General features: G+C 37.5%; 49 protein-coding genes, 4 pseudogenes and 1 riboswitch (2 of these 54 cut by a window edge). All 53 genes and pseudogenes read right to left on the bottom strand.

The genetic code is table 11. The features are described 5' to 3' along the window. A protein-coding gene (locus WAZ07_RS15845) for a dipeptidase (RefSeq protein WP_336473230.1) crosses the window boundary here: on the bottom strand, nucleotides 1-543 show its 5' portion. The gene continues 381 nt to the left of window position 1, outside the view; 543 of the gene's 924 nt are visible here — the first part of the coding sequence; its start codon is at nucleotides 541-543; its stop codon lies off the left edge, out of view. Between the two features lie 148 nt (nucleotides 544-691). Beyond that, a complete protein-coding gene (gene spoVS, locus WAZ07_RS15840; RefSeq protein WP_020059065.1) occupies nucleotides 692-952 on the bottom strand; it encodes a stage V sporulation protein SpoVS in 261 nt (86 codons plus the stop codon). Nucleotides 953-1100: 148 nt separating this feature from the next. Further along, entirely contained in the window at nucleotides 1101-1895 is a 795-nt protein-coding gene (locus WAZ07_RS15835; protein ID WP_336473229.1) for a TIGR00282 family metallophosphoesterase, read from the bottom strand. A 182-nt stretch (nucleotides 1896-2077) separates the two neighbouring features. Further along, nucleotides 2078-3640, bottom strand: a complete 1563-nt coding sequence (gene rny / locus WAZ07_RS15830) for a ribonuclease Y (RefSeq protein WP_090912848.1) — start codon at nucleotides 3638-3640, stop codon at nucleotides 2078-2080. A 799-nt stretch (nucleotides 3641-4439) separates the two neighbouring features. Further along, nucleotides 4440-4865: pseudogene (locus WAZ07_RS15825) on the bottom strand (recombinase RecA family protein); the annotation flags it as partial. 322 nt (nucleotides 4866-5187) lie between these two features. Then, nucleotides 5188-5802, bottom strand: a pseudogene (gene recA, locus WAZ07_RS15820) (recombinase RecA); the annotation flags it as partial. Between the two features lie 152 nt (nucleotides 5803-5954). After that, nucleotides 5955-7193, bottom strand: a complete 1239-nt coding sequence (locus WAZ07_RS15815) for a competence/damage-inducible protein A (protein ID WP_336473228.1) — start codon at nucleotides 7191-7193, stop codon at nucleotides 5955-5957. A gap of 21 nt (nucleotides 7194-7214) precedes the next feature. Beyond that, nucleotides 7215-7793, bottom strand: coding sequence for a CDP-diacylglycerol--glycerol-3-phosphate 3-phosphatidyltransferase (gene pgsA / locus WAZ07_RS15810; RefSeq protein ID WP_336473227.1), 579 nt, complete (start codon nucleotides 7791-7793; stop codon nucleotides 7215-7217). A gap of 64 nt (nucleotides 7794-7857) precedes the next feature. Then, complete coding sequence (locus WAZ07_RS15805) at nucleotides 7858-8748, bottom strand: helix-turn-helix domain-containing protein (protein WP_336473226.1); 891 nt, start codon at nucleotides 8746-8748, stop codon at nucleotides 7858-7860. A gap of 21 nt (nucleotides 8749-8769) precedes the next feature. After that, a complete protein-coding gene (locus WAZ07_RS15800; RefSeq protein WP_090912837.1) occupies nucleotides 8770-9555 on the bottom strand; it encodes a DUF3388 domain-containing protein in 786 nt (261 codons plus the stop codon). 151 nt (nucleotides 9556-9706) lie between these two features. Then, nucleotides 9707-9955: a DUF3243 domain-containing protein gene (locus WAZ07_RS15795; protein WP_090912835.1), complete on the bottom strand. Its 249-nt coding sequence runs from the start codon at nucleotides 9953-9955 to the stop codon at nucleotides 9707-9709. Between the two features lie 110 nt (nucleotides 9956-10065). Then, nucleotides 10066-10779: an elongation factor P 5-aminopentanone reductase gene (gene ymfI, locus WAZ07_RS15790; protein ID WP_090912834.1), complete on the bottom strand. Its 714-nt coding sequence runs from the start codon at nucleotides 10777-10779 to the stop codon at nucleotides 10066-10068. Nucleotides 10780-10800: 21 nt separating this feature from the next. Then, nucleotides 10801-12087 (bottom strand): EF-P 5-aminopentanol modification-associated protein YfmH, encoded by a 1287-nt coding sequence (yfmH, locus tag WAZ07_RS15785; RefSeq protein WP_336473225.1) that lies wholly within the window; start codon nucleotides 12085-12087, stop codon nucleotides 10801-10803. Nucleotide 12088: 1 nt separating this feature from the next. Further along, nucleotides 12089-13363, bottom strand: a complete 1275-nt coding sequence (gene yfmF / locus WAZ07_RS15780) for an EF-P 5-aminopentanol modification-associated protein YfmF (RefSeq protein ID WP_336473224.1) — start codon at nucleotides 13361-13363, stop codon at nucleotides 12089-12091. A 131-nt stretch (nucleotides 13364-13494) separates the two neighbouring features. Next, the gene (locus WAZ07_RS15775) at nucleotides 13495-14454 is read right to left on the bottom strand and encodes an ABC transporter permease (protein WP_336473223.1); all 960 of its coding nucleotides are present in this window, start codon (nucleotides 14452-14454) and stop codon (nucleotides 13495-13497) included. Next, nucleotides 14455-15513 (bottom strand): ABC transporter permease, encoded by a 1059-nt coding sequence (locus WAZ07_RS15770; RefSeq protein ID WP_090912826.1) that lies wholly within the window; start codon nucleotides 15511-15513, stop codon nucleotides 14455-14457. Continuing rightward, a complete protein-coding gene (locus tag WAZ07_RS15765) occupies nucleotides 15506-17038 on the bottom strand; it encodes an ABC transporter ATP-binding protein (RefSeq protein ID WP_336473222.1) in 1533 nt (510 codons plus the stop codon). Before WAZ07_RS15765 ends, WAZ07_RS15770 begins: the two co-directional genes overlap by 8 nt. An 81-nt stretch (nucleotides 17039-17119) precedes the next feature. After that, the gene (locus tag WAZ07_RS15760; RefSeq protein ID WP_336473221.1) at nucleotides 17120-18202 is read right to left on the bottom strand and encodes a BMP family lipoprotein; all 1083 of its coding nucleotides are present in this window, start codon (nucleotides 18200-18202) and stop codon (nucleotides 17120-17122) included. A gap of 89 nt (nucleotides 18203-18291) precedes the next feature. Then, the gene (locus WAZ07_RS15755) at nucleotides 18292-19017 is read right to left on the bottom strand and encodes a GntR family transcriptional regulator (protein ID WP_090912819.1); all 726 of its coding nucleotides are present in this window, start codon (nucleotides 19015-19017) and stop codon (nucleotides 18292-18294) included. Between the two features lie 235 nt (nucleotides 19018-19252). Then, a riboswitch (purine riboswitch) is annotated at nucleotides 19253-19355 on the bottom strand. A 172-nt stretch (nucleotides 19356-19527) separates the two neighbouring features. Continuing rightward, entirely contained in the window at nucleotides 19528-21897 is a 2370-nt protein-coding gene (locus tag WAZ07_RS15750; RefSeq protein WP_336473220.1) for a DNA translocase FtsK, read from the bottom strand. 235 nt (nucleotides 21898-22132) lie between these two features. Beyond that, complete coding sequence (locus WAZ07_RS15745) at nucleotides 22133-22339, bottom strand: YlzJ-like family protein (RefSeq protein WP_090912815.1); 207 nt, start codon at nucleotides 22337-22339, stop codon at nucleotides 22133-22135. Next, on the bottom strand, nucleotides 22336-23067 hold the full coding sequence (locus tag WAZ07_RS15740) for a ClpP family protease (protein WP_413788901.1): 732 nt from the start codon (nucleotides 23065-23067) through the stop codon (nucleotides 22336-22338). Before WAZ07_RS15740 ends, WAZ07_RS15745 begins: the two co-directional genes overlap by 4 nt. A gap of 244 nt (nucleotides 23068-23311) precedes the next feature. Beyond that, nucleotides 23312-24982 (bottom strand): ribonuclease J, encoded by a 1671-nt coding sequence (locus WAZ07_RS15735; RefSeq protein ID WP_090912811.1) that lies wholly within the window; start codon nucleotides 24980-24982, stop codon nucleotides 23312-23314. An 829-nt stretch (nucleotides 24983-25811) separates the two neighbouring features. Further along, nucleotides 25812-26690: a 4-hydroxy-tetrahydrodipicolinate synthase gene (dapA, locus tag WAZ07_RS15730; RefSeq protein ID WP_336473218.1), complete on the bottom strand. Its 879-nt coding sequence runs from the start codon at nucleotides 26688-26690 to the stop codon at nucleotides 25812-25814. A 23-nt stretch (nucleotides 26691-26713) separates the two neighbouring features. Continuing rightward, on the bottom strand, nucleotides 26714-27925 hold the full coding sequence (gene dapG / locus WAZ07_RS15725; RefSeq protein ID WP_336473217.1) for an aspartate kinase: 1212 nt from the start codon (nucleotides 27923-27925) through the stop codon (nucleotides 26714-26716). A 22-nt stretch (nucleotides 27926-27947) separates the two neighbouring features. Further along, on the bottom strand, nucleotides 27948-28994 hold the full coding sequence (gene asd, locus WAZ07_RS15720; protein WP_090912805.1) for an aspartate-semialdehyde dehydrogenase: 1047 nt from the start codon (nucleotides 28992-28994) through the stop codon (nucleotides 27948-27950). 149 nt (nucleotides 28995-29143) lie between these two features. Next, nucleotides 29144-29743, bottom strand: coding sequence for a dipicolinate synthase subunit B (locus WAZ07_RS15715; protein WP_090912803.1), 600 nt, complete (start codon nucleotides 29741-29743; stop codon nucleotides 29144-29146). Further along, nucleotides 29740-30642 carry a dipicolinic acid synthetase subunit A gene (dpaA, locus tag WAZ07_RS15710; protein ID WP_336473216.1) on the bottom strand — a complete coding sequence of 301 codons (903 nt, stop codon included), beginning with the start codon at nucleotides 30640-30642 and terminating at the stop codon, nucleotides 29740-29742. The genes WAZ07_RS15715 and dpaA overlap by 4 nt, the downstream gene beginning before the upstream one ends. 168 nt (nucleotides 30643-30810) lie before the next feature. After that, nucleotides 30811-31062 (bottom strand): YlmC/YmxH family sporulation protein, encoded by a 252-nt coding sequence (locus tag WAZ07_RS15705; protein WP_090912798.1) that lies wholly within the window; start codon nucleotides 31060-31062, stop codon nucleotides 30811-30813. Nucleotides 31063-31549: 487 nt separating this feature from the next. Next, nucleotides 31550-32794 carry a M16 family metallopeptidase gene (locus WAZ07_RS15700; RefSeq protein WP_336473215.1) on the bottom strand — a complete coding sequence of 415 codons (1245 nt, stop codon included), beginning with the start codon at nucleotides 32792-32794 and terminating at the stop codon, nucleotides 31550-31552. Between the two features lie 88 nt (nucleotides 32795-32882). Next, nucleotides 32883-33782: a polysaccharide deacetylase family protein gene (locus WAZ07_RS15695; RefSeq protein WP_336473214.1), complete on the bottom strand. Its 900-nt coding sequence runs from the start codon at nucleotides 33780-33782 to the stop codon at nucleotides 32883-32885. Between the two features lie 259 nt (nucleotides 33783-34041). After that, nucleotides 34042-36195: a polyribonucleotide nucleotidyltransferase gene (pnp, locus tag WAZ07_RS15690; RefSeq protein ID WP_336473213.1), complete on the bottom strand. Its 2154-nt coding sequence runs from the start codon at nucleotides 36193-36195 to the stop codon at nucleotides 34042-34044. A 160-nt stretch (nucleotides 36196-36355) separates the two neighbouring features. Next, nucleotides 36356-36625 (bottom strand): 30S ribosomal protein S15, encoded by a 270-nt coding sequence (rpsO, locus tag WAZ07_RS15685; protein ID WP_090912790.1) that lies wholly within the window; start codon nucleotides 36623-36625, stop codon nucleotides 36356-36358. Between the two features lie 100 nt (nucleotides 36626-36725). Beyond that, a complete protein-coding gene (gene ribF / locus WAZ07_RS15680; RefSeq protein WP_336473212.1) occupies nucleotides 36726-37697 on the bottom strand; it encodes a bifunctional riboflavin kinase/FAD synthetase in 972 nt (323 codons plus the stop codon). Nucleotides 37698-37740: 43 nt separating this feature from the next. Next, nucleotides 37741-38664 (bottom strand): tRNA pseudouridine(55) synthase TruB, encoded by a 924-nt coding sequence (truB, locus tag WAZ07_RS15675; RefSeq protein ID WP_336473211.1) that lies wholly within the window; start codon nucleotides 38662-38664, stop codon nucleotides 37741-37743. A gap of 78 nt (nucleotides 38665-38742) precedes the next feature. Beyond that, nucleotides 38743-39099 carry a 30S ribosome-binding factor RbfA gene (gene rbfA / locus WAZ07_RS15670; RefSeq protein WP_017151269.1) on the bottom strand — a complete coding sequence of 119 codons (357 nt, stop codon included), beginning with the start codon at nucleotides 39097-39099 and terminating at the stop codon, nucleotides 38743-38745. A 16-nt stretch (nucleotides 39100-39115) separates the two neighbouring features. Then, nucleotides 39116-39397, bottom strand: a complete 282-nt coding sequence (locus WAZ07_RS15665) for a DUF503 domain-containing protein (RefSeq protein WP_035428961.1) — start codon at nucleotides 39395-39397, stop codon at nucleotides 39116-39118. After that, a complete protein-coding gene (gene infB, locus WAZ07_RS15660) occupies nucleotides 39394-41460 on the bottom strand; it encodes a translation initiation factor IF-2 (RefSeq protein ID WP_090912785.1) in 2067 nt (688 codons plus the stop codon). Before infB ends, WAZ07_RS15665 begins: the two co-directional genes overlap by 4 nt. Before the next feature lie 4 nt (nucleotides 41461-41464). Next, the gene (locus WAZ07_RS15655) at nucleotides 41465-41776 is read right to left on the bottom strand and encodes a YlxQ family RNA-binding protein (RefSeq protein WP_090912784.1); all 312 of its coding nucleotides are present in this window, start codon (nucleotides 41774-41776) and stop codon (nucleotides 41465-41467) included. After that, nucleotides 41777-42049: an RNase P modulator RnpM gene (gene rnpM, locus WAZ07_RS15650; RefSeq protein WP_020059150.1), complete on the bottom strand. Its 273-nt coding sequence runs from the start codon at nucleotides 42047-42049 to the stop codon at nucleotides 41777-41779. A gap of 11 nt (nucleotides 42050-42060) precedes the next feature. Continuing rightward, on the bottom strand, nucleotides 42061-43161 hold the full coding sequence (gene nusA / locus WAZ07_RS15645) for a transcription termination factor NusA (protein WP_336473210.1): 1101 nt from the start codon (nucleotides 43159-43161) through the stop codon (nucleotides 42061-42063). Between the two features lie 17 nt (nucleotides 43162-43178). Beyond that, a complete protein-coding gene (gene rimP, locus WAZ07_RS15640; RefSeq protein ID WP_090912778.1) occupies nucleotides 43179-43649 on the bottom strand; it encodes a ribosome maturation factor RimP in 471 nt (156 codons plus the stop codon). Nucleotides 43650-43989: 340 nt separating this feature from the next. Next, nucleotides 43990-45405 (bottom strand): annotated as a pseudogene (locus WAZ07_RS15635) (PolC-type DNA polymerase III); the annotation flags it as partial. A gap of 761 nt (nucleotides 45406-46166) precedes the next feature. Beyond that, nucleotides 46167-49064 (bottom strand): annotated as a pseudogene (locus WAZ07_RS15630) (PolC-type DNA polymerase III); the annotation flags it as partial. Between the two features lie 82 nt (nucleotides 49065-49146). Next, nucleotides 49147-50844, bottom strand: a complete 1698-nt coding sequence (locus WAZ07_RS15625) for a proline--tRNA ligase (RefSeq protein WP_336473209.1) — start codon at nucleotides 50842-50844, stop codon at nucleotides 49147-49149. A 15-nt stretch (nucleotides 50845-50859) separates the two neighbouring features. Next, a complete protein-coding gene (gene rseP / locus WAZ07_RS15620) occupies nucleotides 50860-52116 on the bottom strand; it encodes an RIP metalloprotease RseP (RefSeq protein ID WP_336473208.1) in 1257 nt (418 codons plus the stop codon). An 18-nt stretch (nucleotides 52117-52134) separates the two neighbouring features. Further along, a complete protein-coding gene (dxr, locus tag WAZ07_RS15615) occupies nucleotides 52135-53277 on the bottom strand; it encodes a 1-deoxy-D-xylulose-5-phosphate reductoisomerase (RefSeq protein WP_090912770.1) in 1143 nt (380 codons plus the stop codon). A 23-nt stretch (nucleotides 53278-53300) separates the two neighbouring features. Then, a complete protein-coding gene (locus WAZ07_RS15610) occupies nucleotides 53301-54089 on the bottom strand; it encodes a phosphatidate cytidylyltransferase (protein WP_090912768.1) in 789 nt (262 codons plus the stop codon). Nucleotides 54090-54106: 17 nt separating this feature from the next. After that, entirely contained in the window at nucleotides 54107-54883 is a 777-nt protein-coding gene (locus WAZ07_RS15605) for an isoprenyl transferase (RefSeq protein ID WP_090912766.1), read from the bottom strand. 85 nt (nucleotides 54884-54968) lie between these two features. Then, nucleotides 54969-55526 (bottom strand): ribosome recycling factor, encoded by a 558-nt coding sequence (gene frr, locus WAZ07_RS15600; RefSeq protein ID WP_090912765.1) that lies wholly within the window; start codon nucleotides 55524-55526, stop codon nucleotides 54969-54971. Between the two features lies 1 nt (nucleotide 55527). After that, the gene (gene pyrH, locus WAZ07_RS15595; RefSeq protein WP_090912762.1) at nucleotides 55528-56250 is read right to left on the bottom strand and encodes a UMP kinase; all 723 of its coding nucleotides are present in this window, start codon (nucleotides 56248-56250) and stop codon (nucleotides 55528-55530) included. A 65-nt stretch (nucleotides 56251-56315) separates the two neighbouring features. Then, a complete protein-coding gene (gene tsf / locus WAZ07_RS15590; protein WP_336473207.1) occupies nucleotides 56316-57203 on the bottom strand; it encodes a translation elongation factor Ts in 888 nt (295 codons plus the stop codon). Nucleotides 57204-57283: 80 nt separating this feature from the next. Then, nucleotides 57284-57671: the 3' portion of a 30S ribosomal protein S2 gene (gene rpsB, locus WAZ07_RS15585; protein ID WP_090912758.1), read on the bottom strand. 314 nt of this gene lie beyond the right edge of the window; 388 of the gene's 702 nt are visible here — the last part of the coding sequence; the start codon falls outside the window, past its right edge; it ends in the stop codon at nucleotides 57284-57286.

Raw genomic sequence — 57671 nt, 5'->3', positions numbered from 1 at the left:
CATCACATCCCAGAACCCTTTCTCTGACAGATGAGAAACATCTGTCCATATCTTGTAACGATTTAAATCTTCCACTACTTTTTCTCCAAACAGTGTTAAACCGCCACCTCGAGACTCTAACGCTCCATCAGCAACTAAATTCGCGTAGTTCCAAGTAAGTCCAACAGAACGAACACCAAGATAATACAACGTTTGTAGCTTCGTTAATTCTTTTCCAATTGCATCGCATCCTTCTAAAGTTAAAAGGGCTCCTATATCATCTTTTCCTAATTGCTGAATATCTTCTTTTGTCCGGATCAATTTTATATTCGGCAGTGCCAAAATTTGTTCATGAAATATATTCGCCATCTCTAATGCAACTGCAAATCGCTGTCCATATGGAATTTCTTCCGGTACATAAATTGCAAAACACTGAATACTACCACCCTTTCGTTTTAATTGATCGTATGTAATATGTAAAAAAGAATCATTTTGAAAAGTTCGCTTGCCTTTCCCGAGCCATAGCTGCCACAATACATCACAATGCGCATCAAAAATTTTCAATGCTTTTCATCCTTTCTTCCTAAAATATCCTTACATTCCATCAGTGGTAAACTTCATCCACCCCTCCGAATTTTAAATTGAGGGTCTTATTGCCCACAAATAGAAGAATAAAAATGACCTGTTTGCAAATGCAAACAGGTCATCCAATTTAACGAGGCTCTACAATTAACTTAATTGCTGTACGTTCTTCACCATCAATCATAATATCTGTGAATGCTGGGATACATATCAAATCCACACCACTTGGCGCCACAAATCCTCTCGCAATTGCTACTGCCTTTACGGCTTGATTCAATGCACCTGCACCAATTGCTTGCATTTCTGCTGAACCACGCTCACGAATGACTCCAGCAAGTGCACCAGCTACAGAGTTAGGTACCGAAGTTGCTTTAACTTTTAATATTTCCATTGCTCGTTTCCTCCTCGTTTCTTTAAAAAATATTAGCGATTGAATTCACTTTTAACTTATATTCACGAGCAATGATTCATATTCCTGCTAAAACCCTCTAATTTTTCTAAAAAATTAAAATATATTCTCTTTTCTAATTTTTTATTTTTTATTCAAAAAAAGGCTGATCATCATTAATTAAAATACGATCAATTTTTTTAGCTTTCCCTGTATTTGGATCTACATCAATTAGTACAGCACTTAACTGCGTTCTTCCATTCGTTACTTCAAATCGCACTGGAAGGTTTGTTAAAAATTTCTTCAGCACAGCTTCGCGATCCATTCCTAAAATCCCATCATATGGACCTGTCATCCCAACATCTGTAATATAAGCCGTTCCACTTGGTAAAATACGATTATCCGCTGTCGGAACATGCGTGTGCGTTCCAACAACTGCTGTAGCCCGTCCATCTACATACCATCCAAGCGCTTGCTTTTCACTCGTTGTTTCCGCATGAAAATCAATAAAAATAATGTTCGTACGTTTTTTCGCAATTTTAATCAATTCATCCACTTTTCGGAATGGACAATCAATTGGCGGAAGGAATGTACGGCCTTGTAAATTAATTATTGCTACTTCTATACCATTACAGTTTACAAAAACAAGTCCTTTTCCTGGTGTTCCTTCTGGGAAATTTGCTGGTCTTGCAAGATACTTTGCATCATCAATAAACTCAAAAATTTCACGGTTATCCCACGCATGGTTTCCAAGTGTAACTGCTTGTGCACCGCACTCTAAAAAGTTACGATAAATTTTCTCTGTAATTCCACGTCCACCTGCAGCATTTTCTCCGTTAATAATTGTAACTGTAGGTGTATATTTTTTCTTTAATGCAGGCACGTAATCTTGAATCATCTTTCTTCCTGGCGAGCCTACTACATCCCCAACAAATAAAATTCTCATTGTTCTTACCCTTTCCATCTATACATTCTTCGCAGTTTCTTCTCATAAACTGCAACCTTCACTTATAAAAATACGGATCTTCTCACATTTTCCTATTTCGTGAATCATTTCCGATTCTACAAGCTTTTCTATATTGTGTCCATTCTCAGCACAAAAAAATAAAGTGGTGCAACACCACCACTTTATTTTGCATATTCAACTGCACGAGTTTCACGAATAACAGTAACTTTAATATGTCCTGGATAATCCAGTTCATTTTCAATACGTTTTCGAATATCACGTGCTAAACGATGAGCCTCTAAGTCATCAATTGTATCTGGTTTCACTAAGATACGAACTTCGCGTCCAGCTTGGATTGCATAAGATTTCTCAACACCTTCATAAGACTCAGAAATCTCTTCAAGCTTTTCAAGACGACGAATATAATTTTCAAGCGTCTCACTTCGTGCTCCAGGTCTTGCTGCTGACAGTGCATCTGCTGCTGCCACAAGAACTGCGATAATAGAAGTCGGTTCTGTATCTCCATGATGAGATGCAATACTATTGATAACCACTGGATGCTCTTTATATTTTGTCGCAAGCTCGACGCCAATTTCAACGTGGCTACCTTCAACCTCATGGTCAATTGCCTTTCCGATGTCATGCAATAAACCAGCACGACGAGCAAGCTTTTCGTCTTCACCAAGTTCAGCTGCCATTAATCCAGCCAAGTAAGCAACCTCCATAGAGTGTTTTAAGACGTTTTGACCGTAACTTGTTCTAAATTTCAAACGACCTAAAATCTTAATTAAGTCTGGGTGTAATCCATGTACACCTACTTCAAAAGTCGTTTGTTCTCCAACTTCACGAATATACTCATCCACTTCACGTCTTGATTTTTCAACCATTTCTTCAATACGCGCTGGGTGAATACGTCCGTCTTGTACAAGTTTATCCAAAGCAATACGAGCAGTTTCACGACGAATCGGATCAAAACCTGATAGGATTACTGCTTCTGGTGTATCATCAATAATTAAATCAATACCCGTTAATGTTTCTAGTGTACGAATATTACGTCCTTCACGTCCGATAATACGACCCTTCATTTCGTCATTTGGGAGATTTACAACTGAAACCGTTGTTTCGGCAACGTGATCAGCAGCACATCTTTGCATAGCTAAAGATAGGATTTCTTTCGCTTTCTTATCTGCTTCTTCTTTTGCACGTACTTCAGTTTCTTTTACCATAACAGCGATTTCATGCGAAATTTCATTTTCAACTTTTTCTAAGATAATAGCTCTTGCTTGTTCACGCGTTAAGTTAGAAATTCGCTCTAATTCATCTTGTTGTTTTTGTACTAACTCTCCCACTTTGCTTTCCAAATCTTCAATCTGCTGTTGTCTTGCTACAAGAGATTCCTCTTTCTTTTCTAACAATTGCTGACTTTTCTCAAGCGATTCGTCTTTTCGATCAAGGTTCTCTTCTTTTTGCATTAAACGATTTTCTTGTTTTTGCAACTCGCTTCTTCGGTCACGAATTTCTAATTCTGCTTCTGTACGAAGTGTATGAATTTCATCCTTTGCTTCTAATAGCGCTTCTTTTTTCAGTGCTTCTGCTTGACGATTTGCATCTTCTACAATGCGCTTCGCTTCATTGGCCGCACCGTTAATCTTCGCTTCTGCAATGGACTTTCGAACAAAAAACCCAACAACTGCACTGACGATGGCCAGCAAAATGGAGATGAGTATCCAAAATTCATTACTCATAAATTCACCTCCTCTTGCTATGAATGAAAAAAGACTGCATGGATGTACATTGTTTGCACCTGCAACGTACAGCGATGACCGTCGTCCCGCCTTTTCAAGGGACTTTCTTCATTTCACAATTAAACTAGACATATGCTTATTTCGGAAAGTATACGTCCTCTCCGAATGTTACTTCTCTTCTTGAGAAGAGTGTGTCGTATATAATATAAGAAAAAATATACATTATCATTGTATCTACCGCTATTTTCATTGTCAAGCATTGTCTACCTTTACTTTCTTTACCTATGATAAAGTGAAACTTTCCATCAGTAAGGTTTCTTTATCCCTCCACCGATTATTATATATATACAAGTTAAAAAAAAACGACATAAACCCCATTTCTTTTTAGGGGAAACAAGAGCATCTGGCCACGCATAGAAACGGTCAGGGCCTTTTCCTACCACATGCAATGTTTAAAACAAACGGAGAAAGCAAGTAGCGGTCATGTTGTATTCTGCATAACAGCTACTTATAAAGAAAAGCGGAAGCAGCTCGCTCAGAACAAGAGGGGGATGGAGCTTCTGACATAGAGGCGCTTTTTGCCTCGGCGGAAGACGCGAAGCCACCGACTGTTCTAGCCGCTGGAGCTGGATCATAAAGAAAAGCGGAGACGACTGTTTAGACATAAGGGCCTAGGAGGCAGAGCTAGACAAAGGTGTCGAAAAATTAAAATAGATTTATATAATTAAATTCATTTAAAGTAGGATATTACTCTTCGTAAATAGCGGGATAAAAAATAAAAGACACGAAACCGTGTCTTTTAATCATTAAGAAGAGTCATATCTTCTCCACTTCCAGATGCACCCTCTTCACCAATACCATAATGTTCACGAATAAAGAATGCTATTTCATCTGTAACTTCTGGATTTTCTTTTAAGAATTGCTTCGCATTTTCGCGCCCTTGTCCTAAGCGTTCCTCATTATAAGAATACCAAGCTCCGCTCTTTTGAACGATATCAAGTTCAGATGCCATATCTAAAATTTCGCCTTCTCTTGAAATTCCTTCTCCGTACATAATATCAACTTCTGCAACGCGGAAAGGAGGCGCTACTTTATTTTTTACTACTTTCACTTTTGTTTTATTACCAACAATATCGTTACCTTGCTTTAACTGCTCAGCACGACGTACTTCTAGACGCACTGTTGAATAGAATTTCAACGCACGTCCACCTGGAGTTGTTTCTGGCATAATTCTATAGATTTTCCATCTCTATAGCGCGGACTATCTCTTCATCTCTTTACAGAGAGCCTTGCACTTCCAGCAGGAGCCTATCTTCTGCCGTACCCTACTCAGTTAACTTTAAACGTCCTTTTCGGTAGTCTCTACACCTTCTTCATACCATTCTGAAGCTTGGCACGGTATTACCCTATTATTTGGAGGGCTTCACCGTTAGCAGCTATATAGCTACACCCTTAGGCAATAAGGTTCACAAGGTTTTTTGAACATGCTATCACTAGCAAGGGAAACCCATAGTAAACTCCTTAATCTATAAAGATTAAGCAACCATTTGTTGATTTCCAAACATAACCCCAACTTTTTCACGAATTTGGTTAATGAAAATTGCGATTGTTTTTGACTTGTTAATCGCACCAGATAATTTACGAAGAGCTTGTGACATTAAACGTGCTTGTAAGCCAACGTGAGAGTCACCCATTTCTCCTTCAATCTCCGCTTTTGGAACAAGTGCTGCTACAGAGTCAATAACGATAATATCAATTGCACCGCTTCGTACTAATGCTTCCGCAATTTCTAGCCCCTGTTCTCCTGTATCTGGTTGAGATAATAATAATTCATCAATGTTAACACCTAGTTTTTGTGCATATACAGGATCCATTGCATGTTCTGCATCAATAAATGCCGCTTGTCCGCCTTGACGCTGTACCTCTGCAATCGCATGTAAGGAAACTGTTGTTTTACCTGAACTTTCAGGTCCATAAATTTCAATAATACGGCCTCGTGGATAGCCACCAACTCCAAGGGCAACATCAAGTGCCAATGAACCACTTGGTACAGTAGAAATCCTACGTTCCGCTTGCTCCCCTAGTTTCATAATAGAGCCTTTACCGAATTGTTTTTCTATTTGTTTTAACGCCATATCTAATGCCGCTTGACGATCACTCATTCAAAAATTCCTCCTTAACTTAAATGCTAATTTTATTATACATATTTTCTTCCCATTATGCCAACAAAAATCGAACGTTTATTCGTTTTTTTTATTTCCAGTAGATGAAAACCTCTATTTTTCTATAGAAAATAACAGAAGCTAGAAGAGATTTATATCTCTTCTAGCTTCTTATACAGATGATAAAACCCATATTTTACAGTTCGTTCACGAATTTGCTGACGACTTCCACTTAATGTAAGGGGAATAACTACCGTTGGCTGTTCATCTATTGCTAAGCCGATAAACACTGTTCCTGGCTCTTTTCCTTCAGACATATCCGGCCCTGCTACTCCAGTAAAACTAATTCCGATATTGGCTTGCATCAGTTTTTTCACATTTTCAGCAAGATAACGGGCACAAGCTTCACTAACAGCTCCATCTGTTTGTAAAGTCTTTTCCGGAACATGTAAAACATGTTGCTTTACATCATTGCTATAACAAATTACGCCGCCTGTAAACAGAGAAGACACACCGGCAACCTCAGTAATACGATTACCAAATAAGCCACCTGTTAAACTTTCAGCACATGCAATCTTCAAACATTTTTGTTTGAGCAAAGTAATTGCTTTTTGATGAAGAAGATCTTGATTATATCCATAAAAAAATTGCCCTACTCTTTGTAAAATCAATTCTTCTACATGATTTATCAAAGATTCAGCTTCTTTTGCATCATGGTGCTTTGCTGTCAAGCGAAGCGTTACTTCTCCTTCAGAAGCAAGGGGAGCAATGGTCGGATTCGTTTGAGCATCTATTAAATCTTGAATCGTTGCCTCTAATTGTGATTCTCCAATTCCAAAAAATCGAAGAGTGCGAGAATATAGATTCTCACCAGATGTAAAAGGAAGAAGCCAATTCTCTACATAACTTGTATACATTGGATTCATTTCTTTAGGTGGTCCTGGAAGTAAAATATACACCTTGTTATCTTTACATAATCCCATACCCGGAGCCATACCATGATCATTTGCAAACACAGTTGCTCCCCTTAAAACAAGAGCTTGTTTTTTATTATTTTCTGTAAACTCTCTTCCCGTTCTTTTATAATAATCAGCAATGGAATCAAGTGCTATTTCATCATATACAAGCTCTTCCTGCAAGGAGGAAGCAATTGTTTCTTTCGTTAAATCGTCTTTTGTTGGTCCTAAACCACCTGTGAAAATCAACATATCTGCACGTTTTTGAGCGATTTCAATTGCCCGGCGTAATCGATTATTGTTATCCCCAACGACAGTGTGATAATATACATCGATTCCGATAGATGCCAGCTTTTCTGATAAAAATTTGGCATTCGTATTCGCAATTTGCCCAAGCAATAGCTCTGTACCAACCGCGATAATCTCTGCATTCATCTTCCATTCCCCCATAAGCCGTTATTTCGAATCCACAAAAACTCCTCTATTTTTCCAGAAATAATCCCATCCTGAAATAATAGTGAAAATAAGTGCAACCCATATTGAAATATCTGCAATTGGAATATGAATTAAATTAAATGGAACATCGTGAAGTAAGTAGGCAGAAATTGCAATAACTTGCATCCACATTTTAATTTTCCCAGGCATCTTCGCAGCAGCCACTTCCCCTGTACCAGCTAATACAAGACGCAAGCCTGTAACAGCAAATTCTCGGCTAATAATAACAACCGCCATCCAAGCCGCTACATAATGTAAATCTACAAGCGTAATTAATGCCGCAGATACCAATAATTTATCCGCCAAAGGATCTAAAAATTTCCCTAAATTCGTTACAAGATTATGTTTTCTTGCATAATGGCCATCAATCCAATCTGTCGCAGAAGCAATAATAAAAACAAGAGCTCCAGCTAAGTGCTGAACTGGCAATTCTACATCTCCAATTGTATACACTCCCCAATCAAATGGAGCGAGCATAATAATTAAAAATACAGGAATTAAGCATATTCTTGATACAGTAATTTTATTTGGTAAATTCACAGCTATTCCTCCATCATGTCAAAAACAGTTTATGCATTGAAAAAAGTCATCGGAACGATGACTATTATTGTGCAGGTTGTTCCCCTAAGTTTTTAATCACCAAAATTTGATGACGCATTTCTTCTGTATTTTGTGGGAATTCAATAACTTGACCGTTAATTTTAATTTCAACATTTGGCGCACTACCAATGTTTAAACGCGCAACTTGTTCTGACGATAAATCCTGTTGTTGTGTTTCATCCTTATTTAAAGTACCTGTATAGAATACTTTACCACTTTCATTTTTAATATCTACATAACTTGTACCTTTTGCTGTTATTTCTAGTTTAAACTCTTTATTATGGCGAAGTTCTAATGTAGATTCTTTCCCATCCTTGTCAACAACTTTAATCTCTTGTTGAGCTGTATTTTGTTGCTGCTGAGGTTGTTGAGGTACTGCTTCTTTTTTCTCTTCTTTTTTCTCTTCTTTCTTTTTATCAAGAGGAGAATTTTCCGCTTTTTCCACTTCTGTTTGTGCATTTTTCGTTTGTTTTACTTGACTATCGTCATTTTTACCTAAAACAAACTGAAATACAAACCAAATTGCAACACCAACAGCAATAACAAGCAATGTAATTAAAATTTTAGGCATATGGTCTGCAATTGGCGATGACGCTGCTCTTTGCACAGTTTCCTGCGCTTTTTGTCCCGTTGGAACTTGCGGAACACTCTGAGAAGCCGTCTGTGGTATTTCGTGTCTATATTCTTCTAGTGTCGCCTCTCCATTTAGCCCAACTGCTTCCGCATATTGCTTTATAAAGGCACGCGCGTAAAAATCCCCGGGCATTATACTAAAATTTCCTTCTTCAATACCAATTAAATAGCGTTTTTGAATTTTCGTAATTTCCTGCAGCTGATCGATGGAAAAACCTTTCATTTCTCGTGCTTCTTTCAGCTTTTGTCCTAATTCTGTCAATGCTAACACCTCAATATTTCTTTAAAAGTCGAACATAGAAAAATTATTTTGATTTCCCTGTTCAATTTCATCTACTAGACTGTATTGAATTTCTTCATCGTAATCATTTCGCAATTCAATAATGTAATCAAAATCATCAAGTGTATATTCTGACTGACTCACAAATACATCTGGATGCTCTACAACCTTTGTTGCTGGCAATCTCATAATTTCGCGAACAAGCTGCCAGTGTCGTTCATTTGCGCGCTTCGTTGAAACAATTCCATCTAAAATAAAGATATTATTATCATTATATTCATCTTCAATTAATTGACTGCGTACCGTCTGTTTAATAAGAGTAGACGACACAAAAAGCCAACGTTTATTTGCACACACACTTGCAGCAACGATGGACTCGGTTTTTCCAACGCGCGGCATCCCACGAATTCCAATTAATTTATGGCCTTCTTTTTTCATAAGTTCTGCCATAAAATCAACAAGTAAACCTAATTCATCACGAACGAAACGAAATGTTTTCTTATCATCCGCATCCCGTTGTATATATCTTCCATGCCGAACTGCTAATCGATCACGAAGCTTCGGTGGACGATATTTCGTTACAGTTATATTATCCATCGTATTTAGAATTGATTCAAGTCTAGAAATTTGTTCTTGATTATCGCACATTAATAATAATCCGCGCCTAGCATTGTCTACCCCATTAATTGTTACAATATTAATACCAAGCATACCGATTAACGAAGAAACATCACCAAGCAAGCCAGGTCGGTTTTTATGTATTTCATACTCAAAATACCATTCAATCATTTGATGACACTCCCCTTGCTTACTTTACATCTACGTACTATATTATATGATTTTCTCTTAATAGGAAAGTGAAATGTATAATCGAGAACTCAATTTAATGTAGAGATTCTCAAAATCGACAAAAAAAGAGAGGATTCTTCCTCTCTTTTCGCTACTTATGGTTGACCATTTTCACCATTAAGTTTGCAATTGTATGTTGCTCCTGTTCATCTGCAACCTTCCAAAGCTCCATCAATAATTTTTCTTGGTCATTTCGTGCTTCTACTTCATTTGCTAAATAATCCCCAATGCGATAAGCCATATCAGAAATTGCACCGCCGTCTAAGCCTTTTCCTTGTGCTTGATCTAAACGCTCTCCTAAAAAGCCTTTCCATTGTTCAAAGTTATCTAATACTGACATTGTTAAGCACCTCGCTATAAAGTAATGGAGTCATGTTTACTATTTGCCATTATGTCCTTTTTTATGTACGAGAGCAAAAAGTAAAATATGATACTCCTTACTTTAAGCAATTAACAATGCCAGCCCCCATTAACCCCAATAATTTGACCTGTTATATAAGATGCTTGTGAAGAAACTACAAATGCAACTGTATTTGCCACTTCCTCTGGCAGCCCTAATCGACCAAGCGGAATTTCTTCTGCAATCTCTTGCTTTTCTTCATTCGAAAATATATGCAGCATCTCTGTTTCAATTGCACCTGGAGCAATTGCATTTACTCGTACACCGCTTAATGCAACTTCTTTTGCCAATGCTTTTACATATGAATTTTGTGCTCCTTTTACCATAGAATACAACACTTCACAGGAAGCACCTATTTGTCCCCAAATGGAAGAAATAACGACAATATTCCCACTTCGGTTTCGAATCATTGAGGGAAGTGCAAATGAAACAAGTTTATATACATTTTTCACTTGCAGTTCCACCATCTCATTTAATTGTTCATCGGTAATATCTGTTTTTAACCCAAAGATACTTTTTCCAGCTGCATATACAACAGTATCAATTGGATGATAGATTTGCGACCATAGTTGCCAAGCACCATCTATTTCTGATAAATTAGCTTGAACTGGAATAATATCTTTCAGTTCTTGTTCTAATTGCTGAACTCTCTTTTCACCTTGGTTATAATGAACATACACTGTGTAGCCATCTTTCACTAACTGTCTTACAATGGCAGAACCGATTCCCCCACTTCCCCCGGTAACTAATGCAAACTTCTTCATCTTTTTCCTCTCTCTACTACATTATTTCTTCGGAAGTACCTGGCAAATACTTACTCGTTCTTCTTTTAAAAAGCTTTTCGAAACTGTTTGTAAATCTTCAATTGATAAACTTTCCAAAACAGATAATGCGTCAAACAAACTAGACCCATTAAATGCATATCGTGTGAACTGATTTGCAATATACTCTGGTGAATTTAGCGAGCGTAAAAAACCACCTATTTTCTTCTTTTTCACACGCTCTAACGTTTCTGCGCATAACTCATCATAATCTGTTTGCAACAAAATATCAGTTACGCGCTTTGCTAGTTCATCCGGTTGCTTCGTATCTCCGCCAATCATCGCAAAACCGAAACTGCTTTCTTCTGTATAATCATACGAAAACGTATCATCAATTAACCCTTCATTATACAATGTTTCATAATGGGTAGAACCTTTTCCAAATAAATAATCTAACAGAAGCGTTAAAGCAATTTCTTGTTTCAGCAAGTCTTTTCCTTCTTGTTTCAAGTCTTTCGTTTTCACACCAACTAAACATTTCGGTGTTTGTACTGGCATTGTAATGACCATTTTTTTCTCATTTACTTGTTCTGGTTCTTCATCAAAAGACCGCGCAATTTCTGAGGGAGCAGTATAATTTTTCTTCGCTTGATTTTCACGCACTAAATTCATTGTCTTTTCTGGATCAATAGAACCAACAACAAATAATAACATATTACTTGGGTGATAAAATGTATGATAACATTCATACAGCAAATCTTTTGTAATTTCGCTAATCGAATCAATTGTTCCAGCGATATCAATCTTTACAGGATGTTTCCTATATAAACTATCAATTAACCCAAAGTATAAGCGCCAATCTGCATTATCTTGATACATTTGAATTTCTTGCCCAATAATTCCTTTCTCTTTCTCAACAGTTTGTTCCGAAAAGTATGGATCTTGCACGAAATCTAACAATGTTTCTAGATTCGTTTCAACGTTTGATGTACAAGAAAATAAATATGCAGTTCTTGTAAACGATGTAAATGCGTTTGAAGAAGCTCCTTGCTTACTAAATAATTGAAACGCATCGTGATCCTCTTTTTCAAACAATTTATGTTCTAAAAAATGTGCAATTCCATCTGGTACACGAAGCATCTCGTCTTTCTCAAGCGGCACAAACGTATTATCAATAGAACCATACTTTGTCGTAAATGTTGCATACGTTTTATTAAACCCTTGCTTTGGGAGAATATATACTTCTAGGCCATTGGACAGTTTTTCGTAATACAGCGTTTCTTTTAATTGTTCATACACGATTTTTTCCATCTTAAACACCCTCCGTCCCATGTAAGAAGTAAATTGTATCTAGCTGAATATTATTTGCTACTTTAACGATTCCATCTTTCGTTACTCGTTCAATCTCTGTTAACCATTCTTCTACAGGGCGGTCATAATTTGCAATTACTCCATGATACAGAAGTTCTACAAGACCGCGCGGCGTATCAATTGTCTCTAAAATTTGATTTTTAATCACACTTTTTGTTTGTACGATTTCCTCATCAGTAAAATCGCCATTTTGCATCGCTATCATTTGTTCTTTAATAATCGTAACAGCTTTTTCATAATTTTCTCCCTCAATTCCAGACATTACAAACAGAAGTCCTTTATGACTTTCATAACGAGAAGCAGCATAATATGCCAAGCTGTTTTTCTCACGTACATTAACAAATAATTTCGAATGCGAGAAACCACCAAACAAGCCATTAAATAACTGCAAAGCAAAATAGTCTTCGTCACGATACGTAATATACGTGCGGTATCCAATATTTAATTTACTTTGTTTAAGTTCTTGTTTTTCTACAACCTCTTGCTCTTCCTCATTTTTCTTATGAAGCAATACATTTCTTTCTTTCGGTTCACGTTTAGAAACAGAAAAATACCGTTTCACAAGGTCAAGAGCTCCTTCTTCAATATCACCGATAATGTATAAATCCATTTCATCTTCAGCTATTACTTTTTTATAATATTGATACAACGTTTCGTTTGTAATCTTAGAAACGTGCTCTTTTTGACCATTTGCACTTAAGCGATACGGTTCTACTTTACACATTTCTTCGATAAGGCGTTCATTGGCATAGCGCATTTTATCATCAAACGTAGATTCAATACGCTGCACGAGTGCACGTTTTTCACTTTCTACTACCGTTTGTAAGAAACCACTTCCTTCTGTTGCTGGTCTTAGTAAAATATCAGCAAGCATAGCAAGCGCTTTTTCAAAGAGCGGCGGCGCTTCTTGTAAATAAGTTTCATTGGCAATGTCTATATAAATAGAAATAATATGATCCTCACCCTTTTTACTTACATCAACAGCTAATGACGAACCATATAACTCCTCTAAATATTGACGAATTCGAATAACAGATGGGTGTGTTTCTGTAGCACTTTGTAATACATAGGGAAGCAAGGCCCGTTCTGTTACCGTTTCTTCACATAACGGTGACTTTAACCGTAATACAAATGTATTCGTTTTATATTTTTCTGTTGGAATCATATGTACGCGTAATCCACCTAATTCATGTGTTTCTTGTTTTATAAGATCCATTCGTAAACCTCCTCTAAAAAGGAATTTTCTTCTTCAATATACAGTTTTCACAAAAGAAAATGCAAATTTTCTCATGTATTAACGTTATTGTATGTAAAAAAACTCGCACTAATGTGCGAGCTTTTTAGCTTTTAGCGTTTTCCTTTTTCATACGGTGTTCCAAGCGCTTTTGGTGCTTCAGAACGCCCAACAAAACCGACAAGTGCAAAAATTGTTAATACATATGGTAATATCGTTAAAAAGATACTTGGAATTTGATTTAAAACAGGAATTGTACCACCTGTAACACCAAGTGACTGTGCAAATCCAAAAAATAACGCTGCACCTAGCGCTCCAATTGGATGCCATTTTCCAAAAATCATTGCTGCTAACGCTAAAAATCCTTGCCCTGTAATTGTAGAGCCAGAAAAATTATTTGAAATAGATGTTGAAAACACAGCACCACCGACACCTGCAAACATACCTGATAAACAAACTGCAATGTAGCGCATTTTATAAACATTAATACCCATCGTATCAGCTGCCATCGGATGTTCTCCAACAGCACGTAATCGTAAGCCAAATGGTGTTTTATAAATTACATACCAAACTACAAATGCTAAAATAATTGCGATATAAGAAGTTAACGGTACATCAGAGAAAAATACTTTTCCAATAACAGGAATATCAGAAAGGCCAGGAATATCAATTTTTTCAATACGATATTGGATAAAATCAGTTTGACCTTTTCCAAAAATCTTTTTAATCGCAAACACTGTTAATCCTAACGCTAAAAAGTTAATCGCCACTCCACTAACAACTTGATCTGCACGGAATGTAATTGAAGCAACCGCATGAAGAAGCGCAAATAATCCCCCGCCAATCGCTGCAAAAATAAGTGCAATCCACGGCGTCATCGCTCCCCATGTATCCCCCATTAATAAAGTTGTAACAACGCCAATAAACGCACCAAACAGCATTAAACCTTCTAATGCAATGTTAACAACTCCAGAACGTTCACTAAATACGCCTCCAAGTGCTGTAAAAATAAGCGGTGCTGCCGTATATAACGTACCTGTGACAAGAACGGCTACAATATCTAGGAAACTCATTTATTTCCCCTCCTTGCTAAAACGCGAAAGTGCCCATCGTAAAATATAGCTACATGCTACAAAGAAAATAATACATGCAATAATAACGTTAATAAGTTCAGATGGAACGTTCGCTTCAAAGTTCATTTGCGGTGCAGCACTTTTCAATCCGCCAAATAAAAGTGCTGATAACAAAATACCAAATGCATTATTTGCACCAAGAAGAGCAACGGCAATACCATCAAATCCTATTCCTGTAAAAGAAGACATCGCTGTCATGCTCTGGAATGTTCCAAGCCCCTCCATTGCACCGCCAATTCCAGCAAATGCACCAGCAATCGTCATTGATAACACAACATTACGTGATACTTTCATTCCCGCATATTTAGAAGCGTGCTGATTGAATCCAACTGATTTGAGCTCGTAACCTAATGTTGTACGATCTAACAAAAACCACATAATAAGTGCTGTAACAATCGCTACAACGATTCCCCAGTGCAGGCGAGAACCATCTGTTAAAGACGCTAACCAAGAAGAAGCTAAAGACGCACTCGCTTTTATATCATACGATTTTTCATTTGCTTCATGTAAAAAATTCCTTATAATGTAATAAGTTACATAAAGTGCGATATAATTCATCATAATTGTGACGATAACTTCATTTACCTTAAACTTCCCTTTTAAATATCCAGGAATAAATCCCCACAGTCCTCCAACAAGTGCTGCAACTAATATCGATAATGGAACATGGAGGAAAGGTGGTAACGAAACAGCATAACCGAACCAAACCGCAGCAAGCCATCCCACTAACAATTGTCCTTCTACCCCGATATTAAACAAGCCTGTACGGAAGGCAAACGCTACTGATAAACCAGCAAGAACAAGTGGAATCATCGTACGGAGTGTTTCACCTATTGCACGTGGATTTCCGACCATGCCATCCCATAATGCGGCATAGCCGACGATTGGATCGTATCCGCTCGTAATCATGACAATGGCTCCAACAAGTAAACCAAAAATAACGGATAATACAGGTACTAAAATATTAATTGTTCGCTCCGTTAAAAATTTTTTAGCCATTTGTGTTCACCTTCTCTTTCTTCTTTCCCCCAGCCATTAATAGACCTAGTTGTTGCTCATTTGTTTCTTTTGCATTTACAATATCAACAATTTTCCCTTCATAAATCACAGCAACGCGGTCGCTTACATTTAAAATTTCGTCAAGTTCTAACGAAAGCAACAGAACTGCCTTTCCTTTATCACGCTGTTCAATTAACTTTCTATGAATAAATTCAATTGCCCCAACATCTAAACCACGTGTTGGCTGTGCTGCAATTAATAAATCCGGATCACGATCTACTTCACGAGCAATAATTGCCTTTTGCTGATTTCCTCCAGATAATGCTCGCGCTGGCGTATGCTCACTCGGTGTACGAACATCGAACTGCTCAATTAATGATTTTGCTTTTTCGTAAATCTTTGTAAAATTTAAAACACCTTTTTTAGAATACGGATTTTTATAGTACGTTTGCAGTACCATGTTATCTCCGATAGAAAAATCAAGAACAAGTCCATGCTTATGACGATCTTCAGGAATGTGCCCAACACCTTCCTCTGTAATACGTCTAACTGGCCAATTTGTTACGTCTTTCTCTCTTAACGTAATAGAGCCTGACTCAACTTTTCGTAAACCAGTAATCGCTTCTATTAATTCGCTTTGTCCATTTCCATCGATTCCAGCAATACCAACAATTTCTCCTGCACGAACAGTTAAGTCAAGTCCTTTTACGGTAGGTAAATGACGTGCATCGTGCACAACAAGATTGGAAATTTCAAGTACATTTTCACGTGGTTTGGCGTCTGACTTTTCTGTTTTAAAATTCACTTGACGTCCAACCATTAATTCTGCAAGCTTGTTTTCATCTGTATTTGCAACGTCTACCGTTCCAATTCCCTTTCCTTTACGAATAATTGTACAACGATCACATACTTCCATAATTTCTTTCAACTTATGTGTGATAAGAATAATAGATTTCCCTTCTTGCACAAGCTTCTTCATAATATGAATAAGTTCTTGAATCTCCTGCGGCGTTAATACAGCTGTCGGTTCGTCAAAAATTAAAATTTCTGCTCCACGGTAGAGCGTTTTCAAAATTTCTACACGCTGCTGCATTCCAACAGAAATATCCTCTATTTTCGCATATGGATCTACCGACAATCCGTATTGCTCAGATAATGCTTTAATTTCTTTAGCAGCTTCGTTAATAGCAATTTTCCCGCTTTTCTTCGGTTCATTTCCGAGAATAATATTTTCTGTAACTGTAAAATTATGAACTAGCATAAAGTGCTGATGTACCATGCCAATTCCAAGATTATTCGCTACATTTGGATTTGTAATTTTTACAGGTTTCCCTTTAATTTTAATTTCACCTTGTTCTGGTTGATACAATCCAAACAAAACATTCATAAGTGTGGATTTCCCAGCACCATTCTCTCCAAGTAACGCATGAATTTCTCCCTGTTTCACTTGCAGCGTAATATTATCATTCGCCACAATCCCTGGGAATACTTTTGTAATATTATTCATCTCAATGACGTATTCCATATTATTCCTCCTTAACAGGACAAAGTTCTTTATATATGCAAAGGTTAGTTCCTAGAACTAACCTTTGCTATCGATCTACCATTATTTTTTAAGAGAAGCCTCATATGTTTTGTACTCATCTGGAGTAGATGGCACTTTAATTTCACCACTTACAATTTTCTTTTTAAACTCTTCTACTTTTGTTACAATTTCTGGATTTACTTTTTTCACGTTGTCAGTTGTTTTTGCAATTCCAACACCATCATCTTGTAAACCAAACTCTTCTTTTTTACCGCCTTCAAGTTTACCGTCTTTTGCTTTTTGTGAAACCTTTTCTACCGCAACATCAACGCGTTTTACCATTGAAGTTAATGTTACATTTTCTGGCATACCTTCTTGGTTTTGATCACGGTCAACCCCAATTACCCAAACATTTTCACCTTTTTTCTTACGGTTTTTCGCTTCTGTAAATACACCATTACCAGTTGCACCAGATGCATGATAAATTACGTCAATACCTTGACCGTACATAGCCGAAGCTAATACAGAACCTTTTTCTGGTTTATCAAATGCTTCTGCATATTGAGATATAACTTCAATATTCGGATTTACAGTTTTCGCACCAGCCATGAAACCAGATTCAAACTTTTGGATTAGAGGACTTTTAATTCCTCCAATAAATCCTACTTTATTTGATTTTGTTGTCATTGCTGCAACCGCACCTGCAAGGAAAGAACCTTCGTGGTCTTTAAATGTAATACTTGTTACATTTGGCTTATCAACTACTGCGTCAACAATTGCAAATTGTTTTTTCGGATTCTTTCCTGCCGTTTCTTTTATAGACTCTTGCATTTTATAACCAATTCCAAATGTTAAATTGTAGTTCGTGTCTACAAATTTTGCTAAATTTGGAATATAATCTGCATCCTTAGTAGATTCAAGGTAGCGATATCCTTCATTTTCTTTTAACTTGTTATCTTTACCAAACTTTTTTAAACCTTCCCAAGCAGATTGGTTGAATGATTTATCATCTACTCCACCAACATCTGTAACCATACCAACTTTAAAGTTTTTACTTTCTTTTCCCTCTTTTTTCTCACTTGACTTATCAGTGTTTCCACAAGCTCCTAAAATTGTGCTTGCTGCCAACGTTAATGATAATAAAATCCCCGCTTTTTTCTTCATACTAAAAACCCCTCCTAAAATATGTATCTAGTTACTTATACAGCCATGCCCCTATTTTCTTGCTGTCACCTCCCTAAAATGGGTACAATTTACATACGCTTTCTTAACACATGGAAGCTAAATTTGTCTGCTCGAAAATAATTAATAGAATATAAAATCGGTTCATCATTTTGATCATAATGCATTTGCTTTAATACAAGTAATGCTGTTTCCGGTTCACATTCTAAAATTGGTGATATTTTAGAGTGATAACCGAGTGGTTCAATATGAGCAACAGCATACGTAATGCGTTTATGTGTATTTCTATGAATGACCGTAAGCAGTGATTCCTCTTTGTATTCTGACAAATCAGGAAGAACTTCTTTCGGTAACTTATCAACGCAATAAACAACAGGTTCCCCATCTGCTGTACGAACGCGTTCAATCATAAGTGTTTCAAAACCATCTTCACTATTAAATTTTTCTTTTTCTTCTTCCGTTAAATTCCCTACTGCTGATGATAGAAATACTGTACCTGGCTTTTTTCCTGCATTAGCGATCATATCTGTAATACTAGATAATTGTTCAATTCCTGAAGAAAACAAAGGTTTTGCATTCACAAATGTCCCTACACCGTGCCGCCTAATGACAACGCTTTCTTCCTCTAAAATTCGAAGTGCTTCTCGCAAGGTTGCTCTACTCACACCTAATTCTTTCGCTAAATCAAATTCGGACGGTAGCTTTTGCTTCTCTTTATATACACCGCTTTTAATCTTTTCTTTAATATGGTCAATCACTCGTAAATACAAATGTCGACTATCTGATTTTACTGACATAAGACTCCCCTCGCACTCCACTTATTCGACCTCTGATGTAAGACCTCTTTCCTATTTCTTCCACATTCAATATATCATGAATCCTCTTAAATAAAAATAAGAAAATTGTAACTTGTCGAATAAGTCCTAATAATTTCGTTAAATGGAATTTTCTTTCTTTAACCCATAAAAAAAACTTTGCACCTTACATTTCTCATATGTTGAAAAAGTTAGGAACAAAGTTGCTATACACCTTGTATTGACACTTTTTCCTCATAGTCTAGCAAATTTATGGTTGCTAGGTAGAAACTTATGGACCTTATTACCAAGATTATATGAGGGATATTTTGATTTCGAAGTAATCGTACCACTTGATATGATTACTGTCAATACAATCCAAGAAAAAAATCGAACGTTGAAATTTAAAAAAACACAACCATTCGTATTCCCAACAAAACATACTGATAGTAAGCGCTATCATTTCTATTCAATAAAGAAACCGACTAGAATCACTTCCAATCGGCTTCTTTATCATGAACTTTTCTCTTGAATATCTTTTATCAACACTTCACGAGGCTTGCTTCCTTCATACGGACCAACAACGCCGTTCATTTCCATTGCATCAATTAACCTGGCTGCACGCGTATATCCAATACGAAACCTACGCTGCAACATAGAGACTGATGCGGTTTGCATATCTACAACGAGCTGCACTGCTTCATCATATAAATTATCCTCTACCTCTTGCATCGTTTCTTGTACATCTTGTGGAATCATATCTTCTTGATATTGTGCTTTTTGCTGCGCAACAACATATTCTACTACTTTCTCTACTTCATCATCTGATAAAAATGCACCTTGTACACGAACTGGCTTAGAAGCACCAATCGGTACGAACAACATATCACCGCGTCCTAATAATTTCTCCGCTCCCCCTGTATCAAGAATTGTTCTTGAATCAGTTTGAGAAGAAACCGCAAAAGCGATTCGCGATGGAATATTCGCTTTAATAACACCGGTAATAACATCTACAGATGGGCGCTGCGTCGCAATAATTAAATGAATACCAGCTGCACGTGCCATTTGTGCCAGACGCATAATCGCATCCTCTACATCAGAAGAAGCAACCATCATTAAATCTGCCAGCTCGTCCACGATAACAACAATATACGGAAGTTCTGGTTGCTTCGCTTCAGATTGTTCATTATGTTGTTTAATGTATTCGTTATACCCTTCAATATTACGTGTTCCGCTATGGGCAAACAATTCATAACGCCGTTCCATTTCATTGACAACCTTTTTTAGTGCCTGTGACGCTTTCTTCGGGTCTGTCACAACAGGCGTTAATAAATGCGGGACACCATTGTATACATTTAATTCTACCATCTTTGGGTCAATCATCATGAGTTTCACTTCATGCGGTTTAGCACGCATTAAAATACTTGTAATAATCCCGTTAATACATACACTCTTTCCGCTACCGGTTGCGCCCGCTACGAGTAAATGAGGCATTTTATTTAGGCGAGCCAATACAGCTTCTCCTGTAATATCACGCCCAAGTCCAATTAATAGCTTTTCTTCCGGATGATTATTCGCTTTCGAATCTAATACTTCTCTTAACGTAACCACTGCAACTTCTGAATTTGGCACTTCAATTCCAACAGCTGATTTCCCTGGAATTGGTGCTTCAATTCGAATATCTTTCGCCGCTAAAGCTAGTGCTAAATCATCACTTAAACTAACAATTTTACTAACTTTAACCCCCATATCAGGATACACTTCATATTTTGTAACAGCTGGCCCTCTATGAACCTTCGTTACTTTCGCTTTCACACCAAAGCTTTGGAATGTTCGTTCTAACTTTCGAGCATTTTCATAAATCGTTTCATTTTCATTTGTTACTTGCTTATTGTTCGGAAACTTTAATAGCTCTAAAGACGGCAACTTATAATCTTTATTTTCAACATCGGAAAAATGCATTGGCGGCGCTGTCGTCTCTCCGGCAATCGATTCAACAATTTTTTCACCTTTTTTCCGCTTTGTCTTTTCTTCTTGTATAGGCAAAGCTTCTTCTTGAATTGCTTCAGGAATAAAGGATTCTTCACTTATTGGATCTGGCGTTGCATAGTTTTCAGTAAAGTTTGATATAATTGGCGGCGCTATATCAACCTCTTCTATACTGTCAACTAACTGCGGGGCTTTTGGTACATGACGCTCACTCCGGGTACGAGCAGTCTTTTTCTTTTCAGTTTTTTCAGCAGCGCGTTTCGTTTGCCAGTCTTTATAATCACCTTGCATCACTTCAAATTGCCGTCTAAGTATATGTCCAATCGGCGCAAGTACTTCTCCTATATGTTTATTTGTAATGCATAGTACACCAAGTAAAATGAGAATCATTCCAATTATGTACGCGCCAACCTCATCAAATAAAAAGTAACATGTCGCAAACATAATAGCCCCAAACATTCCCCCACCTAAGTGTACCGAGTCGACTCCTTTTTTCATTTCATGAAAAAACAAATCTTTTGTCGTTACAATAACAGATGTACTTTGCACTGCCCCATCTTTTGTTAAAAGGCTGACTAATGTAATGTGACTAAACATCAATATAGCTAATACAATTAAATATAGACCAATCAATCGTTTGTTTAATAAATTCGGCCACTCTCGTTTTATAACAAATGCTATAGAAAGTACAATAACCCCAAGGACTCCAAGTATGTACCATTCTCCAAAGAAAAAGCGAAAAAATAGCACGAATGCTTTTCCGACAACACCTAGTTGCATAATTGTAATGATGGAGAGCGCAAAAAGAGTCAAACCAACGATTTCGTAGTACAAAGTTGGCTTTATGGTACGTCTTGCTTTTGTTTTCGTCCCTATTTGCTTTTGTTTTGCCATTTCTTCACCTCAAATTCTCATTCAAAAATATATTTTTCTTAGAACAAGTGCAGTTTCCATCTCGTTATTTTACCCACGGATTATTTTAAATCGAAGAAAGCGAAACTTCCATGCATGCTTTTTCATCCACTCAAACAGGATTTTACAGGATAAATTGAAGAAAGCAGCCTACACACGGCTGCTTCACCCTCTTGTTTTTTATATTATACCATAGCTCATAAACAAAATCCTGCTTTTACGAAAAGGATATTTTCTGCCCAGGTTCATACTGTAAAAAATGCTGAGGGTTTGTACTTAATACACGTACAACAGAATAATTATTTTCATTTCCCATTTCTACAACCATATCAATACCATCTACATGTATCATTTTCTGCTTCGCAAATTCTGTATGATCTATCGGATACACGAGTTGTTCTGGCATAATCGTATACAAAATCATTGCAACAACGCCCCGCCTTGTTCAGTTGATGTTTTTGTATCAATTAATTCATTTAATTTTTTAATCGCTTGGCCAATCCCTCCAACATCATCAATTAAACCATATTTCACCGCATCCATGCCTACAACATTTGTACCAATATCTCGTGTTAAATTCCCTTTTGCAAACATTAACTCCTTAAAACGATCTTCTGTTACTTTTGAATGCTTTGTTACAAAACGAATAACACGCTCTTGCATCTTATCTAAATACTCAAATGTTTGTGGAACACCTATTACAAGACCTGTAAGACGAATAGGGTGAATTGTCATTGTTGCTGTTTCTGCAATGAATGAATAATCTGTTGATACCGCAATCGGCACACCTATGGAATGGCCTCCACCAAGAACAATCGATACAGTTGGTTTCGAAAGCGAAGCAATCATTTCAGAAATCGCAAGCCCAGCTTCTACATCCCCTCCAACTGTATTTAACAAAATTAACAACCCTTCAATTTTAGGATTTTGTTCAATTGCGACAATTTGCGGAATAACATGCTCATATTTGGTTGTTTTATTTTGCGGCGGCAATTGCACATGCCCTTCAATTTGCCCTACAATTGTTAAACAATGAATACGTGATTCATTTAATTGCGGGACATTTGTTTGTCCAAGTTGCTGAATTTTCTCTAGTACAGAAGCTTCTTTCACTTCTTCTTTTGTCTCGGCCTCTTTTTCTTCATTTTTCATTTCATCACGCTCTACCATATCGTAACCCCTTTCTCACGTATACAACTATTATTTGTTAAGTTATAAATTTCATTCGAAAGAGGATAAAGTGAAACTTCCATCAGTGTTTTTTACCTCGCAGGAAGAAGCGAAGCCATCGAACATTCTAGCCACTGGAGCTGGATCTTAATCTTAAGATGGATGTCTTACTGCCTGCGAATAGCGAGATAAAAGAAAAAGCTACCTATAAATAGGTAGCCACTTCTTATACTTCCATAATAATTGGTAAAATCATCGGTTTTCGCTTCGTTTTTTCAAATAAAAATTGTCCAAGTAACTCACGAATATTTTGTTTTAACGTAGACCATTCAATAGAATATTCTTTAATAGATTGTTCTACAATTGTACGCACAATATCAGTTGATTTTTCAATTAACGCTTCAGATTCACGAACATAAACAAAGCCTCGTGAAATTATTTCTGGTCCAGAAATAATTTTTTTCTCTTCTTTTCCAAGCGTCACAACAACGACTAAAATACCGTCTTGTGATAACATCTTTCGATCACGTAACACGATATTCCCAACATCACCAACGCCTAACCCATCAATCAATACATTTCCAGCAGGAACTTTACCTGCTGGTTTCGCTTCACCATCTGTAAAGGAGATTACCTCACCTTTCTCCGTGATAAAAATACGATCCGAGTGAATACCAACATCTTGAGCTAAACGGGCATGCGCCTTTTGCATACGAAATTCACCATGTACAGGCAAGAAGTACTTTGGTTTCATTAAATTCAACATTAACTTTAATTCTTCTTGACTACCATGTCCGGAAACGTGTACTTTCTTTTCTCCATAATATACTACATCCGCACCTGCTCTAAATAGTAAATCAATTGTTCTTGAAACAGATGTTTCATTCCCTGGAATTGGAGATGCAGCAATAATGACTGTATCACCTTTACGAATTGAAATTTGTTTATGAGCTTGTCTTGCCATTCTAGAAAGAGCAGCCATTGGCTCCCCTTGGCTACCAGTCGTTAATATTGTCACCTTTTTCTCAGGATAATTATCAACATCCTGCAATGAAATTAACATACCATCTGGAATATTTAAATACCCTAGATTATACGCGATATCAACAACCTTTACCATACTTCGTCCAACTACCGCTACCTTACGCCCAGTTTCATATGCTGCATCAAAAACTTGTTGAATACGATGTACATTAGAAGCAAATGAGGCCACAATAATACGGCCTTCTGAATTATAAAATACTTTAGATATTTCCAAACCGACTTCTCTCTCAGATCCTGTATAGCCAGGGCGCTCTGCATTTGTACTATCAGATAGTAAGCAAAGTACACCTTCATTCCCAATTTGCGCCATTTTTCCAATATCCGAACCATTATTCCCAATAGGAGTTTGATCAAATTTAAAATCACCAGTATATACAATTGCACCTTGTGAAGTATGGAAGCAAACACCCACGGCATCAGGAATACTGTGTGTTGTTTTAAAGAAAGAAACAGTTGTTGTATCGAATTCTACAGTAGCATTAGAATCAATCGTTCTTAAATCAACGCGACCTAACATACCTGCTTCTCCTAATTTTTCTTTCACAAGACCATTTGTTAGTTTTGTTCCATAAACTGGAATATCTAATTTTCTTAACACATAAACGATACCACCAATATGATCTTCATGACCATGTGTTAAAAATAACCCTTTTACGCGCTCTTTATTTTCCACTAAATATGTGATATCAGGAATAACAATATCTATTCCAAACATCTCTTCTTCCGGAAACATAAGTCCTGCATCCACAATAAAAATTTCAGAATCAATTTCTACGCAGTACATATTCTTTCCAATTTCGCCCACTCCACCGAGAGCGAATACTTTTACAGTATCTATCTCTTTCTTCTTCATGTTGTTTCCTGGTTTAAAACTATTGTAAAAACTGATCCCACTAACATTGTAGAGAAACCAGGGGAAACTCCACCATCATTTTTCAACATCTAAAACGAAGGTCTTATCACGTTTTTTGTTTTTAAACCAGGTTCCACCTCTCTTTCATTATATAAATCATATGTTTTATGTAATTTCATACAAAATCCGATAATCCGTAAAGTTTTTCCATTTTTGCTAAGCATACCCGTACTAAGCTACTTAGCCATATTATAACTGATATAAGAAATAGAACACAAGTTAAATTATAAGAAAGAAAAGAGAAGAATATGTATAAGATGATAAACTGGATTTATTTCACTACTACTTGCAAGAAGCAAAGTGAGACATCTAGCAGTATGAATTTTCTTTATTCATCACCTATATATACAAGTAAAAAAACGATATACCCCCCCCCCTTTCCTTTTAGGGGGACGAGAGCATCTGGCCGTGCATAGAAGCGGTCAGGTCCATTTCCTGCCACATGCGAGGTTTAAAACAAAAGGAGCAAGGAGTACAGGTCATGTTGTATTCTGCATAGCAGCAACTTATAAAGAAAAGCGGAAGCGGCTCGCTCAGAACAAGAGGGGGATGGAGCTTCTGACATAGAGGCGCTTTTTGCCTCGGCGGAAGACGCGAAGCCACCGACTGTTCTAGCCGCTGGAGCTGGATCATAAAGAAAAGCGAAGACGACTGTTTAGACATAAGGGGCTAGGAGGAGAATCTGGACAATGCTTTATCGAATTTTGAGGTGGGAGTATTACTAAACACAAAAAAGTGGCTTAGCACATATCACTAAGCCACTTTCGTATTAGCGAGGAATAGATTGTATAACTTCAAGTAATCTCGTTCTTTCTACTTCAGTTAATGGCAGAAGAGGGAGACGAACAGATCCAACATCTAATCCTACGATTTGCAGTGCAGTTTTAACAGGAGTTGGACTCGGCGCCATAAATAATGCATTCGTCACTCTTACTAACAATTGATGAAGTGTTTGCGCTGTTTTCATATCACCAGTTTGAAATGCCGCAATCATGTCTTGCATTTCGTTACCAATAATATGAGAAGCAACAGATACAATACCTTTTGCTCCAATTGCCATCGCTGGCAATGTTAATCCATCATCACCACTGTATACGGCAAAATCATCATCTGTTTTTTCTATGATTTCTGTCATTGTTAATACATCGCCGCCTGCATCCTTGATTGCAACAATGTTTGGAATTTGCGATAAACGAACAACTGTATCAACAGAAATTTGTACGATAGATCGCCCCGGAACGTTATATAACATAATCGGCAGTTTTGTACTTTCAGCAATTGTTTTAAAGTGCTGATACATACCTTCCTGGCTTGGTTTATTATAATACGGTGCAACTAACATAATAGCATCTACGCCTACTTCTTCCGCTTTTTTCGTAAGCTCGACAGAAGCATGTGTATTATTGCTACCAGTTCCAGCGATTACGGGCACCCTTTTATCGACAACAGATACAACATGACGATATAGCGCTACCTTTTCTTCAGATGTTAACGTAGGAGATTCACCTGTTGTTCCTCCTACAACGATTGATGTTGTACCATTATCAATCAAATAGTTTACCAATTTTGTTGTCTTTGCAAAATCGATGTTTCCATTTTTATCAAACGGTGTGACCATCGCAGTTGCAATTGTCCCAAAATCTCTCATGGTCTCACTCCTTATCATTCCAGTTACTTTTCTTTTGAAAGTTCAAATGCACAATGAAGCGCATTTACGGCATCTATCAGTTCTTCTTCTTTCACAAGTACCCATATTGTCGTATGGCTATCTGCAGACTGTAATATTTGAACACCCTTTTCAGCTAATGCTGTCACAATCTTCGCAGTCACACCTGGAACACCTGCGATACCAGCTCCAACAATAGATACTTTTGCACAGTGCTCGGTTACAATTGGATCATATCCAAGCTTATGAAGTACTTCAACAGCTCGATCTGCAACATCATCACTAACTGTGTATGCTACACCTGTAGGAGAAATATTGATCAAATCTACGCTAATCTTTTCATTTGCCATTTCTTTGAACACTTCTGTTTGTAGGTCGTATGCTCCGTCCTTAGACAACACTTTAATTTGCGTGACACTTGAAGAATGAGCAATACCAGTTACCGGACGTTCTTGTACGTCGCGTGCGCCATCATACGCTGCAATTAAAGTTCCTTCGCTATCAGAGTATGTCGAACGCACACGTAATGGAACTTTTGCATGCATCGCAATTTCAATTGCACGCGGATGAACAACTTTCGCACCTTGATATGCCATATTACAGATTTCATTATATGTTACATTTTCAAGATGACGCGCATCTTTTACAATACGTGGGTCAGCGGTCATCACACCTTCTACATCTGTAAAAATATCAATATATTCAGCATGAAGTGCAACACCTAACGCTGACGCTGATGTATCACTACCCCCGCGTCCCAGTGTTGTCGTATCGCCTTCTGTCGTTTGGCCTTGGAAACCTGTTACAACGATTACATCTACTTCTTCTAACTCTTTTAATATACGTTCACAATTCATTTCAATAATCTTAGCGTTTGTAAAATCATCATTTGTGATAAAACCAGCTTGTGCACCATTGAATGCTGCTGCTTTAATTTCATTTTCATTTAACATATTTGAAAACACAATTGCTGAAATTAACTCACCACAAGACAACAATAAATCTTGTTCACGTTTTGAAATGAACGACTGTTTTTCATTTACAAGGCTTAATAATGTATCCGTCGCATAAGGCTCACCTTTGCGTCCCATTGCAGATACAACAACTACAATTTTATAGCCTTCTTTTAATGATTTTTTGATGTGATGAAGAGCATGTTCTCGACCATTTTCATCACGTACAGATGTACCACCAAATTTTTGGACAATAATTTTCATTTTCGCACCTTCTTTTAGCCGTTTACACTAATTGTAATTTCACTAATCGTTCTGCAATTTGAACAGAGTTCCATGCAGCACCTTTTAATAAGTTATCCGATACGACCCAAAGATGGAATCCTTTATCATTGTTTAAATCTTTACGAATACGACCAACAAATACTTCGTTTTTACCAACTGCAGTTGCTGGCATTGGGTATACTTGTTCTGCTGGGTTGTCTTGCAGTACAATTCCTTCTGCATTCGCTAACAGATTACGCACATCTTCTACTGTTACACCTTCTTTTTCCACTTCAATGTAAACAGATTCAGAGTGACCAGATACAACTGGCAAACGTACGCATGTAGCAGCTACTTCAAGATCTGGCATATGCATAATTTTCTTTGTTTCATTAATCATTTTCATTTCTTCAAATGTAAAGCCATTATCTTCAAACTTATCAATTTGCGGAATCGCATTGAAGGCAATTTGATAATGTTTTTCATCACCTTTTACTGGTAAAACATTCGCTTTTACTTCTTCACCGTTTAAAATGGCTTGTGATTGTTCGTGAAGCTCTTCAATTGCAGCGGCTCCTGCTCCTGATACAGCTTGATATGTGGAAACGATTACTCGTTTTAAACCAAAGTGTTGACGAACTGGTTCAAGAGCAACTACCATTTGAATTGTAGAACAGTTTGGATTTGCAATAATTCCATTATGTTCTAATAAATCTTTTTCGTTTACTTCTGGTACAACAAGCGGGACATTTTCTGTCATGCGGAACGCACTAGTATTATCGACAACGATTGCACCGCGCTTTGCAGCTTCTGGTGCTAATTGTTTTGATACAGACCCACCTGCACTGAAGAGTGCAATATCCACTCCTTCAAAACTTTCAGGAGTAGCCTCTTGTACTGTTACTTCTTCTCCTTTAAATAAAAGCGTTTTACCTGCAGAACGTTTAGATGAAAGTAACGTTAGCTTCCCAATTGGAAAATTACGTTTCTCTAAAGTATTTAACATTTGTTCACCAACTGCGCCGGTTGCTCCAACTACAGCGACATGAAAAGATTTTTTCTTTTCCATCACTATGCCCCTTTCTAGGTACCAATCCTTCTATACTTAGAATAAAAAGGAGTAACAAATACTCCTTCTCATTCTTAATAGAATTAATTTTATCATATTCTGCGATAAGAATGATGGTTTCATGAAAAAAATTGTCTGTTTTTCGCTTATTAATTCATATACTTGAATTTTTCTACAACTACAGGTTGCAGTTGTTTTCCTTCCATCGATTCTACAATTGTATCTTGCAGTAATTCCATACGCGCCACCATAGAGTTCGGTTTATTATACGGTGAATCTTGCCCAAACGGCACAAAATAAATATTCTTTGTTGCCATAAGGCGCATCAAGTTCACACCATTTAACCCAAGAGCGTCATTCGTTGAAACTGCTAATACAACAGGTTTACCATTTCTTAGTGTAGCTTTGGCAGCCATTAATACAGGTGAATCTGTCATTGCATTCGCGAATTTACTCATCGTATTTCCTGTTAATGGCGCTATAACCATGCAATCTAATGGAATTTTCGGACCAAGCGGTTCTGCCTTTACAATAGAATCAATTACTTTATGACCTGTAATGGCTTCTATTTTCTCAACCCACTCTGCACCTTCACCAAATCTTGTGTTTGTCGTTTGTAATGTATACGATACGACAGGTAGTACTTCCGCTCCATCTGCAACAAGTTTTTCTAAGTGAGGCATGACTTCTGCATACGTACAATGTGAGCCTGTTAGTCCAAAGCCAATTCGTTTACCTTTTACACTCATTTTTTATTCTCCTTTCTTGCATCTACATCTGCCATTAATAAATTAGAAAGGACATTTGCGAGAATCTGTCCGGCTGTTTTTGGTGCAACAATTCCTGGAAGTCCAGGAGCTAACAAAGCTTTAATCCCTCGCTTTTCTGCATAACGGAAGTCTGTCCCTCCCGGTTTAGAGGCTAAATCAATAATTAATGTATGGGCAGGCATTTTTGAAATTGCACTTGCCGTTACAATAAGGTGCGGAATTGTATTAATGACAATGTCAACATCTTGTACTTCTTGCTCTATATCTCGCATTTGAAATGGTGTAAATGTCATCTCTGTAATACGAGCGATATGCTCAGAACGACGAGCACCTACTTTCACTTTCGCTCCTAGTGACTGAAACGCTCTTGCTACACTCATTCCAGTTCGCCCAAAACCTAATACCATTACTGTAGATCCATGAATTGTATAATCGGTATGTTGAATAACCATCATAATGGTCCCTTCAACAGTTGGAATTGAATTATAAATCGCTACATCATCACGATCAAACAATTTGACAAGTTTTCGATTCGTTGAAGAAGCAATTGTATCTAAGTAAGTGTTACTAATACCTGAATATATCGTAAAATGTGCTGGCGTGTTTTCGATTTGTTCTTTTGTAATCCTAATTTTTGCATTAGAAAAAATTGTATCAATCTGTCCGTTTGCATCTGCTCCAGCTACCGGCAAAATGATGGCGTCTAAAGAAGTAAAATCGAGATTTTGCATACTCTCTTTTGCTGATCCTGTAAATCCATGATCAAGTTGGTCAAAGCCTACTAATGAGAGTCTTGCATCAAGCTCAACTAGCTTACGAATGACTTCAAGCTGTCTTGCATCTCCTCCTATGACAGCAATATGAATATCAGTCAACATTCTTTTCTTCACCTTCTTTTTCTCTCATTATAAGAAAAGTGCCTACTTTTTCGTTTTCCTCCACATCATATGTAATGTACGAGTATAAGGTGATTGAAAACAACAAAGTAAGGGTGATTTACATCTATGGATTCCCACAATAAAAAAGATGACCGTAAGGGTCATCTTTTAATTAGAATCTGAATAATTAGCAAGGTCAAAAATAATCATATCTTGCCCCACTTTTTTAATTCTACTCCACTCCACACGCACTTCTTGTTGTCCTCGTTTAAACCCTCCCCATTTTCCAACTGGAATAATGAGTGCTTGAATCTTCCCATCTTTTTCATCAATCTCTAGGTCAGCATGCCCTAGTACTCCCATTCTTTCCGCACGCTGTAAATCAACAATTTCTTTCCCACTTAGCTCACTTAATCGCATTCCATCCTCTCCTTACATAACACTCTAATTAAAAGATTTCTTTATATTAAGTACCTATTCTAAACTTCAAAAAAAATACCCATATATAAGTAAAAAAATGATATAAGAACCTCTTTTCTTTTTAAGAGAGCATCTGGCCGTGCATAGAAACGGTCATCCTACCACATGCAAGGTTTACAACAAAAAGAGAAAGCGAGCGCAGATCATATTGTATTCTGCATAGCAGCAACTTTTATGCTGAAACAATTAAATGAATAGATATACAAATATAAAGTGAAACTTCCATCAGTGGGGGTTTTTCTTCATCCCCCACTGATGGAAATCCTGCCCAATCGGGCGCATACCAGCAGTTATCTCCCACCTATCTTCTTTAGAAAAGCGGAGGCGGCTTGCTCAGAATCTTGAGGTGGGAGTCTTACTACCCTAAAGTAGCGGGACAAATTAAAACACCGTTTCTCCTTAATAAGAAACGGTGTTTTTTACTTGTTTATTTTTGACTTATCCCTTTTGGAAGTTCTCCATTTGGACTAATCAGTGCTGCAGAAAACTCATCTGTGAACATGTCACGAATTAATGTATCTACATCTGTTTTTGTAACACTGTTTACACTTTCAATAATTTCATCTAAAGAACGGTGTTTTTTTAGAAGTAATTCATTTTTACCATTACGGCTCATCCGACTATTTGTACTTTCTAAACTTAACATCAGATTGCCTTTTAGTTGCTCTTTACTGTTAAGTAATTCTTTTTCTGTGATACCTGTATCTTTTAATGTATCAAGTGTTTGTTGAATTGTTTCGTACAACATATCGAGTTGCTGACTGCCCGTTCCCCCGTAAATTGTTAACATACCTGTATCTTCATAAGAAGAATGATAAGAAAATACAGAATACGCTAACCCGCGCTGCTCACGCACTTCTTGGAACAAACGACTACTCATACTACCGCCTAGAATATTATTCAATACAATTAGATTATAGATACTTTCATCGCCCATCTGTAATCCTTTAAATCCTAAACATAAATGGGCTTGCTCTGTTTCTTTTTTACGTGCTACTTTATTTGGATGAAAACTAGGGTTATGTACTTGTTCGCGATTTGTCGTTCCTTCATAATTTCCAAAATATTGTTCGACGATTTGAACAAAGGATTCATCAATGTTACCAGCAATAGAAACAACAACATTTTCTGGTGTATAATGATCTTTCATATACTCACGAAGCATATCGCCTGTAAACGTTTCAAGCGTTTGCTCTGTTCCTAAAATAGGATATGCCAGCGGGTGCGTCTCATACGTCGCTTTCGTTAACATATCATGGACAATATCATCTGGCGTATCTTCATACATTTTAATTTCTTCAAACACAACATTTTTTTCTTTTTTCAATTCTTCTTCAACAAACGTTGAATTAAAGAACATGTCCGTCAAAATATCAAGTGCGTATTTTGCATGTTCATCTAACACTTTTGCATAATAACATGTATATTCCTTTGATGTAAACGCATTAACTTGCCCGCCAATGCTATCGAAGGACTCTGCAATTTCTCTAGCACTACGTGTTTTCGTCCCCTTAAAAAACATGTGTTCTAAAAAATGAGAAACCCCATTATTCGTTTCATTTTCATTTCGTGATCCCGCATGAATCCATACTCCAATTGCAACAGAACGTACTGTTGGAATATGCTCCATTACGATTCTTACTCCATTTTTACATGTATATTTTTTGATCAAAAGCCTTCCTCCTATTGACAAATTCTCTGTAAAAAGATTCTATTATATAATCATAACAAGTTTAAGGGCGAATGTCATGCAAATGTGTTTAATCAATACGCTTTTCGTCTACTAAAGCAGATACGTTTCCTACGGTATACCCTTTCTCTTTTAACTTTGAAATCAATGTATCAAGCGATTCCGCTGAAGAAGAAGTTGGATGCATTAAAATAATGGCACCGGGATGTACTTTACTTAACACTCTCTGTAGCAATACGTGCGGTTCTGGATGCTTCCAATCAATTGTATCCACTGTCCACATAATTGTCCCCATGTGCATTTTTGCAGCAGTATGAACAACATCGTCACGAAAACTACCACTTGGAGGTGCAAACCAACGCACTTTTTGATTTGTAGCCGCTTCAATGACTTGATTCGTTTTTTGTAATTGTTCATGAATTGCATGAACTGACAAGGTTCTCATGTCAGGATGCGTATATGAATGATTTCCCACTTCCTGGTCAGCATCTGCAATCATTTTTGCAAAACGTAAATTCTCTTTTACCCATCTTCCCTCTAGAAAAAAAGTTGCTTTAACATTATGCTTTTGCAGTATTTCTAACATCCGCGAAAGATATTCATTCCCCCAAGCAACATTAATGGTAAGAGCAACCATTTTTTTACTTGGATTCCCTCTATAAATCGGTGTAGGTGGTAAGTCTGTTAAATGTACTTTTGGCGATACTTCTCGGTATACCAATTGCTTCTCATCAAAACTGCCATACCTCTTCATGTTACCATAGGAAGCCCTTACATCTACTTCCTTCCCATTGTATCCTGGCGTCGCTTTCCACACTCTATCAATACATGCATTTTGCGGCGGAATCGCATACACTTTTGCTCTTTCTTCAATCTCTTCATACAAACGGTCTTTTGCATATGATATATACGAAATATGCATAGGGGCGAACCATAATATAACTATAAATAAAATGATGCGAATTTTCATAAAGCACCCTCCAGTAAAGTGAAACTTCCATCAGTCAGGGGTCTTCCATCCACCGACTAATAGTTAGTCCGATTTCCCTTCTATTCTTTTGATGTACTCTTCGTTAAAACAAAGTAATCAAAAGTTTCTTTTCTTATCATTGTTAATTTAAACGTTCTCATTAAAACTATACTCTGTTATATACAAAAAACCTTGAGATATATCCCAAGGTTTTTTACATAATAAAAAAGCTAAGGGAATCCCTTAGCTTTTCTTTTGCTTATTCTTGTTCTTGCTTTGCAGCTTCTTTTTCTTGCTCTTGCTTTGCAGCTTCTTTTTCCTGCTCTTCTTTAAGCAATACTTTTCGAGATAAGTTTACACGACCTTGTTTATCGATTTCGATAACTTTTACTGAAATCTCATCACCGATTTTCACAACATCTTCTACTTTCCCTACACGTTCAAGTGCTAATTCAGAAATATGAACAAGACCGTCTTTACCACTGAATAATTCAACGAAAGCACCAAATTTTTCAATTCGTTTTACTTTCCCTAAATAAATTTCACCTACTTGCACTTCACGAACGATATCTTCGATAATTTTCTTCGCTTTTTCGTTCATCTCTTGATCAATAGATGAAATAAAGACTGTACCATCTTGTTCAATATCAATTTTCACGCCTGTTTCTTCAATAATCTTGTTAATTTGCTTTCCACTTGGCCCAATAACATCACGGATTTTGTCCGGATTAATTGTCATTGTCACAATCTTAGGAGCATATTGAGATAACTCCGTACGTGGCTCAGCAATAACAGATAACATATGATCTAAAATGTGCATACGTCCAACTTTTGCTTGTTGCAATGCTTCTTCTAAAATTTCACGTGATAACCCTTCAATTTTAATATCCATTTGAAGTGCCGTTACACCTTGAGCTGTACCAGCTACTTTAAAGTCCATATCACCTAAGTGATCTTCCATACCTTGGATATCCGTTAAAATTGTGTAGTGCTCACCAGACTTCACAAGTCCCATTGCAATACCAGCAACTGGAGCTTTAAGCGGAACACCTGCATCCATCATCGCTAAAGTGCTACCGCAAATACTTGCTTGAGAAGTAGAACCATTTGATTCTAATACTTCTGATACAAGACGAACTGTATATGGGAAATCTTTTTCAGATGGAATAACAGGTTCAAGAGCACGTTCACCTAACGCACCGTGCCCAATTTCACGACGACCTGGTCCACGCATTGGTCTTGTTTCACCAACACTAAAGGATGGGAAATTATAATGATGCATGAAGCGTTTAGACTCTTCTACACCAAGACCATCTAAAATTTGCACATCGCCTAATGCTCCTAATGTACAAATACTTAATGCCTGTGTTTGTCCACGTGTAAACAAACCAGAACCATGCGTACGAGATAAAATCCCTACTTCTGATGCTAGAGGACGAATTTCATCACCTTTACGACCATCTGGGCGGATTTTTTCAACTGTAATAAGACGACGTACTTCTTCTTTTACAATTTTATATAAAATCTCATTTACTTGTCCTAATGTTTCAGCATCAGCTTCTTGCGCCTCATAATGCTGGATAACACGCTTTTTCACTGCATTAATTGCATCTTCACGCGCATGTTTTTCGTGCACTTGAATTGCTGAATGCATATCTTGCTCTGCCATTTCACGTACAGCTTGATCAAGCTCAGCGTTCACTTCATATAACTGAACTTCCGTTTTTTCTTTTCCAACTGCTTGTACAATTTCTTCTTGGAATGCAATCAAACGTTTAATTTCTTCATGACCAAACATAATTGCTTCTAACATCGTTTCTTCAGGCACTTGATCTGCACCAGCTTCTACCATGTTAATCGCATCTTTTGTTCCAGCAACAACAAGGTGAATATCACTCTTCTCTTGTTGTTCAACTGTTGGATTCATAATAAATTCACCGTCAATACGACCAACTGTCGCACCAGCAATCGGGCCTTCAAATGGAATATCTGAAATCGATAATGCTAATGAAGAACCAAGCATAGCTGCCATTTCTGAAGAACAATCTTGATCTACACTCATTACAATGCTGACAACTTGTACTTCATTACGGAAACCATCAGCAAAAAGAGGACGAATTGGACGATCGATTAAACGGCTCGCTAAAATCGCTTTCTCACTTGGACGACCTTCACGTTTAATAAAGCCGCCTGGAATTTTCCCTACTGCATATAAACGTTCTTCATAGTTTACTGTTAGTGGGAAGAAATCTACATTTTTTGCCTCTTTTGATGCAGTTGCTGTAGATAGAACTGCTGTGTCGCCATACCTTACTAATACTGCTCCGTTTGCTTGTTTTGCAAGCTGACCTGTTTCAATCGTTAGCTGACGACCAGCCAAATCTATCGAGAAGACTTGCTTTTCCTGACTCATTTAAGTACCCCTCTCAATTTAAAATATTCAATTCTTCTATGTAAATGGATAATATATCACAATATTCTTCCTCTAGTATTACCGAAAATACAGTAAGCTATCAAGAGTAGAAGATATATTTTTACCTAACAAAAAAGCGGGAATATTCCCGCTTTTTTGACTATCGACGTAATCCAAGCTTTGTGATTAGTTCACGGTAGCGAGTGATGTCTGTGTTACGAAGGTAAGTAAGTAAGTTACGACGTTTACCAACCATCTTTAAAAGACCGCGACGTGAATGATGATCTTTCTTGTGAGTACGTAAGTGCTCATTTAGAGTGTTAATTTGCTCCGTTAGGACAGCAACTTGAACTTCTGGAGAACCAGTATCAGTCTCATGAGTTCTAAATTGTGCAATGATTTCATTTTTACGCTCTTGTGTTAAAGCCATCCTATTTCACCTCCTAAGTAATAAATCCCCAATTACCTAGCAAACGTCGGTGAGTCGTAATGCCAAGCAATGGTTATTGTAAAGTACATAAGATAGAATACTACTTTTCATTAGAAAAAGCAAGTATATTCTTTCCCGTACTAAAATATTCTTGTGCTGTTCTTTTATCTTTTGCAATTTGGGTAACTAACTCATCAATACCATTAAATTTTTTCTCTTCTCGAATACGCATATGCCATTCAATAGTAACAACCTGATTATATATATCCTCATTGAAATGGAATAGATGCACTTCAATAGACAATTTACGTTCATCTTCTTTAAATGTTGGTTTATAGCCAATGTTACATACGCCATCATGCCACTCATCATGAACTTTTAATCTTGCCGCATATACACCAACAGGTGGTAGAAGGTATTCATCGCTCAAAGCTACATTAGCTGTTGGAAAACCAATTTGGCGTCCACGTTTATCTCCGTGCACAACCGTTCCTTCTACTGTATAAGCTCTACCTAAAATAGATGGAATTTGTTCCATTTCCCCATTTCGAATCAGTTTTCGTAATGCCGTGGAACTTACTTTTTCTTCTTGAAATTCAACTTTTTCGATCACGGTCTGGGTAAACTCTCCTCTTGCATGAAATGGTAAAGTCTCCATCGTCCCTTTTCCTAAACGTCCATATGAATAGTCAAAACCTGCTACTACATGCTTTACATTTAGCCCAATAATATATTCATCTACAAACTGTTGTGGCAGTAATCCAGCAAATGATTCATCGAATTTCACCACATATAACATATCAATTCCTAAATCTGCAATTACTTTTTCTTTAATAGATAACGGTGTAATATACTCCACATGCGCTTCTTTTTTCCCTAACACAACAGATGGGTGTGGATGAAACGTTATGACAGCACTTTTATATCCTCTTTCATCTGCTACTTTTTTTGCTGTTCGAATCACACGTTGATGCCCTAAATGAATGCCATCAAAAAATCCTAATGCCATTACAGTAGGTGGTAATTCTATTTTATTTTGTTCGTGTGGATGAGTTAAATGAATGAGTTTCACGCTTGAATTCACCTTTTTCTGTAATAATCCTTCCAATTATTCATTATAGCTGTAATTCTTGATTATTCACAAGTACTTTCATCGGTTTCAACATACCTGGATGCTTTGGATGATGTTCATAAATCGCTAAGCAGCGTTCATTTTCATCAAAAATTGTAATGAATGGCGCTGTCACTTGTTCTTTATTCGGTAAAAACATACCATTCTTCACTTTCTCTGCTTGTTCCCTACTTACAACCATTTTTGGAAACTTATGTAACGATTCATCAATCGAAATAAAAATAGAATCTACCGTTCCATTGTGCACGTTTTGCTCAATTTCTTCAAATGATATGCAATCTTCTAATTTAAACTCTCCTGATGCTGTTCTCACAAGATCGGACATATGCGCTGGAAATCCCAGCTTTTCCCCAATCATAACAGCTAATGTTCTTACATATGTTCCTTTACTACAAGTCACACGAAAACGGAAGGAAATTGTCTCTCCTTCAAATAATTCACGGTTATCAAGTAAAGTGAACTCATGAATCGTAATTGTACGAACTGGACGCTCTACTTCTATTCCCGCCCTTGCATATTCATATAGTTTCTTTCCATTCACTTTTACAGCCGAGTACATTGGTGGTACTTGTTCGATTGTTCCTGTTAAGGCAGCTAATACTGATTCTACTTCTTGACGTGTAATAACACGATTGACATCTTGTTTTTCAACAACTTCACCTGAAGCATCTTCTGTAGTGGTTGAAAATCCTAGCGTAACTTCACCTTCGTACGTTTTTGTTTCACTCGTTAAAAATTGTGCAATTTTCGTAGCACGTCCTACACAAATTGGTAATACACCTGTCACATCTGGATCTAAAGTCCCGGTGTGCCCTATACGTTTCTCTCTTAATATTTTTCTTAATTTAAATACACAATCATGTGATGTCATCCCTTTTGGTTTATGTAATAGCACTACACCTTCCATATATTCACCTCATCGTTATACTTTTTGTATGTCAAACTTACTTCAGATTGAAAAAATGGATAGACAAATGTCTATCCATTATTCTTCACGTTTACCGTCTTTATTAATTTCATGTAAAAGTGTATCAATCCGATGACCGTATCCAATCGATTCATCAAATTCAAAGGAGATTTCAGGTGTTTTTCGAAGACGAATACGCTGTCCAATTTCGGAACGAATAAAGCCTTTTGCCTTCGCTAAACCTTTTAATGTATTTTCTTTCTGTTCTTCGTCTCCTAAAACAGAAATGTATACTTTAGCAATTTGTAAATCTCCACTCACTTGTACATCTGTTACTGTCACAAATCCAACACGCGGGTCTTTAATTTTACGACTAATAATGTCGCCTAATTCTTTTTTCATTTGTTCGCCCACACGGTTTGCACGTAATTTCATAACCATTTCACCTCATTCAATACCATTCCAATTGTGTTATTGTACGTTCAATTTCAGGAAATGAATCAATGTAGGCAAGTACACGATCCATTTCTTTTTCGCACACAACACGATTTGAGGATACGGAAACAATCGCAATTTCTGTACGTTGCCATACATCTTGATGCCCAACTTCTGAAACAGATACATTGTAACGCTGTTTTACACGAGTTAAAACACGCTGTAAAATTGCTCGTTTCTCTTTTAAGGAATGCACATCATAGATTATACATTCGAATGAGAGTGAAGCGATAATCATCGCTTCACTTCTTCCATAATGTACGCTTCAATAATGTCTCCTTCTTTAAGATCATTATACTTCTCAATTGTAATACCACACTCATAGTTTTGTGCAACTTCTTTTACATCGTCTTTGAAACGTTTTAACGTATCAAGTTGGCCTTCATAAATAACTACGCCGTCACGAATGATACGCACGCCGCTATCACGTGTAATTTTACCGTCTGTTACGTAACATCCTGCAATTGTTCCAACTTTCGTTACTTTGAACGTTTGACGAACTTCTGCTTGACCAATTACTTTTTCTACGAATTCAGGATCTAGCATACCTTGCATTGCTGCTTCGATCTCTTCGATTACTTTATAAATAATGCGGTGCAAACGAATATCAACGTTTTCTAATTCAGCTGTACGCTTCGCGTTGACATCAGGACGTACGTTAAATCCAATTACAATTGCATTAGATGCAGAAGCTAAAATAATATCAGATTCTGTAATTGCACCTACGCCAGTGTGGATAATTTTTACTTTTACGCCTTCAACATCAATTTTACGAAGTGATGCTGCCATTGCTTCCACAGAACCTTGTACGTCCGCTTTCACAATCAAGTTAATTTCTTTTACATCGCCTTCTTTAATTTGTTGGAATAAATCTTCAAGGCTTAATTTAGATTTTTCACCGCGCTGTGCAAGCAATGCTTGTTGTGCACGTGATTCACCGATTTGACGTGCTTTCTTCTCATCGGCAAATGCCATAAAGCGATCGCCTGCTTGTGGCACTTCGTTTAAGCCTGTAATTTCAACAGGAGTAGACGGACCAGCAACTTTTACACGACGCCCAATATCATTTACCATCGCACGAACACGGCCGAATGATGTACCAACAACGATTGGGTCTCCTACTCGAAGTGTACCGTTTTGAACAAGTAATGTCGCGATTGTTCCTTTACCTTTATCAAGCTGTGCTTCGATTACTGTACCAGTTGCATAGCGATTTGGATTTGCCTTATATTCTTCTACTTCACTTACAAGAAGAATCATTTCTAGCAAGTTGTCAATTCCTTCATCTTTAATGGCAGAGATTGGTACGAAGATTGTATCGCCGCCCCAGGCTTCTGGAACTAACTCATATTCAGTTAACTCTTGCATTACACGATCCGGATTTGCTGATGGTTTATCCATTTTATTCACAGCAACAATAATTGGTACTCCAGCTGCTTTCGCGTGGTTAATCGCTTCAACTGTTTGTGGCATAACACCGTCATCAGCTGCTACAACTAGAATTGTAATATCTGTAACTTGCGCACCGCGTGCACGCATTGTTGTAAATGCTGCGTGACCTGGTGTATCTAAGAACGTAATTTTTTTGTCATTTACTTCAACTTGGTATGCACCAATATGCTGCGTAATTCCGCCCGCTTCACCAGCAGTTACTTTTGAATTACGAATAGAGTCAAGTAATGTTGTTTTACCATGGTCAACGTGTCCCATAATTGTAACGACAGCCGGACGTTCTTTTAAATTCTCTTCATCGTCTTGCTCGTCCATAAACGTCTCGAATTCTGTTTCACTAACAATTACTTCTTCTTCTACTTCAATACCATAATCACTAGCAATTAGCTCAATTGTATCTTTATCTAAATCTTGGTTAATTGTTGCCATGATTCCAAGCATAAAGAGCTTTTTAATAATTTCAGATGGCTCTTTGCTTAATTTTTTCGCAAGTTCGCTTACTGAAAGCGTACCAGAGAAAGTGATTTTGTCTGGTGTTTCTACCACTTGCGTTTGTTGTCTTCCAGCAAAGTTTTCTTGACGTTTGTCTTGATTCCCTTTGCCTTTTTTCTTATTCTTATTGCTGTTCTTTTTGCTGCGAACAACTTTTTCCTCTACTTCAAACTCATCTGCAACAGAAGGTTTTTCTGCTCCATCATTATATTGATTATCTAACTTGTTTACTACTTCATCGTCTAACATCGTCATATGATTCGAAACCTCGATATTCATTTCTTTTAGTTTTTTAATAATATCCTTACTTGAGATATTGTGTTTTTTTGCATATTCGTGTACTCGAATTTTACTCATACCTTCACCCCCGGTAAGTTATATCGAGCATGCTAAGCAGCTTCTTAGCAAAGCCGTCATCTAACACCGCTACAACGACTCGTTCTTCTCTCCCAATCGCATGCCCTAATTCTTGTCGATTTTCGACCTTTCTCATTGGTACGTTGTAGAACGTTGTTTTGTCCGTAATACGCTTTGTTGTATTTGCTGACGCATCTTCAGAAAGCAATACGAGCTTTGCTTTACCACTTCGAACTTCTTTTAAAACAAGCTCTTCACCCGATATAATCTTTCGGGCCCGATTAGCCAGCCCTAAAAACGATTTCCAATTGGACACTTACTTCGACTCCTTCTCAACAAGCTCGATTAGCTCTTCATAAAGAGAGTCATCAATTTTCGCTTTTAGGTGATGTTCCAAAACATTTTTCTTTTTCGCCTGAGAAATGCATTCTTTATCTTTTGACAAGTATGCACCGCGTCCTGATTGTTTGCCTGTTAAATCAATCGACACGACTCCCTCTTTGGAACGAACAATGCGAATGAGCTCGCGTTTTGATTTCATCTCTTGTGTTACCACACATTTTCGTAACGGAACTTTTCGATTGCTCACGTTCATCACCTCTATTCGATTTCATCTTCAGCAGAATCGAATGCGATTATCATATCTTCTTCTGTTAAAAGTCCTAGTTGTTTCGCATCAGACTCGCTTTTAATATCAATTTTCCAATTCGTTAATTTTGCTGCAAGTCGCGCATTTTGTCCACGCTTACCAATTGCTAAGGAAAGTTGATGATCTGGAACAATTACAGTAGTTGCTTTTTCTTCTTCGTTTACAAGCACTTTTACAACTTGTGATGGACTTAGTGCATTTGCTACATATTCCACTGGATCATTTGACCAGCGAACAATATCAATTTTTTCACCTTTTAGCTCATCTACAATGCGTTGTACACGTTGTCCTTTCGGTCCTACACAAGAACCTACTGGATCTACATCTACATTTTCAGAGTACACAGAGATTTTTGAACGATCTCCTGCTTCACGTGCCACAGAACGAATTTCTACAGTTCCATCATAAATTTCTGGCACTTCAATTTCAAATAAACGCTTTAAAAGGCCTGGATGCGTACGTGATACATAAATTTGCGGTCCCTTTGTTGTTTTCTCTACTTTTGTAATGAAAACACGGATGCGATCATGCGGTTTGTACTGTTCGTTTGGCATTTGCTCGCTTACTGGTAAAAGTGCTTCTACTTTCCCTAAGCTTACATAAATAAAGCGAGCATCTTGACGTTGTACAATACCAACCATAATGTCTTCTTCACGGTCGCTAAACTCAGAATAAATCACGCCACGTTCTGCTTCACGTACACGCTGCGTCACAACTTGTTTTGCTGTTTGTGCTGCAATACGCCCGAAATCTTTTGGCGTTACTTCAATCTCTAATACGTCGCCCTCTTGATAGTTTGGGTTAACTTGTCTTGCTTTTTCAACAGAAATTTCAAGACGTGGGTCAAATACATTTCCCACTACATCTTTACGCGCTAATACTTGAATAGTTCCAACTTCAGGATTGAAGCTAACGCGAACATTTTGCGCTTGATTGAAATTTCGTTTATAAGCAGAAATTAAAGCTGCTTCAATAGCATCAATAATAATATCTTTGCTAATACCTTTTTCTTGTTCTAATACGAGCAAAGCATCTAACAACTCAGTGCTCATGAAGATCCCCCTTCTTACTAAAACGTAACTGCAAGTCGCGCATTGGCAACTTTATCCATCGGAATTTGGATTTCTTTTTTACGTGTTTTAATTGTTAATAGTAATGTAATCATTGTTCCATCATATGCAAGCAACTTTCCTTCAAACATTTTCTCACCATCGATTGGCTCGTATGTTTTAATTGCAACTTGTTTGTCTACTGCTTGCTGGAAATCTTTTTCTTTCTTTAATGGACGCTCCGCTCCTGGAGAGGATACATCTAAAAAGTAAAGATGAGGAATTGGATCCTCTTTATCTAAAGCTTCACTTAATCGCTCACTTACCGCACCACATTCCTCAATATCTACTCCTGTATCAGAGTCAATGGATACGCGTAAAAACCAATCTTTTCCTTCTTTCACATACTCTACATCTACAAGCTCAAGACCAAGCTCTTCGACAATTGGCTGCGCAAGTGCTTCAACAACTTCTGTAACTTTCTTATCCATAAACAGCCTCCTTTCTGCCGCCATGTAACAGTTGAAAGATTTCATCCTGCGTACTTTTAACCAATGCAGTTTGTATATTCTTTCTCGTTAGCTAACAAAAGCCCCTGCTAATAAGCAGGGAATATCTGTCTTAGTATTACCAAATTTAAGAAGTAAAACTTGTAACAAAATATGTATATACGACAGAAGCGTCTACGAAAATTTTAGACGCAGAAACGTAGATAGTAAAACGAAAGAGTGGGTTTCCCCACTCTTTTTTTCACAAAATATACATGACATGGTTATCTCGCTATCTAGTATAGCATAGTGACCATAGTTTTGCAAAGACTTTTCCTACCTATTAGAACAGTGATAACTGGTTTTGATCTGGAAGTTCTCCTAAACAACCTTGACTATCTAAATACTCAATAATTGTTTTGGAAATCTTACTGCGCTGTTGTAAATCCTCTTTCGATAAAAACTCGCCATTTTCACGTGCTGCTATAATGTTTAATGCAGCATTTGTACCAAGACCAGGTATTGCATTAAACGGCGGAATTAATGTATTCCCATCAATAATAAAGTCTGTTGCACTAGAGCGATATAAATCAACTTTTTGGAATGAATAACCACGTTCACACATTTCAAGTGTCATCTCTAATACTGTTAGTAAGCTTTTCTCTTTTGGAGATGCATCTAATCCTTTTTGCGTAATTTCATCAATTTTAGCACGGATAGATGCTGAACCTTTTACCATTGCATCTAGATCAAAATCATCGGCACGAACAGTAAAGTATGCTGCGTAGAATAAGAGTGCAAAATGCACTTTAAAATACGCAATGCGCACAGCCATGAGTACATATGCTGCCGCATGGGCCTTAGGGAACATGTACTTAATCTTTTTACATGAATCAATATACCATCCCGGCACATTATTATTGCGCATTTCTTCTTCCCACTCTGGAGGTACACCTTTCCCTTTACGCACAGATTCCATAATTTTAAACGCTAAAGATGGTTCTAAACCTTGGTAAATTAAATACACCATAATGTCATCACGACAACCGATTACTTCACTCAATGTACATGTACCATCATAAATGAGTTCATTTGCGTTTCCAAGCCATACATCTGTACCGTGAGATAGTCCAGAAATTTGGACAAGCTCTGAGAATGTCGTCGGCTTCGTTTCTTCTAACATTTGGCGAACGAATTTCGTACCAAATTCCGGGATACCAAGTGTACCAGTTTTACAATTAATTTGTTCCTCCGTTACACCAAGTGATTCTGTACCCGAGAAAATTTTCATTACTTCTGGGTCATCAGTTGGAATCGTCTTTGGGTCCACTCCACTTAAATCTTGAAGCATACGAATCACTGTCGGATCATCGTGTCCGAGTATATCAAGTTTTAATAAGTTATCATGAATAGAATGGAAATCAAAATGTGTCGTTCTCCATTCCGCCTCTAAAGAATCTGCTGGAAATTGAATCGGTGTAAAATCAAAGACATCCATGTAATCCGGCACTACGATAATACCACCTGGATGTTGCCCTGTTGTTCTCTTAACACCCGTACATCCTGCTACAAGGCGATCTACTTCTGCCCCTCGTATCGTTAAATTATGGTCTGAAGCATAGCCTTTCACATAACCATACGCGGTCTTTTCGGCAACGGTCCCTATTGTTCCAGCACGATATACATTATCTTCACCGAACAGTACTTTCGTATAGTTATGAGCACGAGGTTGGTATTCTCCTGAGAAGTATAGTGATAGGTAAGCATTTGATATTATCTCCAGCTTTTCCCCCACTCCACACCGTGCGTGAGGCTTTCACACTCACACGGCGTTCCATCGTTAACTCTGTCGAAGTTTGTTTCGACGTTAACGACTTGTGCCCTTCCCTCTGAAATGTTTTTATCCTCCGACTTATTGGTTATTCAGTCATCTTCAGCATTTCATTAAGCGGTACTACGGCACTACTGCCACTTTCGTAAAATGTGTTATAGCATTTGCCTTTCCACATACCATCATCATCGAAGTGCAACCTTCTCTTATGTCGAAAGCTTCACACGTTCCACTATTCCTATCTGTACATAATTCCCTTAGGTTCCCCCTAAATTCCGCCAAGCTTGACTGTGCCTGTAACACAGTATGGATTTTCATAACCAAACGTTTACTCATCCACACTTGGAAGTCCTCTTTGGACCCCGTTACATTTCTGTAACGTGATATTCTCGAAAAGTCAGTCGAGGGTTCGTCCCAGTGATTCTACTGATTCTAACCATAGGAATTTTATAGACACCAGACCTATCATTCACAGAAGGTTTCTACCTCCCTTTCCTCGTCTTTACGTTAGGGTTAACTTCAGCCTACTTTAACGGGCTTCAAACGATGTTGATGTTTGCAATATCGCTATCGCTTGCCGTAGCTTCAGTGAGTGTGTTTCAGGACGTTACCCCATCATTCCACACTTTGGAATAGCAGTTCTACTAGCAGATGCTAGTGCTTAACCTTTTCAGTTAAGAACGTGTCGCACTCAAATCGATATCCGGAACCTTATCTCCTTTAAAGCCAAGGAACGTTTCGAACGGAATATCATGACCGTCTTTTTTATATGCAGTTCCGCAGTTTGGACAATCTTTATCAGGTAAGTCAAATCCAGAACCGACTGAACCATCATTAAAGAACTGCGATTGCTTACAATTTGGACAAACATAATGCGGCGGCAAAGGGTTTACTTCTGTAATTTCCATCATTGTCGCAACAAATGAGGAACCAACCGAACCACGTGAACCAACAAGATAACCATCAATAAGTGATTTCTTTACAAGTTTATGCGAAATCAAATAAATAACAGCAAACCCATGTCCAATAATACTTTTCAATTCTTTTTCCAAGCGGGCCTCTACAATTTCTGGAAGTTCATCACCGTAAATACTTCGAGCCATTTCGTAACTCATATCCCGCGTTTCATCATCTGCACCTTCGATTTTTGGCGTGTAAAGGTCATCTTTTACAGGCTTTACTTCCCCAATCATCGATGCAACTTTTTGTGTATTTGTTACAACAATTTCTTTTGCTTTCTCTTCGCCTAAGAAGGAGAAGCATTCTAACATTTCATCTGTTGTTCGGAAATACACAGGCGGCAATGAATGACGATTTAATGGATTCGCTCCGCCTTGCGAACTGACTAAAATTTTCCGATACATTGCATCTTCTGGATTTATATAATGAACATTTCCTGTTGCAACAACAGGCTTATCTAACGTTTCGCCTAACTTTACTAAGTTAGAAATAATTGTTTTTAATTGACCTTCATCACGAACGAGCTCAAGCTCTACCAAATGTCGTAACACTACCGGAGGCATAACCTCAATGTAATCATAAAACTGGGCAATTTCTTCTACTTCTTCCGGTGCCTTTTGCATCATCGCTTCAAATACTTCACCTTTATCGCAAGCTGTACCGACTAATATACCTTCGCGATATTTCTTTAATAAAGAACGCGGAATACGGGGTACACGATAGAAGTATTGAAGATGAGCGTAAGAAACAAGTTTATATAAATTTTTCAGCCCTTCATCCGACGTTGCAAGAAGCGTCACATGACTTGGACGTCCACGTTTATACGCATCTCCTTGTCCCATACTGTCATTTAACTGATCGTGATATTCATAGCCTTTTTCAATTACATTTTTCAGCATTTTCACAAGCAAATAGCCTGTTGCTTCTGTATCATAAATCGCACGGTGATGTTGTGTTAATTCGATATCAAGCTTTTTACATAACGTATTTAAACGATGGTTTTTCATCTCTGGAAATAAGAAACGAGCCAATTCTAACGTATCAATAACTGGATTTTTCGGTTTTTCTAGCCCGCTTTTCTTAAATCCAACATTTAAAAATCCCATATCAAAGCTTGCATTATGAGCGACAAGTGTATGATTCCCCATCCACTGTTCAAACTTTTTAAATACTTCTTCTACTTCTGGTGCATCTGTTAGCATATCATCTGTAATACCAGTTAATTCAATGATTGTTGCTGATAACGGTTGATGTGGATTTGCAAAGGATTCAAAACGATCAATAATCTCTCCGCCCTTTACTTTCACAGCAGCAAGCTCAATAACTGTATCATATACAGCTGATAATCCTGTTGTCTCAACGTCAAATACAACATATGTTTCGTCTGCCAGTAATCGATGTTCCTCATTATAAGCAATTGGCACACCGTCATTCACAAGGTTCGCTTCTACACCAAAAATCACTTTAATCCCCGCTTTTTTTCCAGCAGAATACGCTTCAGGAAAAGCTTGTGCAACAGCATGATCTGTCACAGCTACCGCTTCATGTCCCCATTTTGCTGCTTGACTCACAAGTGTAGATACAGAAGTTACAGCGTCCATTTGGCTCATCGGTGTATGCATATGAAGTTCTACCCTTTTTTCTCCTTCATTTGCTTTATCTTTCCGAGACGGGCCTGTTATTTCATTAATGTCGTTTGCAATCATGACCAAGTCTCGAACGAACGTATCATTTTGAATCGATCCACGCGCTTTTACCCACATTCCTTTTTTCAAGGATTGTAAGAGTGGAATATCTTCTTTATCGCGTGAAAACATTTTAATCATAATAGAATCGGTGTAATCTGTTATTTTTAATGTCAATAATGTACGTCCACTACGAAGTTCTTTTGTTTCCACATGGAAGACATAACCTTGAACAGTTTTTCTTCTTTCTTCATCTTGAATTTCACGAAGTGGTGTAATCTCCTCATCAGGCTTAATGAGATAACCGAGTACAATCGGCCCTTCATGTACAACATCACTTTCTTCCGCTTGTTTCTTGGCCATTTCTTCCATGGCTTGTATAACACGCTGACGATCCTCTTGCTGTGTTTGTTCACGAAACTTTTGAACTTCCTCTTCATTTTGTTTTATATTTGTTTCTAGCTGAAAACGAGGAAATCCAAAAACTTCATATTGGTCTCCGACTGGCTTCGCAAGATTTTTCTTTAGTGCAGTAGATTCTAAATCATTATTCACATCAAGTAACAACTTCACTCCGTTTACATGCGGAAGTTGCTTTTTTAAATATGCAAACATAGGCGAGAAAGTAATTCGATCTGTACAGAGCGGCCAATACGCCTTGACCTCTTCTTCCGTAAATTGCTTATTCTCTGTTTCTAATGAAAATGATGTTTTTGCAATATGAGAAAATGACTGCTTAAGCTGTGTTTCAAGCAATTCATATAATTCTGTTGGTAAAATACGTGGTACTTGTAAATCAAAATGCCAACTCTTATTTGCTTTATCAACAACTAACCTTTGAATGCCACCACCTTGTAAATATTGATTGATAAGGTCTTCAGGCATTTGTAACTGTTGGAGCAAAATTTGAAATCGCTCTTGTTGTTCGTTTGTTAATGACATAAGCAACCTCCTTCCATCTGCTATTATAAATTGAAACGTTCCACAAAGAAAGAGAAGGTACCTCATCACGAGGTACCTCTTCTTATTTTAAAATATTTGCAATGTATGTGTGAAGTTCTTCGACTTTCACTTCTGCAGATTCATTTGTTGCACGTACTTTTACTTCAACAATACCTTCATCAGCTTTTTTACCAACTGTTACTCGGACTGGAAGACCAAATAAATCTGCATCAGCAAATTTTACACCGGCACGCTCTGCACGGTCATCTAATAACACTTCATATCCTTGCTCTTGTAATGAACTGTAGATATTTTCGCCTACTTCACGCTGTGCATCAGATTTCATATTTACTGGAATCACGTGTACATGGAATGGTGCAACTGCTTTTGGCCAAACCAAACCATTCTCATCATTAAATTGCTCAGCAATAGCCGCAACTGTACGAGATACACCAATTCCGTAGCAGCCCATAATAATCGGCTGCGTTTTACCATTTTCATCTAAGAACGTTGCATTCATTGATTCACTATAGCGAGTACCAAGTTTAAATACATGTCCCACCTCAATACCACGAGCAAAACGAATTGTTCCCTCGCCGTCTGGGGAAAGGTCTCCTTCTTGGATAAAACGTAAATCTGTATATTGGCTTACTTTAAAGTCACGTTCTGGATTTACATTCACATAATGGAAACCTTCTTCATTTGCTCCGCAACATCCATTTACGATAGCCTCCACCGCATGGTCAGCAATGATTTCTACTTCTGTTACACCAATTGGACCTAAAGAACCTACTTCACAGTTTAACAACTCTTTTACTTCTTCATGCGATGCAAGTTCGACAACAGAAGCACCATATAAGTTTTTCAACTTAACATCGTTTACTTCATGATCTCCGCGAACAAGCACAACGATAAACTTCTCGTCTACTTTAAAGACCATAGACTTAATACAATTTGTTGCTTCAATATTTAAGAACGCACATACTTCTTCAATTGCTTTTTGATCTGGCGTCGCTACTTTTTCAAGCACTTTTTCTACTTCATCACTCTTTTCATAAGAAGCAATAACAGGTGCCATCTCAATATTTGCAGCATAATCAGATGTATCAGAGTATGCAATTGTATCTTCTCCTACATCTGATAATACCATAAATTCATGTGTATCTTTTCCGCCCATCGCTCCAGAGTCAGCAATAACAGCACGGAAATTTAAACCGCAACGTGTGAAAATATTAGAGTACGCCTGGAACAGACGATTATATACTTCATCTAAACTCTCTTGCGTTGCATGGAAAGAATATGCATCCTTCATTAAAAATTCTCTTCCACGTAACAAACCAAAACGAGGTCTTTGCTCATCACGGAATTTTGTTTGAATTTGATAAAGTGTCAAAGGTAATTTCTTATATGACTTAATTTCGTCACGTACAAGATCAGTAATCACCTCTTCATGTGTTGCACCTAAAGCAAACTCACGGTTATTACGATCATTCATACGCATTAATTCTGAACCATATGAATACCAGCGGCCAGATTCTTGCCATAATTCAGCTGCTTGAAGAGCTGGCATTAACAATTCTACAGCACCAGCTTTCTCCATTTCTTCACGAACAATACGTTCCACTTTATGCAACACTTTCAGACCAAGCGGTAAAAAACTATATATGCCTGAAGCATTTTGACGCATAAATCCTGCGCGCAATAGAAGCTGATGACTTTTAATTTCTGCATCAGCTGGCACTTCACGCAGTGTAGGACTAAATACCATACTTTGTTTCATTCTATAGCACCTCTTTTATAAGAAAAACTTCCGTATATCATTCCATGTTACAACTAACATAAGTAACATTAGTAAAGCAAAACCAATAAAGTGAACCATTCCTTCTTTTTGACGGTCAATCGGCTTCCCGCGGAGCGCTTCAATTAAGAAAAAGAAAAGTCGCCCTCCGTCAAGTGCAGGAACAGGTAATAAGTTAAATAAACCAAGATTTATACTTAAAACAGCTGCTAAGCTAAGAACACGAATCGGACCATATTCTACAACTTGGTCTGTTAAATTATAAATCCCTACTGGACCAGATAAATCGTTAATAGAAAAATGTCCTGTAACTAGCTGAATAAGCGAGACAAATATGAGCTTTGTCCATCTGCACGTTTCATCAAACCCTAATTTGATAGAACCTAAAACTGATTTCTCAACAGGCTCTTGTACACCGAGTTTACCAACTGTAACGTCGCCCTCTTTTTCAGCAGCAGGAGTAACTTGAATTGCCATTTTTTTGCTATCACGCGTTATATCTATCGTAATTTCTTTTCCAGGATTTTCACGGACAATATTTGTGATATCTTTCCAACTGTTTGTTGGTTGCTGATTAATAGATGTAATCTTATCACCTTCATGTAATCCTGCTTTCTCGGCAACGCTATTTGGCATTACTTTTCCAATCATTGACTTATCGACAGGAATACCTTGAATAAGCCCGATCACAATGAAAATTACAAAAGCAAGAACAAAGTTCATTGCAGGGCCAGCAAAAATGGCAAGCGCTCGTTGCCCCAATGTCTTTGAACCAAATTGTCGGTTAAACGGAGCAATTTGTGTCTCCTCTCCTGCTGAAACGCAATGAGCTTTCTCATGTACTCGAAATGTTTGTAATTCTTCTTCATATTCTTCATATCCAGATATAATCAGCTTATGTTCCAAGTCAGCTTGGTCTACTTCAATGACACGAACATTTGGATATTTTTCACGATTATCCAAAACAATTTTCGTAACCTCTTCTTTTTCATTTAAAACAAGACCCACTTTTGTACCAGGTTTTAGTTCAACTGTTTCTGGGTCCTCGCCAGCCATTCGTACATACCCGCCAAGCGGAAGCAAACGAATTGTATACACTGTTTCATTTTTTTCAAACGAGTACAATTTCGGACCAAAACCAATGGCAAATTCACGACACAGAATGCCAGCACGTTTGGCAAAGTACAAATGTCCAAGTTCATGAAAAAATACAAGTGCACCGAAAATTAAAATAAAGGCAATCGCTGTATTCAATTCCCATTACCACCTTTGCTAAATTTGTTCCATCACAAACCGTCTTGTGGCAGCATCAATTTCCTGAATTTCTTCTAAGCTTGGACGCGCAATGACATTGTGATGGTGCATTGCTTTTTCAATGAGTTCTTCTACTGTTAAGAAACTGATTTTCTTTTGTAGAAAAGCTTCTACAGCTGCTTCATTAGCTGCATTCATCACAGTTGGCATACTTCCTCCCATTTTCCCAGCTTCATATGCAAACTGAAGACAGCGGAAACGTTCCATATCCATTGTTTGAAAATGTAATGTTCCAATTTCCCATAAATTCAACTGTTTAGCATTTGGAAGCGAAAAACGATCAGGGTAAGTAAGTGCATATTGAATTGGAACACGCATATCTGGTGTACCAAGCTGTGCCATTACACTACGATCTTCAAACTCAACCATAGAATGAATGATACTTTCTTTATGTAATACAACATCGATTTGCTCATAAGGGATATTAAAAAGCCAATGCGCTTCAATAACCTCTAATCCCTTATTCATCATTGTAGCAGAATCAATAGTAATTTTCGAACCCATAGACCAGTTTGGATGACGAAGTGCATCTTCCACTGTTACATGTTTAAGCTCATTCCTTGTTTTATCTCGGAAACTTCCACCTGATGCCGTTAAAATTAATCTAGAAATTCGTTTCTCATTTTCCCCATTCAAACATTGAAAAATAGCAGAGTGTTCACTATCTACAGGAAGCAAAGGTACGTTATGTTTCTTTGCAGCTTCCATAACTAAATGTCCTGCTGTTACTAATGTTTCTTTATTTGCAATTGCAATCGTTTTTTTTGCCTCAATTGCACGCAATGTCGGTAATAATCCAACACTCCCAACAACAGCGTTTACAACTATTTCTGCATCTGGATGAAGTGCAACTGCAAGCAGTCCTTCCTCTCCATATACAATTTTCGTATTTCCACAAACCGTCTGTAATTTCCAAGCATCTTCTTTTTGCCTTACAGAAACAATCTCAGGAGAAAATTCTTGAATCATCTGCTGAGCAAACTCAATATTTCTCCCGACAGAAAAAGCAGCGAGACGGAATTGGTCTTGGTGCGCGCGCAATACATCTAATGTTTGCGTTCCAATTGATCCGCTTGCACCTAATAAACTAATGGTTTTCATTGCTTCTACTCCTCGTTCATTCATTAAATGAAATGTAAGAAATGTAATAGCGGCAATACAAATAGCCAGCTATCAGTGCGATCAAGAATACCACCATGTCCTGGCAAAATTGTACCCGAATCTTTCACACCATAATGACGTTTAAATGCTGACTCTACTAAGTCTCCAATTTGGCCAAATACCGATATTGCAACTGTAACTGCAATAAGGACACCTATATTGGAATGAACCGGTAAAAATACATTATACACAAGAGCAACAACAATTCCACATAAAATACCGCCGATAGAACCTTCTATCGTTTTATTTGGACTAATTTCCGGCCAAAGTTTTCGTTTTCCGATAGCTTTTCCGATAAAATAAGCGCCGGAATCCGTTGCCCAAATTACAAACAACGCATAAAATACGTACTGAATCCCTGCAATACGTGTTTCATTTAAATAAAAGAAACCCATCGCAACATACGTTGTTGCCATTAATAAAAATGCAGCATTGTCAAAAGTAAATGTATTCTTAGAAAGGACAGTATATGATAAAAGTAATAAGACAATTACAAATGTAATTTCTACTTTTGATAAACCAATTGTTTCAAATACGCCCATTACATCACTCGGAACTAAAATAGTCCATAACAATAATGCTGATAAAATTGTCGGTACAGAAATAATCGTTAGTTTATTCATTCGAATTAATTCATATAATCCAACAGAAGCTAATGCATACACTAAAATTGTAAAAGGCACGCCACCGTAAAATACGATGGGGATGAATAGCGCGGCAGCAATCACTCCAGTAATTATTCTCTGTTTCACTACCAAACCCTCTCTTTCTACACGCCTCCAAATCTGCGACCTCTATTTTGGAAGTCAGTAATAGACTGTAATAAGTGTTCCTCTGTAAAATCTGGCCAATATACATCGGTAAAACAAAATTCTGTATAAGCAATTTGCCATAACATAAAATTACTTATACGAAGTTCACCGCTTGTTCGGATTAGCAAATCAGGATCAGGCAATGTTCTTGTCATTAAGTACGAAGAAATCATTTCTTCTGTTATTTCTTCAGAACGAAGTTTTCCTCCCTCACTATCCTTAACTATATTTTGCACAGCAGACACAATTTCATCACGACTTCCATAGTTTAACGCAAAATTTAAAATTAACCCCGTGTTATCTTTCGTATCTTCACTTGCTTTTTCCATCGCTCTTCGCGTATGATCTGGAAGGCGATCCTTTTGTCCCATCACACGTACTTGTACATTTTCTTCAACAAGCTCCGGTAAAAATGTACCTAGAAACTCTTCAGGAAGTTTCATTAAATAATCCACTTCCACTTTAGGTCTTTTCCAGTTCTCTGTAGAAAAGGCGTAAAGGGTCAATACTTTAACACCGAGCTTGCTGGCAAACTTCGTAATTTTCTTTACGACTTGCATCCCTTCATGATGACCTGCAATACGAGGCATCGCTCTTCTTTTCGCCCATCTTCCATTACCATCCATAATGATTGCAATATGTGCTGGAATTTCTCCTTTTTTTGCTTCTTCTACGAGATGATCAAACGACGCAATCTTATTGCCTTTAAAAAAAGGAAGTTTTCTAAACATCATTCAAACCCTCCAACGAGCAGACATATGCCTAAAAGTGTAAAAAGACCCCCTTAAGAAGAGGGTCATATTTGCGAAAATTTCGCGATTACACTTCCATAATTTCTTTTTCTTTGTTTTTTGTAATATCGTCAACTTTTACGATATACTTATCTGTTTCTTTTTGGATATCTTCTGTATATCCTCTTAAGTCATCTTCTGTAATATCGCCATTTTTCTCAAGTTTCTTTAAATCATCATTTGCATCGCGACGAACGTTACGAACAGCTACTTTTGCATCTTCAGAATATTTCTTCACAACTTTCACAAGTTCACGACGACGTTCCTCTGTTAATGCAGGGAATGCAATACGAATAACAGATCCATCATTAGAAGGATTTAATCCTAAATCAGCTTTTAAAATTGCCTTCTCAATATCACCGATAGATGTTTTATCATATGGTTGAATAACTAGTAAACGTGCTTCAGGCACTGTGATATTTGCTAATTGTACAACTGGCGTTGGTGCACCGTAATAATCTACTTGTACTTTATCTAATACAGACGCACTCGCACGACCTGCACGAACTGTTGAAAGTTCACGAGAATATGCTGCAACTGCTTTTTCCATTTTTTCTTTTGCATTATTCATTACTTGTTGTGCCATCTTATTTCCCCCTTACAATTGTTCCAATATTTTCGCCGATAACGGCGCGCTTAATATTTCCTTCTTCCATAATTGAGAATACAATTAGTGGAATATCATTGTCCATACATAAAGAAGAAGCTGTAGAATCCATTACACCTAAACCTTCTTTTAAGACATCTAAATATGTAAGTGACTCATATTTTGTCGCTGTTTCATCAACAGTTGGATCTGCACTATATACGCCATCTACATTATTTTTCGCCATTAAAATAACATCTGCCTCAATCTCAGCTGCACGTAATGCCGCTGTTGTATCAGTAGAGAAGTAAGGGTTACCTGTACCTGCCGCAAAAATTACAACACGTTTCTTCTCTAAGTGACGATTTGCCTTACGACGAATGTAAGGTTCTGCTACTTGGCGCATTTCAATAGAAGTTTGCACACGTGTTTGAACTCCTAAATTTTCCAAGCTATCTTGAAGAGCTAAGGAATTCATTACTGTTGCTAACATGCCCATGTAGTCGGCTGTTGCACGGTCCATTCCCATCTCGCTCCCGATTTTTCCACGCCAAATGTTACCGCCACCAACAACGACTGCAACTTCTACATCAAGCTCAGCAATTTCTTTTACTTGCTGTGCAACAGATTTAATAACAGATGGGTTTATTCCAAACCCTTTATCTCCAGCTAAAGCTTCACCGCTTAGCTTTAATACTACACGATTATATTTTGGCTTACTCATAATGAACCTCCAGTACTTGCATCTTTATTTTAAAAAAGGGAACACAATGTGTCCCCAAATCTTTATTAGTTGTTACCTTTTACTTGGTTCATTACTTCTTCAGCAAAGTTATCTTCGCGTTTTTCGATTCCTTCACCAACAGCGTAGCGAACGAATCCTTTTAATGTTCCACCTTTAGACTCAACGAACTGACGAACTTTCATATCAGGGTTTTTAACGAATGCTTGGTCAAGTAAGCAAATCTCTTCGAAGAATTTGCCAAGACGACCTTCAACCATTTTCGCAACGATTTTTTCTGGCTTGCCTTCGTTTAAAGCTTGTTGTGTTAATACTTGACGCTCATGCTCAACTTCTTCAGCTGTTACAGCATCGCGGTCGATGTATTTAGGATTAACTGCTGCAATGTGCATTGCTACATCTTTAGCAGCTGCTTCATCTGTAGAACCTTCAAGAACTGTTAATACACCAATGCGTCCACCCATGTGTAGGTAAGCACCGAATGCATCTGCATCAGTTTTTGATACGATTTCGAAACGACGAAGTGTAAGTTTTTCACCAATTTTAGCGATTGCTTCGTTGATGTGCTCTTCTACTGTTTTGCCGTTTGAAATTGTTTGAGCCATAGCTTCTTCAATGTTAGCAGGTTTGTTAGCTAATAAGTGAGCAGCTAATTCTTTAATTAATGTTTGGAAACCTTCATTTTTCGCAACGAAATCAGTTTCAGAGTTTAATTCTAAGATTAAAGCGTCGTTACCGTTTGCTTCGATGTAAGTTAAACCTTCAGCAGCAATGCGGTCTGCTTTTTTCGCAGCTTTCGCAATACCTTTCTCACGTAGGAAGTCAATTGCTTTCTCCATGTCACCGTTAGTTTCTGTTAGCGCTTTTTTGCAATCCATCATACCTGCGCCAGTTTTTTCGCGAAGTTCTTTTACCATTTGTGCAGTAATTGCCATACTTTTCATCCTCCTAAAATATGTATATACCTTAAAAAAGGTGATAAAAGGCCTACCCCCTTATCACCTTTCTAAATTTGTTACGCAGTAACAGTTTCTTCACCTTGTTTTGCTTCAAGGATCGCGTCTGCCATTTTAGATGTAAGAAGTTTTACAGCACGAATTGCATCATCGTTTGCTGGGATTACATGATCGATTTCATCTGGATCACAGTTTGTATCAACGATACCGATGATTGGAATGTTTAATTTGCGTGCTTCAGCAACAGCGATACGCTCTTTACGAGGGTCTACTACGAATAATGCATCTGGAAGACCTTTCATATCTTTAATGCCGCCTAAGAATTTTTCAAGACGCTCTAATTCTTTCTTAAGTTGTACAACTTCTTTCTTAGGAAGTACTTCGAAAGTGCCATCTTCTTGCATTCTTTCGATGTCTTTAAGGCGTTTAATACGCTTTTGAATTGTT

The sequence above is a fragment of the Bacillus bruguierae genome, from assembly GCF_037104725.1.
GTDB lineage: Bacteria > Bacillota > Bacilli > Bacillales > Bacillaceae_G > Bacillus_A > Bacillus_A bruguierae.
The sequence above is the reverse complement of the archived record's forward strand: the minus strand, read 5'-3'. Positions and strand labels throughout refer to the sequence as shown.

Bases quoted from the DNA above. Each gene is read 5' to 3' on its own strand.
- spoVS (WP_020059065.1), bottom strand. From the start codon at position 952: ATGGAAATATTAAAAGTTAAAGCAACTTCGGTACCTAACTCTGTAGCT.
- WAZ07_RS15835 (WP_336473229.1), bottom strand. From the start codon at position 1,895: ATGAGAATTTTATTTGTTGGGGATGTAGTAGGCTCGCCAGGAAGAAAG.
- rny (WP_090912848.1), bottom strand. From the start codon at position 3,640: ATGAGTAATGAATTTTGGATACTCATCTCCATTTTGCTGGCCATCGTC.
- WAZ07_RS15815 (WP_336473228.1), bottom strand. From the start codon at position 7,193: ATGAATGCAGAGATTATCGCGGTTGGTACAGAGCTATTGCTTGGGCAA.
- WAZ07_RS15800 (WP_090912837.1), bottom strand. From the start codon at position 9,555: ATGATTGAATGGTATTTTGAGTATGAAATACATAAAAACCGACCTGGC.
- WAZ07_RS15795 (WP_090912835.1), bottom strand. From the start codon at position 9,955: ATGTCAGTATTAGATAACTTTGAACAATGGAAAGGCTTTTTAGGAGAG.
- ymfI (WP_090912834.1), bottom strand. From the start codon at position 10,779: ATGAAGAAGTTTGCATTAGTTACCGGGGGAAGTGGGGGAATCGGTTCT.
- yfmH (WP_336473225.1), bottom strand. From the start codon at position 12,087: ATGGAAAAAATCGTGTATGAACAATTAAAAGAAACGCTGTATTACGAA.
- yfmF (WP_336473224.1), bottom strand. From the start codon at position 13,363: ATGGATCTTATAAAACAAGAAACACATGAATTAGGTGGATTACGCGTA.
- WAZ07_RS15775 (WP_336473223.1), bottom strand. From the start codon at position 14,454: ATGAGTTTCCTAGATATTGTAGCCGTTCTTGTCACAGGTACGTTATAT.
- WAZ07_RS15770 (WP_090912826.1), bottom strand. From the start codon at position 15,513: ATGGCTAAAAAATTTTTAACGGAGCGAACAATTAATATTTTAGTACCT.
- WAZ07_RS15765 (WP_336473222.1), bottom strand. From the start codon at position 17,038: ATGGAATACGTCATTGAGATGAATAATATTACAAAAGTATTCCCAGGG.
- WAZ07_RS15760 (WP_336473221.1), bottom strand. From the start codon at position 18,202: ATGAAGAAAAAAGCGGGGATTTTATTATCATTAACGTTGGCAGCAAGC.
- WAZ07_RS15755 (WP_090912819.1), bottom strand. From the start codon at position 19,017: ATGTCAGTAAAATCAGATAGTCGACATTTGTATTTACGAGTGATTGAC.
- WAZ07_RS15750 (WP_336473220.1), bottom strand. From the start codon at position 21,897: ATGGCAAAACAAAAGCAAATAGGGACGAAAACAAAAGCAAGACGTACC.
- WAZ07_RS15745 (WP_090912815.1), bottom strand. From the start codon at position 22,339: ATGATTTTGTATACGATTATGCCAGAACAACTCGTGTATCCGATAGAT.
- WAZ07_RS15740 (WP_413788901.1), bottom strand. From the start codon at position 23,067: ATGAAAAATGAAGAAAAAGAGGCCGAGACAAAAGAAGAAGTGAAAGAA.
- WAZ07_RS15735 (WP_090912811.1), bottom strand. From the start codon at position 24,982: ATGAAGAAGAAAGAGATAGATACTGTAAAAGTATTCGCTCTCGGTGGA.
- dapA (WP_336473218.1), bottom strand. From the start codon at position 26,690: ATGAGAGATTTTGGGACAATTGCAACTGCGATGGTCACACCGTTTGAT.
- dapG (WP_336473217.1), bottom strand. From the start codon at position 27,925: ATGAAAATTATTGTCCAAAAATTTGGTGGTACATCTGTACGTGATGAA.
- asd (WP_090912805.1), bottom strand. From the start codon at position 28,994: ATGGAAAAGAAAAAATCTTTTCATGTCGCTGTAGTTGGAGCAACCGGC.
- WAZ07_RS15715 (WP_090912803.1), bottom strand. From the start codon at position 29,743: ATGAGTGTAAAAGGTAAACGAATTGGCTTTGGACTAACAGGCTCACAT.
- dpaA (WP_336473216.1), bottom strand. From the start codon at position 30,642: ATGTTGACTGATATTCATATTGCTGTCATAGGAGGAGATGCAAGACAG.
- WAZ07_RS15705 (WP_090912798.1), bottom strand. From the start codon at position 31,062: ATGCGATTAAGTGAGCTAAGTGGGAAAGAAATTGTTGATTTACAGCGT.
- WAZ07_RS15695 (WP_336473214.1), bottom strand. From the start codon at position 33,782: ATGAAAATTCGCATCATTTTATTTATAGTTATATTATGGTTCGCCCCT.
- pnp (WP_336473213.1), bottom strand. From the start codon at position 36,195: ATGAGTCAGGAAAAGCAAGTCTTCTCGATAGATTTGGCTGGTCGTCAG.
- rpsO (WP_090912790.1), bottom strand. From the start codon at position 36,625: ATGGCTTTAACACAAGAGCGTAAAAATGAAATCATTGCACAATTTAGA.
- truB (WP_336473211.1), bottom strand. From the start codon at position 38,664: ATGGAAGGTGTAGTGCTATTACATAAACCAAAAGGGATGACATCACAT.
- rbfA (WP_017151269.1), bottom strand. From the start codon at position 39,099: ATGAAATTACGTGCAAACCGTGTGGGCGAACAAATGAAAAAAGAATTA.
- WAZ07_RS15665 (WP_035428961.1), bottom strand. From the start codon at position 39,397: ATGATTATCGCTTCACTCTCATTCGAATGTATAATCTATGATGTGCAT.
- infB (WP_090912785.1), bottom strand. From the start codon at position 41,460: ATGAGTAAAATTCGAGTACACGAATATGCAAAAAAACACAATATCTCA.
- nusA (WP_336473210.1), bottom strand. From the start codon at position 43,161: ATGAGCACTGAGTTGTTAGATGCTTTGCTCGTATTAGAACAAGAAAAA.
- rimP (WP_090912778.1), bottom strand. From the start codon at position 43,649: ATGGATAAGAAAGTTACAGAAGTTGTTGAAGCACTTGCGCAGCCAATT.
- WAZ07_RS15625 (WP_336473209.1), bottom strand. From the start codon at position 50,844: ATGAAACAAAGTATGGTATTTAGTCCTACACTGCGTGAAGTGCCAGCT.
- dxr (WP_090912770.1), bottom strand. From the start codon at position 53,277: ATGAAAACCATTAGTTTATTAGGTGCAAGCGGATCAATTGGAACGCAA.
- WAZ07_RS15605 (WP_090912766.1), bottom strand. From the start codon at position 54,883: ATGATGTTTAGAAAACTTCCTTTTTTTAAAGGCAATAAGATTGCGTCG.
- frr (WP_090912765.1), bottom strand. From the start codon at position 55,526: ATGGCACAACAAGTAATGAATAATGCAAAAGAAAAAATGGAAAAAGCA.
- pyrH (WP_090912762.1), bottom strand. From the start codon at position 56,250: ATGAGTAAGCCAAAATATAATCGTGTAGTATTAAAGCTAAGCGGTGAA.
- tsf (WP_336473207.1), bottom strand. From the start codon at position 57,203: ATGGCAATTACTGCACAAATGGTAAAAGAACTTCGCGAAAAAACTGGC.